The sequence below is a fragment of the Mycoplana rhizolycopersici genome, from assembly GCF_013378445.1.
Classification (GTDB): domain Bacteria; phylum Pseudomonadota; class Alphaproteobacteria; order Rhizobiales; family Rhizobiaceae; genus Mycoplana; species Mycoplana rhizolycopersici.
On sequence record NZ_JABXYK010000006.1, the window covers coordinates 278,673 to 330,567 of the forward strand.

The following is a 51,895-nucleotide window of genomic DNA, read 5'->3' on the forward strand; positions in this document are numbered from 1 at the left end:
CTCGAACAACTACGCGATAGACGGCGTCCGTCCGACTGCGACGATCGGGGTGGCGGATACGGCTCTGGCGGCCGGCGAGACCTCGCAGGTGACGATCACTTTCAGCGAGGCTGTCACCGGCTTTACCAACGCCGACCTGACGGTGGAAAACGGAACGCTGAGCGCTGTTTCCTCCAGTGATGGCGGCATCACCTGGATGGCGACGTTCACGCCATCAGCGAGCATCACCGACACCAGCAACGTGATCACGCTGGACAATACCGGGATCGCCGACGCTGCCGGCAATGCCGGGACCGGCACGACCATTTCGAACAACTACGCGATCGACACGACTGCACCGGTGGTGACGTCGGTGGGCGTTCCCCTGAATGGCACTTATTCGACGAGCCAGCACCTGGACTTCACTGTCAACCTCAGCGAAGCCGTCATGGTCAACACGGGTGGTGGCACGCCACAGCTTGCGGTGACGCTCGACACCGGCGGGACCGTCTATGCGTCCTATCTATCTGGCAGCGGTACCAACTCGCTGGTCTTCCGTCTGACCGTGAGCGCCGGTCAGGAGGACACGAACGGCATTTCGCTGGGGGGGCTTAGCCTGAACGGCGGCACGATCAAGGATACCGGCGGCAACGACACGGTCCTGGCGCTGAACAATGTGTACTCCACAAGCGGTGTCCTGGTTGACGCCCGCGGCCCGACGGCCATGATCGACGTCGCCGACACGGTCCTGACACCGGGCGAGACCTCGCTTGTCACCATCACCTTCAGCGAGGCCGTCGCTGACCTCTCCACTGGGGTTTTCGTCGTTGCCAACGGCACGCTCAGCGGGCTCACTTCGTCCGATGGCGGCATCACCTGGACGGCGACGCTGACGCCTGCCGCCGGCATTTCCGACGCCACCAACGTCATCACGCTCTACAACAGCCTTGTCGCCGATCTCTCCGGCAATGCCGGCATCGGCACGACGACATCGAACAACTATGCCGTCGACCTGGGCGTCGTGCCCAACCAGCCGCCCGTCCTGACCGGGGATCTGGAGGCGACGGTGAAGGAGGGCGGCAGCTACACGCTGACGACCGCCGATCTCTCTTTCAGCGATTCCGACGACGGCGCCTCCGGTGTCCGCTTCACCGTCTCCGGCCCGTCGGCCGGCAAGATCCACGTGAACGGCAAGGCGGCAACGAGCTTCACCGGCGCCGAGCTTGCCGCCGGCAAGGTGACGTTCGTCCATGACGGCTCCGAGACGAGCAAGGCCTCGTTCAAGGTGTTCGTCGAGGACGGCAACGAGGACGGCTCGACGCCCGTAACCTCGGCCTTCAACTTCGCCGTGACCCCGGTGAACGATGCGCCCGTCCTGACAGGCGACCTGAAGGCGACGGTGAAGGAGGGGGGCAGCTACACGCTGACCAAGGCCGATCTGTCCTTCAGCGATCCCGACGATGGCGCCTCCGGCGTCCGCTTCACCGTCTCCGGCCAGTCGGCCGGCAAGGTCCACGTGAACGGCAAGGTGGCAACGAGCTTCACCGGCGCCGAGCTTGCCGCCGGCAAGGTGACGTTCGTCCATGACGGCTCCGAGACGAGCAAGGCCTCGTTCAAGGTGTTCGTCGAGGATGGCAACGAGGACGGCTCGACGCCCGTAAACTCGGCCTTCAACTTCGTCGTGACGCCGGTGAACGATGCGCCCGTCCTGACAGGCGACCTCAAGGCTGCGGTGGACGAGGGGGGCAGCTACACGCTGACCAAGTCCGACCTCTATTTCACCGACCCCGACGACGGCGCCTCCGGCGTCCGCTTCACCGTCTCCGGCCAGTCGGCCGGCAAGATCCAGGTGAACGGCAAGACGGCAACGAGCTTCACCGGCGCCGAGCTTGCCGCCGGCAAGGTGACGTTCGTCCATGACGGCTCCGAGACGAGCAAGGCCTCGTTCAAGGTGTTCATCGAGGATGGCAACGAGGACGGCTCGACGCCCGTAACCTCGGCCTTCAACTTCGCCGTGACCCCGGTGAACGATGCGCCCGTCCTGACCGGAGACCTGAAGGCGACGGTGAAGGAGGGGGGCAGCTACACGCTGACCAAGTCCGACCTCTATTTCACCGACTCCGACGACGGCGCCTCCGGCGTCCGCTTCACCGTCTCCGGCCAGTCGGCCGGCAAGATCCAGGTGAACGGCAAGGCGGCGACGAGCTTTACCGGCGCCGAGCTTGCGGCCGGCAAGGTGACGTTCGTCCACAACGGCTCCGAGACGACCAAGGCCTCGTTCAAGGTGTTCGTCGAGGATGGCAACGAGGACGGCTCGAAGCCTGTCGCCAAAACTTTCGACTTCGCCGTGACGCCGGTGAACGACGCGCCGAAACTGGTGATGAAGCAGGTGCTGAAGTCGATCGCGGAAGATGCCTCGACCGGATCGGCACGCAAGGTGGCCACGCTTTCCATCTCCGATCCCGACGGTGGCGGCAACAACAAGTTGTCACTGAAGGGGTCCGACGCCAAGTTCTTCGAGATCAAGAACGGTGCACTCTGGTTGAAGAAGGGCGCCAAGCTCGATCACGACGGCAATCCGTCGCTCAACGTGACCGTCCGTCTCGACGATCCTTCGATCGGCAAGAGCTACGAGGCATCTAAGACCTTTAAGGTTTCGGTCTCCGAGGGCGCACCAAAACCTGGCACCTCCGGCAGCGACAAAATCGTCGGGACGTCCGGCAACGACGTTTTGAACGGCAAGGGTGGCAACGACGTGATCCTGGGCGGCGCGGGCAACGACCGCCTGATTGGCGGTACCGGTGCCGATACGTTGACGGGCGGGGCGGGACGCGACGTCTTCATCTTCACCTCGGAGAAGGACAGCGCTCCCGGTCAGTCCGGTTTCGTCAACAACAGCGGCTACAACCCACAGTCGGGCGATGGCAAGCGAGATCTCATCACCGACTTCGTCCACGGCAAGGACAAGCTCGACGTGTCCCAGATTGACGCCAACGACAAGACCGCAGGCGATCAGGCTTTCACCTGGCGCGGCAAGAACGACTTCACCGGCAAGGTGGGCGAACTGATCTACCGCATCTTCGACGAGAAGGGCACCAAGGATGACCGCACCATCGTCTACGGCGACACCGACCACGACGGCCGAGCCGACTTCCAGTTCGAACTGGCGGGGATCATCAACCTGACGAAATCCGACTTCATCCTCTGACGCACAGGATCCCGAAAGCTGGAAATCGCTTTCGGGATCGGCACGTGTGGGATCTGCGGCGACCGGCAATGTAGTGAGGAACTGGCCCCGTTGTGCTCATTGCGCTCGACCAGGAGACGCCTCCGGTATAAAGCCAACTCATCGGAGGCGTCCGCGCAGCGGCAAGAATTGCATGCTGCCACATCCTTTTATCTATATTCTGGTCCCCAAGCCGCCCGCATCTCCGTTCTCAAAGGGCGTCAGAGGTCTGACGGCCATGCCCGCTTCCATGGACGCGGCCACGAAGGCCTCTCGCGCGATCGCGAGAGGGGCTGTGCTATCAAGCGATGCTCTGCACAGAACAATTGCGCGGTCGTAATTTTGGCCCCTCCGTGAGGGCCATTCATTTTCGAGAAAGTCGAGCGCGTCGTAGGGGCCATGGAACACGCGCTGAATGCCGCAAGGTAATGAAACGTTGACCACGACCGACCAAGGATTATCTGAAAGCATGGTATCCTCCTTTTAAAGTGCTCAAAGGAAGTCAGCAGTCCGAGAACGAAAAAAAGGTCGACGGAATTACCGCCGACCGTAATTTTTCGAAGCATTCAAGCAATCTGTCGTGGTCAACAGATGATTCGTTTTAACACATAATTTTTGTTGCTCGATCAATATATTGTGATATTTCGCGTGTTCTCGTTATTGTTCCGGCTTATTCGCCGGTGGCGATATTCCTCTTTCAAAACAGGAAATCACCCTTTGCCAGCGACAGGGCATCATCGAGGTGGATCGCAAAGTCAGCCTTTTTGTCGCCGTTGACGTCGCCATAAATGTAAGTGTCCGACTTCGATTTGGAGTAGCGGACCTCGCCCGGATCCCCGGTGAACGATTTAGATCCGACAAACTCGAATGCCTGATCACCGGATTTCTTCGTGTTGGCGTCGATCTCCCTCAAATCAATCTTGTCGCCCTGCTTCTTGCTGAAATCGAAAATCGTGTCGCGACCATTTGCTTTGACTGTGGAGTCTTTGGTCGATGTGAAGACGAAAAGGTCTTTTCCTCCCCCTCCATAGAGATCGTCGGCCCCACGCAAGCCTGTCATTTTGTCACTTCCGCCATTGCCTCGAAGCGTATTGTTTTCCGAGTTGCCCAGAAGCGTGTCGTTCCTGGTTCCGCCCGAGACGTTCTCAAAATTGCGGATGAGGAATATTCCATCCCCCGTGTCAACAACGTCACTGACGGACAGGTCGATGTTCAGACCGCGGGTAAATGCCGACATGTTCAAAGTGTCAGAGTTCCGGTCGGCACCGGAAGAAACACCCGATCCGCCATCGACAATGACGAATTGGTCGGCGTCGGCCAACTTCTTCAGGATTACAGTGTCAGCGTCACGGTTGCCGAAAATCGCGTCAGCCCCTCCGGAACCGACGGTGATGGTGTCAGACCCTCTGCTCCCAACGATAGTTCCAATCCAGCCCGATGAAGTGGTGATCTTGTCGTTTCCCCGCCCTGCATCAATGCTTTCCACCTCGGCCAGCGCAGCGATCTTTATAATATCACGGTCGCCGCCGGCGCGAATGTTTCCAGCACCGCCAGAACCGATAGTGACCTGGTTGTCACCGTGACCGACAGATAGATAATCGACGAAGCCGGCGCCCGTCTTTACGATGTCATTTCCGGCTCCGAGTTCGACCAGGCCGGCTCCGGCCGCGCCGAGTGTTACTATTTCGGCATTTCCGCTGCCTTTGATTATGTCGACGTATGTCTTGTTCAGCTTTGCAACGCTCTTCCCCGCATCGTCCAGAGAGCCCAGAAGGAGGTACCCGATGCTGCCGCCAGATCCGGAAGTGGCATCTTTGATGCTGGCTTTCACCTGTCCTGTGAAACGGAACATATCAATGTTCCAGCCACCACCTTTTAGGGTATATGTTGCAGTGCGCACCGGTAGAGAGTCTTCGACCCAGGTGTCCACGTAGAGGAGCCACTTTCCGCTCCAACTATAGTCATCGACGCCGACACTAAATGGCGTTGTACCATCGAGTGTGACACTGATGTTTGATGTCAGTGTAGTCATTTGAATTCCCCCAATCCCCTGGCATTTCGAATCCATAGACAAAAAATCTACGGGCTGCTCACTTTACGTGCGTCGATCTGCAAATCAACGTTGAAAATGGAAAAAGATTCGCGCATAGTCTGTCATTGGGGCGCGATCTCATCGGGGGATTCTTGGCTCCGAGCAACATCGGTCTGTTCTCAGGACGAAGCGGTTGGGGTATATTTCCAACATGCTGTCCGGTGGCGGGGGGCGTGCCGATGAGACGTCGCGGTGCAGTTGGAAGTCCGCTTCTTGCCGGATGCGTTCTTGTGTGCATTACGGCGGCGGTTGTCTCCCTGTGTTTCTTCGTGATGTTGAAATCCTACGGACCCTTGGTGGTCGCCGCTTCAATTTATTCCGAGGTCCGTTGAGGAATTCCGTTGGCGGACCGATCAATCGGGACCGCGCGCCGCCACGTCATTGATTTCGAACAGGGGCGACACTCCGTCCTGTCGCGGATCGCTCGAAATCCTTTTCCCGGGCTGACCATGCGATGGCGCCTTGCTCAGCAAGTAACGCCTCGCGTTATGCCCGTCTGTGCGGTACAAGCCTTTGACCCATCGCGCGACGCCCGCGCTCGGCTATGGCGCCGATGCTGCATGGCCCGGCCAACTCCTGCGGCACAGCAATTCTATGGCAGAAATAGGCGTGGCAGCGGGTGGAACGATCAAATGAAACATACACAAATTCCGGCAAGTGACTGAAATGTATAGACATTCTATAAGAACGGGGACCAAGATCTTCGCCACGGCGCCGATGATCGACTGGTCTGAAGTGGGGAAAAAATATAATAAAAACAATGTCTAAGTATATCTTGTAGCAAAATTGTAGCTGAATAAATGAGTCGAGTTGAGTGAATGTCCTGCACCTACGGTGCCGGATGCTAGATACCCGGTACGCAGGTAACATTCGTCGCGTTGGATGATTTGTCGAGCGCACTTTAGCTGTTGATTAGACCAGTCATCCCGATTTCGATAGTTGGTGCTAACGATCACAGGCACTAACCTCTCATCTGCGCTTTGCGCCTCTATGGTGGACCACAGCTATCGGGACTTAGGGCAGAAACCAATGAATGCACGTATACTGTCGACGATGTCCAGCGGTCAGACATTCATGCTGCTGCTATCGTTAATGTGCGTTGCCGCATTTTCTCTAATTATGCTGCTCTTCCGTGATTGGTACGTTCAGGTTATTAGTTCTTCACTGCTCCTGCTGATATTAATTCTCGGATCTAGGATAGCGCTTCCACCTGAGGCGCATCGGATGAAGTCAGTCCGATACGCTATCTGGATGTTCGGTGGAGTTCTCCTTCTTGTTGCTGGGCTGAGAACGCATCTGGACGCTCTGGCAATTGTCGTTGTTGCCAATTTCTCACCGGAATTTGCGTCTGTGGTGGAGAGGAACCCGATAATCGCGCCAACCAGTACTGTGGTGGCGGCCGCTGTAGTCATGCTCGTTGCCGTGCTGTGGTTTTTTCGAGATCAGGCCCCTCTTGGCGTGATTGCCCCTGACAAAATGATTCGTCAGGCAAGCTATCTCGAGCGCAGATCAGCCTTCGTAGCGGTTTTGAAGTCCCGCTTGGAGCAACTGGATGATGAACTTCGTTGGCATCACAACTATTTTGTTGCGTTGCGCGCTGAAGTTGATGTGCGTAACGCGAAACTGAACCGCCGACGCGTCGGTGATTTAGTGGAAGCTATTAAAATTAATCAGGACGCAGACGTATTTGTTGTTGTCGGCGTGCCTGGGGCCGGGAAAAGTGTAGCTTTACGCAAATGCTGCATGGACTTGCTCACCACTCAGCGACCGAATGAGCGGATTCCGATATATGTGAACCTTAAGGAATGGAGCTCAATACGACGTTGGTCAGCGGATGAACCTCCGACCGATGACGAGTTTTCCCATTTTGTTCGGTCCAATATCCGGGATCGTTTGCCAGATATCACTCGCGCGTTTTTCGATGAGCATTTTGAGCGCATGGTTGATGCGGGTGAGCTGTTTTTTATGTTCGACAGCTTCGACGAAATACCTGGGGTGCTGGACGCGGATGAGACTTCTCGTTTGTTGGATTCTGTTTCGGCGGTGATTGTTCGTTATCTGCGTGGACAGGCGGGGAGCCGAGGTGTAATTGCGTCGCGTTACTATCGTCGTCCCCGTCTCGGTCAATTGCGACACGTTCAGCTTGATGTTCGGCCGTTTAGTGAGCAGCAAATATCGCAAGCTGTTGCCAAAGGTGCGAGTAGGCCACAAGAGCTGAGGCAGATTTTATTTGTCGACCGCCCGGATCTTGGAGCTCTTGCCAGAAATCCATTTTCATTTAGTTTAATTTTGTTGTACTGGGAAAGTAGACTTGAGGCCCCGCCCAATCAATCGGCGGTTTATTCTGCCTATATCGAGGAAAGCCTGAAGAACGCTCAGGAGAGCTTGGATGCAGCTGGCCTCAACGCTGACGCCCTACGCTTGGCGATGGCCGCCATCGCGTGGGCAATGTTTGAAAGCGACCGACGCGGTTTGGAGATGACGGTTGCAGAGCTGCGGGCCGCTTTGGTGCGCGACGACGTCGATGTCATCGTTGATACACTTGTATCGGCAAAGCTCGCACGCAAAGCTCCCCGGACACAGGCCGTCAGTTTTGTTCATCGGCGCTTCAACGAATATTTCCTGGTGGCCCGCTGGCTATCCGGAGAGCGGGAGCCTCCGTTCGAGGCGATTCCTACCGACAGTCGCTACAGAGATGCCCTCGTCCTATATGCAGAAGTCGCTGACGAGGTTGAGGCGAAACGCTTAGCCGCATTTTGTTGGCAGCAAATTGCTTCCGCGCCAAGGAATCCAATTGAAAATGCGAGCAGTGCGATGCGGGCGATATACGCACTGCGCTTTCTAAGTGAAGCATTTCGTGCACTTCCCGGCCCAATTGAGCCTTTTCGTGGGGAACTAGGTCACCACGTGCTCGCTGTAGTCCGTAGCAGTGATGACATCCTCACCAGAAAGATCGCTGTGGAGGCTGTGGGATTACTTGATCCGGTTGATGCAGAGGCTGTCCTTCTTTTTGCTTTGTCACGCGACAACCGATGGATTACGGATACCGCTTTGTTCGCTTGTCGTTATTTGCCTGCTCTTTCTCCGTTAGTTGTAAATGCCTTGGTTGTTGATTTGGCTTCGCGAGCACAAAATTGGATTCTTGTGCCTGATCGTGAGTTTAAGTTTGCATTGGGAGTAGCTGATGCGTTTGGCGAACTGCGGTGTCGGTTTCGCCGCCTCCGGGTTGAAATGTGGCTTGGCGTCATATTGGGTGCCTTTTGTCTCGGGTTTCTGGAGTACCGAATGTGGGGGTTGGGTTGGTCAGTTTTGATTGCGATGGTTTGTATTGCGACAGTGATGAACTTATTCGTTGCGGCAGGGGCAAACGCAGCAGACAGCGGTAGAAATAGCTTAGGCACAGCACGACGTAGCGCACAGTTTATTGGAGGACGGCGTTCATTCGTAAATGGAATGGCCCGTACAATTATTACGAAAATTGCTTTGAGAGACTTAAAGCGCCAAAAACTGACTAATATTCATAGTACATTAAATAAAACGTTGACCATTGCTCGTACTGAGCCAGCAATGAGAATGCTTAACATTATAACAAAGGGAGCTATTGATGGAATAATTGGCATAGTCCGCACACTTCCATTATTCTCGGCGATGATTATGTTTGTTGTTTTGGCATCCATTCAACGTAAATCAATAGATCCCGATTCACCATTAAATGCACTTAAAGAAAATTATAATGATAGGTTGGTATTTTCTGCATTTGTATTTTTATATTTTATGTTGTCAGTTTTTAGGTATTATTCAATTTTTGGTGCAATAGATTATAATATACGTCGAGTATGCAAGATTATTTTTATTTCATCGTTGTATATAGCTGGATTGGCAGCGGTGACGATGTTTGTATTATGGATTGCAATGTTGTTTACATATTTTAGATATGTATTATCCGGGGTTGTCTTCCTTTCCTGCGCAGCCATTTCTTTGGACTTTGCTGGCGCATTCCTCGACTATTTTAAAGGATGGCATAGTGATCGACGCAGGTTTGCAGAGGCGACAGGTCGCTTTAATCCTAGTCGCGAAGTTATCGCCGCTTCATTTGAGTCCTTCGCAACCTCGGCTGCAAGGTTGCGCTACGTGGAATGGGTGGAGCAAGAATCTGCCGCCACGCGGAATCAGCTTGTATTGGCGAATATCGCCGGCAATCCTTGGCCTGAAGATCGCCGTCCAAACTTTGGAGATGATGAAGGAAGTATATTGCTGGCGCGTCTTGATGCTCGTTGGGTGGGTCTTGAGGCGTAAGAAGATATGTCGTCAATAGAGATATATCACCAATGAAGCTGCCTAAGCTCCTTCAGTGCAGGCAATATCACGCCCAATGAATTCGTAGTGGAAATCGCTCTGGAAAAACAGGTCGCATAAGGCGAGAGTAAAAATCTAAGGCTCTCCCGAGTACTGGAGGGAACCAGGAGCTTGGGTCAGAGTATATGGGGTGGTTGATTGCGAAGCGTAAAATTGATAGCGGAACGCGTAGAGGGCGTTGCTAAGGCGATAGGTGCGGTCTTGGCTATCTTGGCAATGTTGGCATTTATTTTTCCTCCATTGGAGACTTCCTTGAAGATCGTAACCGCATGGCGCTTCGGTGCAAGTGGCTATGTTTATTATGAAATTGGCAAAGACCTGATGCCTACAGGGGATAGTGATCTTTTCCTTCTTGAACCCGGAAAAGGAACATACGAGGAGCTATCTATAGGCGATAAGCTGCAAGCAGGATCATGGGTTCATTTTAGGGAGAGCCCCACTACAGCATCACGGGCTCGATTTGTTCTCCAAAGAGGTGATTGTGTGGTCGTTTTGAAAGCAGATAAACCGTTTGCTGTGACTGACGCCCTGTCCGGTGGTTGGGTCTATGTTGCGACCACAGCATGCGGACTGTTCCAATGATTGCAGTCGCTTGAGGGATAAAGGCATAAGAGGCGCAAAGGCATAGAAAGAAGCCTTATGTCGCCGGTATGTCACCAACATATTGGTACGCCAAAGACTACTTTGGCCGCTCGTTCTGGAGAGGGAGATCCGCTTGACTCCGTCCATCGAGCCATACCTGATCAAATGAGGCGAGCAGGCTTTTGACCACAACGGGGTTCTCGACGAGATATACATTCTCGACGTTATGCCCGAATGCGGCATCCGTTAAATTTGCAGAGCCAACGAGGATGGTCGGCGATCGGCCTTCCGCTTCAAATACGATGATTTTGAGGTGTAAGAAGTTTCCGAGCAATTTCGCGTTTGGATTTGAGTTATCCAAATTGTTGGTCGCAAGGTATCGAACTTCGGCGCCTGCATCGATGAGCGGTCTAAGCCAAACATCTCGCTCGTACTGCCTGTTCATAAATTCCCCGTCACCGCTCCGAGCACCAGACGTGGAGGCCCCGACATAGAGCAGATCGTCGTCTCTCAATACACGAAATGCTGTCCCTCGCTTAGTCGCCTGGAGAAACATGTCGCGCAGTAGCAATGAATCTGCCGATTGAACGGCGACCGATACGCGGGAACTTCCACCGAGCAGGAACGAAATTCTATTCGTAAGCTTTGAACGATCGAAGGGAAGTAAAAACTGCGTGACTCCGATGGATGTCCCCGCATCCAGAGATGCAGCACACTTGTAGTATCTACGAGCGGCATCAGTATACGAGGTGATGGGCTTCCCATCCTCGTCCGTGAATGCTCCAAATGCACACTGGTGCCAGTCGTGGATCGGGGTGCTTCCCGGGGTCGTCTCCTTGAATAGAATGCTAACGTCGAAGTTGTATTCGCTGTTGCGCGTGGGATTTCCCGATGAAACCAACGTAACTGCCGTACCGTCTTCAAAGCGAGCTGTGACGAATTTCGGATGAAATTCAAGAAAATCGCCCTCTTGGCCCAAAAGAGAAAGCTCAATTTTGCGTACGCCGTTCTGATACGCGCAACCCACGACATCGTTTGGAACACGTTGATCTCTGGGTCTTTCCCGGCCTCGATCTATTGCACCTCGAACGCTGAGCGTTCTTTGGGTCATCATCTTGCAGAGTTGTTCGCCCCAGCCCTGGTGGGAAAATGCCCAAAAAGCGTATGTAATTTCCGTTGCAGTTTTATGTTTTACTGTGGCTTCAAATAATTGAAGCGCGTTTTGCCGGAGATTTTTGCTAAGGTCGGCATCCGAGCAAAAGCTTGTTATGTTGGGTAAGCCATTGCCATAGCTATACGGACCACAAAGAGGGCGGTTCATCCCAACTGCGATTGTGGTTTCTACTTCATTCTGCATATTATCCGCTGAAGCTTCACGGGGAGAGAGCGTACAATGCAGCGCAGCCAGCCAAAGAAAAAAGAACCGCATCCTTCGCGTCTCCTGATTAACACGAAACTCAATAAAATTGGGTTTGTCTCCATCCTCTTATGCCTATTATCACACATTGCCTATGCAGACGATAAGGTACGTATCCGATTAGCAACGTGGAATATCACGAACTTTACAATGGATGCCGGGAAAAGTTTATTTCCGGATCGCAGCTCGCCCCGCCTTCCTGTCGATTTAGAATTGATGGAGAAGTATTTCTTGATCACTGACGGCGATGTCGTCGCTCTTCAAGAAGTGGATTCCGGTAGATCAGCCCGGCAGTTTGTTGGTAAGGACTATCACGTTTATTCGGAACAGCGCGAATTCGATCGATCCAGGCGAGGCTCGCCAGATCTTTTTACGGCGGTTGCGGTGCGCAATACCGAAAAATTCGCTGCGAGCGCAGTTGAGGAACTGCCTGGACTAAGCGTGCGAATTAGTGAGAATGGTCTTGATACGTTCACCCGTGCAGGAATCGCGGTTACAATTTCTACGCAGCGGTCGAGCTTTATTTTTGTCTCTATCCATCTAAAAGCTGGATGCTATCTCAGTTCGGTATTTACACGACCCGATTGCCTTGTCTTGAGGCAGCAGTTTGAGACGCTCAGAAGCTGGCTTTCTTCAAAAATTGAGGCGGGGTATCGCAATTTTGTTATTGCCGGCGATTGGAATAGAAATTTTGTAAAGCTGGAGAAAAAAGACCTATTGCTTGACATTGTATACGAGCCGGCCTTGCAAGAAAATATTCCCGTATCACTACTGCATGGTGAAGCAGGGGCATGTTCTGTTCGAAAAAATATCTACGACTATATACTCGTTATAGGCGACATCGCAAAGGACGTTGCAAAGGTTCCGGTGACAACTGTCTCGCCGTCAGCGTACGAGCTTGCCACAGGAGCAGTATTGGGGGACCACTGTTCCATCGCTCTGGACCTTATTCTACCGAAATAGACAGTTTTCAAATCTCCCAGTAATCCACGATCAGATGCGATGGTCTTTCCGGGGCAATGGTTCGAAATCTTCATCCGGATCGGGATAGTCACGTGGATCACCGAAGGGCTTTTCAGGGTCATAATCTTGATCGGGGATCTCGCCGGGTTCTATCGGCGTGTCCCAGCTGTCGTCCCAGGGTATTAACCCCTCGCTCCGATCAAGATCAGGCATCTCGGGATCCCCTAGTTCTCCTTTTTCAACCAATGCGTCGTATGCTGCGGATACTGCTTCAAATATGTCTGTTTCGGGTTTATGTATTTCGTCGATATCACTCATGGGCACGTATATAGCTAATCGCCTCTGGCGATTGTCGCCCTGCAAGACGCCATTAGCAGTTAACGATTTTCGGAGACCTTCGGCGAGAGCGCTGCGACGGGATAATTGTTCGAATGCAAGTTTTATGAACTTCCGAGCTTCTTCCTCCGACGCTTTGTTTTGCCATGGGGTTTGAAGTGCGCGTCTAGCCAAGACATATTGTCTTGCTGTTACATGCATCGTTGCAGCAAGCACGAGCATGGCGTCTGACATATCCTCGCAATATTTCTCCACAAGTGCCGACTGTGCGGCGAACGCGCCGACAAGATCGATGATGCGAGCATCCAATCCATTGGTCTCGGCTACGGCTGGCACAGAGAATACCGCGGCTTCGGTTATGTCGGACTTCGTCAAGAGACAAAGTGCATCTACGTGTGCAGCGATTCCATTGGCGAGAACATCTTGCACTGATTCCATTCGTTTCTGCATACGTGAAAAAGCGTCTGAGTCCTCCCACTTGGTCTGACTGCATCGCACAAGCCAGCGATCCAGCAAAACCCAAGCGAAGACATCACGGGAGAGGAAAATCCATGGCTGTCTGGATTTTCCATCGTCAACTACCCGAAGTGCGCGGATGTCATCCTGTTTTGAACAAGCTTTACCTTCGAGCGGACTCATATTCGCCTCCTAACCCCGACAACGCCAGACGAAATAATCTATATCTCGATTGATACTATCTTCACTTTAGTGCCGTGCAAGTGAAAGTTGTTGTTTCTCGCGGGATAGGATTCGAGCGAATATGTTGAGGCGCACCTGAGCTTTGAAAGTGAGGGAATGTTGCGGCTTGCGGTAAATGAGGGCGTTGTTGGGTTTTGCCCGGTTACCGTCATGGAGATCAGGCAAGCGTTTCTATCGATGCAATTGCCTAAATTCCTTCAACGCTGCCTCGCGCCTCTTGTCGAGATATGTTGCGAGGTCATGTAGGTGGACGCCCTTCTGGCACTTCTGTGACGTCTCTGCCCGCACCACGGGAATTGCGATGTCGCCGGAGCCGACCTTGCGAAGGAACTTGTCTGGCGTCAGGTGACTGAAATAGTCGCGGCAGACCTCCTCGACTGGGATGATCGCCCGCCCACCATATTGCGCGAAAAGCAGGAACGAGGTGGAGAACCCTTCGGCGCCGAGTTGTGTCGCGGTCATGATTTTGCTGCTCCACTTTCGGCGACCACATAGCGTGCGGCAACGCATGAGAACGAGGGGTGGGGGAGGTGGCGGCGACGCTTGACAGGCGTAGCGGGCTCGGTTGATCTTGTCGCCAGGGGCAACTTTAGATTTCGGAGGGGGGCATGCGGGGACGCTTCTTGTGCGGCGCGGGGAGAGTGGCGATTGCAAGTGTGTTTTGCGGAGTTCTGTCGGCGTGTACCGCGCTTTACGACGCTCCCGATCCACGGGAGGAGGTCGAGGTCGACGTCGTTATCGCTCAACTGAAATGCGAGCTCGCACGTTATCTGACCAATTCCGACATCACAACCGGCGACAAACTTGGCGTGAAAGGCGGAAAGGCCGAAATCACACTTGGGCTCAACGTGGTGGTTACGGATACCGTTGACGCCTCGTTGAAGGCGCCCAAGCTCTTCGTCTTCCATACCGGCACTGCCGGACCGTCTGTGTCCGGTAGCCTGGCGGTCAAGCGTACCGTCAACACGAGCATGAAATTCACCGTCGAAGGCGGCGCCACGAACACCAAGGCTTGCGAGTACGTCAAGAACGTCAAGGGAGAGATCGGCCTCTACACGTTCCTTTCGACCCGCAGCAATCAGTTGCGGCAGATGCCCGTATACGAGCCGAAGGCGCGCATGAACGAGCTGAAATATGAATCGCTCTTCGCTGTCACCAAGAACGTCAAGGCCGGCGGCGGGACTGAACTCGTGTTCGTGCGGCTTGGCGCAGAGGCCAATTACACAAACGTCAGAGACGACGTGCAGAGCATCTCGGTCGTGATCAAATCCACCGGCGACATCGAATGGATGCTCCCGGGCTAGCAAGTTGGCTACTAATGGACTGCCGCCCTTTGCCGCACCGACCTGGGTGGAGCCGTCAGTGCTGGTCATTAGCTGCCGGCGGGCTACGTCGATGGCCGCAATCGGGGTGCAGGCGAGGGGCTTCATAGGGCGCTCCGCAAGGCTGCAAGCGAGGTCTGGCCGAGGATCCGGTCGTCGCCGATCAGGCGGCGGGCTGCGAGCGTGAACTGTTCCTCGGCCTTGCCGGGCGGCCATGGCCTGATCGCGCCGGTCAGCTTCGGGGTGGCGGCCTTCGGGAATTTGGTGCCGGCCGGCGGGCCGAAGAGGGCGATGGCCTCGGCGCGCTGCATGCGCGCGTCCATGTCCTTGACCAGCTTCGCCTGCCGTTTCGTCCAGGCCTCAGGGCTCGGCAGACCAGCGGCGAAATAGATCGCCTCGTCCCATGCTGCCTTGCAGGCCGCGATCGCATCGTGAAGGTGGGTCTCGCCGTAGAGCTCTGCGCACACGGCAGCGAAAAGGTCGGCACTGGGGCGGATCAGGTCTCCAAGCGCCCATTCGTGCGCGTCGTGCAGGAGGAAAAGCGCCGCCTCGAGGCGGGTGGCGCCCTCGTTTTCCATCGCCTGCGCGCCCATGACACAGTGCTGCGCTACAGAAAGCGCCAGGCCCGGATTGCGCCCGTTGAAACGGGCGACCTTCGAAAGAGTGTTCGCGATCTCGGCGAAATCGACGATCTGGTGATCGGGGTTGCCCAGGTCGACAATGCGGCCATCGGCCCACATCGTCTCGACCGGATTATCGACAATACGCATGGCGGCTCTCATCAGAACAACCATGCGCCGAGCGCGATCATGCTCGAGGACAAGATAGAACCGGCGATAATTCCGATCATGAACGCGCCGAGACCGGAGCTGACCTGTGGCGCTTCGGCGAGCGGCACGGAATACCACTCGTTGCTGGGAAGGATGAAACCCGGCTGACGCTGACGGTCGATTATGTCAGGCGACCTACGGGATTGATTTTCGACGGGCGAAACTGCGACAGCGATGTCGGGGCGCGTGATGTAGCGGATCATGGGAAAATCCCCCGTTAAAAAACGAGCGGAATATTACCCAATATGTGTAACTTGTAAACCCCATTTTGTGTAGTATCGTCACTGCACGTATTGGGGCGCCTTCTTTGTTAGCTTGCGCCTAGTCGTAGCCGGCCTTGCAGGCCGCCGGACTTGTTTATGCTGCTTAGTCCGCTCCCGGGCAAGACGGCGAAGATTTCCCCGATCCACTCCAGGTGCACGTTCTCAATCGGGGCGGCATTCCAGGACATTAGATTCACGCCGGAAATTCCCTTCATGATCGTCTTAATGAATCGGCGCCCGTCCGCAGTCCGGACAGCGGCGTCCTCTCCATAGAATGCGTCTAGGGGTCGCTTTTGCTCTCGATACACAATGACAGTGGCGCCGTTCTTGTAAACGGGAAGCATTGAATCACCGCGCACGCGAAACGCCACCATTTCATCAGGCAACGGGAAGGGCACGTGGATTTGTTCGATACCTTCGGGAGGAACTTGCTCGAATTCCGGCATGATTTCCGCGCCGGCGCCGATGTAGCCCATCAGGGGAACGGTGTCTGGTGTTGAGCCTTCCAGGATGTCGGCAGGGCGAACACCAAACGCCTTCGCCAGGCGCCCAATATAGTCGGCGGTCAGGCGACGTTCTCCTCGCTCCAACTTCACATACTGGCTCTTGGAAACTCCCACCTCGTCGGCCGCTTCCTCTTGGGTCAAATTTGATTGGATGCGAAGATTCTTCAGATTGTTTCCCATGACGTGCAACTTCTCAAATCAGAGCTCACGCGTCTCACCACATTTTGGGGTTGTCAAAGCTGCACAAAATGGGTAACTACAGCTCATGGAACTCTCGGACTACATGCGTCGGAACAGGATCAGCCCCGAGGAGATGGCACTTCTCGTGGAGGAAGTGTCCGCTTCCGCAGTTCGTAAGTGGATGTATCGCGAGCGCGTCCCTCGACCGGAACAAATGCGCCGCATTGCAGAGGTTACCAGCTTTGCGGTTCAGCCAAACGACTTTGTTCTGGGTGTCCCTTCGGAGGCTGCAGAATGATGTGCGCCTTGTCATGCGGTCCCCCTTGATCTGATGCGTTCACCGTAACCCGCGCGTTTTCGCGGTTCACCAAAAGATTCTCCGAAAAGATTTCCTTGATTTTCAGGGAGGATGACTTGCGTCCTACGAATGAACACGACCGACGGGACCTGAAGGCGGCGACCAATCGCGCGCTGAGAAAGGTGGGGGCCGCAAATTTCGCGCCTGAGACCCGCGTGCGCGAGGCGCAGCTCTCGAAATACGGCTCCCTCGGTGACGATGAGAACTTCATGCCGCTCGATGTCGTTGCCGACCTCGAACGCGTCCTCGGCGACCCGATGATTACGGCGCAACTCGCTGCCCTTTCGGGATTTCGCCTCGTGCCCGATGCATCAGGCACGCGCCCGCTGACGATGGCGCAGGTCGGCGCGGTCGCCGATACCAAGGGGAAGCTTCTTTCCGCCCTCATCGCGGCGCTGCTGGACAATCACGTCGACCCGCACGAGCGCCGCGAATTGCTACCACTGGTGCGCAACGCGATCGCGCAGCTGCAGGATCTCGAAAAGGCCCTGATCGGCGGTGCGACGTGAGCGCGCGCGGGAACCTCTCGTTCAGCTGGTCCGAGGACGTTACGGCCAAGGCGCAGATTCTTTGGCGCGAAGGGCTATCGGCGGCGGCGATCGCCACCAGGATCGGAACGTCGCGTAGCGCCGTCTGCGGTTTTGCCACGCGCAATCGCGACCGGTTTCCGCAGCGGATCAACGCCGCCGGCCAGCGGGTGACGAAGTCGAAGCCTGCGAAGACCAAGCCCGCGAAAGTAGAGACAAAGAAGCCCAAGCGTTCGGTAATGCAGCCAGCACGGCAATCCATCCGTCTTCCCTGGGCTAATCCGTTGACGGTCGCCGAACGTTCCGCGGCGAGCACGCGTGATTTGTCGCGGTATCACATCGCAGGCCTGACGCCTGTCGCCTTCGCCGACCTCGCCAACGATCAATGCCGCTTCCCGCTCGAGGCCTTCGAAACAGTCTCGGGGCCGGCCTCGCCTTGCTGCGGCGGCAGGACAGCCGAAGGGGCGAGCTACTGCGCCGCGCACTATCGCCTGATGAGGGGGCGCTCGACATGAAATTGATCACTCAGTGCCCTCATTGCCGAAAGCCGCTTTGCCCCGGCGAGGTTATCGAACGCTTCTGCGAGAGCTGCGCCAAGCCGATCGCTCGCCCGGTGTGCGGGGTCGCCCATGGCTGACATCCGGCTCTTCATCCTCACGGACAATCCGCGGGACGCTGCGCTCGACGTGCTCGGCGTTTCGACGCTGATCGATGTTCCCGATTTCGTTCGCATCGTCAGCGACCCTGCGCAGATCGCCAGGCTGCCGGACGGCGCAAGAGGCATTGGCCGCTGGTACGGCGCCCACCGGTCCATGGCGGAGCTTGCCTGGATCGACCGTCGCGCAATGGGCGGCATCTCCGGCGTTTCCTCTGCCTTTCAAGATCGCCTCAACGAATGGAAGGCCGCCCGCCGAGCCGAGGAGGCAGCGTTGCTGAGACAGATCCTCGCCGGAGAGGCAAGGGCAACTTTCGCCGTCGTCGCGCAGGCGGCCACCCCCGAAACCATCAAGCCAAGGCAGAAATGGTCATGACATCGATTTCGCTTTTCTCCACGACGCCGACCTCCGTCTCGCCAGAAATGTTCGAGGGCTTGCCCGCACACTCCCAAACCGAACTGGTGCTGCTGCTCTCGGAGCGCCGGGCGACGGTCGCTTCGATCGGCAAGGCTGTCGGCCTCACCGCCGGCGATGTCGTGGCGATACGCGCCCATAAGCCGCTCTATCGGCCGCCGAATCCCGATTTCGTCGCGAGCGTTGATGACGCCGGTGGCCGTCCGAAGAAAGGGCAGATCAGCGGACCAGCGCGCCGAGTCCTGCGGCTCTTCGCAACGTCCGAAGACGGCATGCTTCAAATCGATCGCGACACCATCGCACACCGCGCCGATCTCAGCGTCGGCGCTGCCAAGGCGGCACTCGATCAGCTCCGCGAGAAGGAAATGATCGTGCTCAACAGGAAGGGCAAGGCGGGCAGCCCTGCCATATGGGCGTTGGTGGACACGGGGCGCGAGGCGCTGGCTCGGATCCTCGACGGAGACGGCCATGCGTGACCGTCCCCAGCGCATCCTCCTGATCGTCGCGCCGACGATTTTCGAATGCCGTCGTGCGATCGAATCATTTGGCCTCGACCTCGGCCATCTCGATCGCATGCGTAGCGTCACGCGCGCGCATCACCTGCGCGGCTGGTCGCGGGGAACGCCCTTCATCGCCATCAACCGGGAGACCTGGTCCCGCGATCAGCAGGCATGGGACCTTGATCGGACACTCGACGCCTGCATCGTCGCCGGCCGCCTGCGCATCGCCAGCGAGCGCGACCTCGAGGAACTTCGCATCAGGAGTGTTGCATGACCTCAAGCCTCAATCACCGTAGGCCATCGCGGCTCCTGACGGCAAACGAAGCGGAAATCTGCCTCGAGCTTTGGGCGACGAAGCGCTTCGATACCTTTGACATCGCCCGGCTCCTTTGTGTGGGGGAGGATGCAGTCGCCCGAACGATACAGGCAGCGCGCGATATCGCCCGCCAGATGCGCGCGCATACACCGGCGCGGGGGGAGGCGTGATGCGCGCGCGCTATTTCACGGTCTGGGGCGGATCCGGGTTCTCGTCAGGATTTGGCACCGGATCCTCGTCCGGGAGCCTCGGTGGATCAGGTTCCTTGATGGGCGGTGCAGGTTCGATCGGCGGTGGCACTGGCGGCGGCGGAATGTCGTCGCCGGGATTGACGGGCAAGCTCATGGCAAAAACTCCTTTACAAGAGGCCAACTCGCTCACACCCCCTGATGTTCCGAGTTCATTTCGCCTGCACGAAGATGCCCGCCGCCTCGCAGGCCTTGATGAACGCCGCTCGCGCAAACTCCGGCGGCTCCTTTCCGCCCAACACCTGGATGCAGGCACGCCGCGCGGTTACGTGCGCCGGTCCAGTCTCGTCGAGCGGCCAGTGCATAAGAAGGAAGTCAGCAGCCTCCAGAGCGCTGGTGATGGCCAGCAGCTTTCCCAGTTCCTCCGTCACAACGTTAACGGGGATACTCCATCTCATGGGATCCATGGACGTTCTCTCGCGGATGTAAAATCGGCGTCTGGAAGACGGTCTCATCATAAAGTGTTTCCGGTAAGACCGAGGGGAAAACGATGAGCGACGCCCGTTTTTCCATCATTCCGGGGTGGATCGTCACGGACCCGCGCCTGAAGCGACGCGACCTGCAGGCCTGCCTTCTCGGCCGCCAGACGAGCCGCAAGCACGGCTGGTGCCGCCGCAGTCAGGTGAAGATGGCAGAGGAGCTTTCCTGCGCGCGCGACCATGCAGGCCTCCATCGATCAGCTTGTCGAGATCGGGGGTGCCGATGAGCGTCGGGACTAATGACATCGACGAATTCATTGAGCGCGCGCGCCGGGTTAGCGTCGTCGAGGCGGCCACGGCTGCCGGCCTGAAACTGACGCGCAAGGGCTATGCTGGCCCTTGCCCGGCCTGTGGTGGCAAGGATCGATTTTCGGTCAATCCCGCCTTGCCGGCATGGAATTGCCGAGGTGCCATCGGCGGTCGCGACGGTATCGGGCTGATGGCCCATGTACTGGAACTCGACACTCGCTACCGGACTGGCTTCCTCGAAGCGTGTGCGGCGGTACTGGGGGAAGCCATCCCGCAAGGTGGCGAGCGCGAAAGCGACGAGGATCGGGCGGCGCGCCTTGCCCGTCTCGCTGAGCGCCGTCGAAAGAGCGAGGAAGACGCGGAGAAACAGGCCGCCGACCAGAACAGCTTTCGCGAACGCGAGATGAAGAAAGCGAGGGGCATTTTCTTCAATGCTGGCGATGCGGCCGAAACCGAAGCTGCGCGCTATCTCTTCCTCCGAACCGGCTTCGAAATGCCCACGGGCGTTTTCGAGAACATCAGGTTCGACCGGAATCACAGCTTCTGGCACGGGCAGGACGAATTCGGCCGCCCTGTCTCGCCATTCTCCGGGCCGGCGATGATTGCGCCCTTTGTCGATCTTGCGGGCCATGTCACCGGCTGCCACGAAACATGGATCGATGTTGAGCGCGGCCCGAAGTTCCGGCCTGATCTCGGCGTTGATAACAAGGGCCTGCCTCTGCCGACAAAGAAGATGCGCGGCACCAAGAAGGGATCGCTCATTCCGCTTCTAGGCGAGATGACGGCACTGCGCTGGCTGGGCGGCGAGGGTATTGAAACGGTTCTGGCGGTTGCCGGCGCCGAAGGCTTTCGGGCGGACACCTTCTATTTCGCCACCGGCGACCTCGGTAACCTCGCCGGGCCTGCTGACCAGCGCTCCGCCTTCAGCCATCCGACGCTGAAAAAGACGGATGCGAAGGACGTGCTGAAACCGGTGCGCGTGCAAGGGCCGATCCCGAAGCCGGATCAGGCGCCCGACGATGCCGTCCAGATCGCCGATCACGTCACGACGCTCGTGCTGCTCGCCGATGGCGACAGCGAGTTCGTTATGACCGCCGCCGCCATGGCCAGAGCCGAGGCCCGGCTCGCCCGCGCGACGCGGACAATCGATATCTGGTGGCCGCCCGAAGGCGACGACTTTGCGAGCGCCATCGTCCATGCCATGCAAGAGGAGCCTGCCTAAGTGTCAGACAAGCCAAAGAGCGGCATTCCCGAAGCCGTTGCCCGCATCATCGCGCAGGCGCAGGCGCAGCGTGGCGGATATCATCAGAACCCGGACCCCCTGACTGTCGTCGAGCCGGAAGCCGAAGACGCGTCCGTCGAGCTTTCCCCCGAGGAAATCCTCGAGAACTGCGCGCGGGAGCCGGAGACGGATATCGGCAATGCCAGGCGCTTTATCGAGCGCTATGGCGATCGCATCCTGCATGTAACCAATGTCGGCTGGCACGGCTACACCGACGGGCGCTGGCTAGAGGATGCTTCGGGTGCGGTCGTGCGTCGGCTGGCGCACCTGACCGCGGAATTCATCGACGACGAAGCGGTGATGCTGGATTGCTCGGAGGATGAGCGGGCCAAGATCGAGGCCGGAAAGCTCGCCATCGAGGAACTGAAAAAGCTTGGCAAGCCGGACAAGGAATGGACGGTCAAGGATATCGACAGGCACGATGCGCTGCAGGATGCCGTGAGGGCCATGCAAACGGTCAACAAAGACCGCGACGGGCGCATGTCATCGCGGCACGGCCATGCCAAATCCTCGGCCGGATCGTCGAAGCTGACCAACATGATGAATGAGGCAATCCCGTATGTCTCCCGGGAGGTCAACGATCTGAACGGCGACCTTCACGCCATCAATTGCCGGAATGGCACCTTGCGCTTCTTCTGCGCCAAGGTGAGCGGTTCGCGCAAATGGGCGATCCGCCTCGATCGCCACCGGGCCTCTGATTTCATATCCAAGCTCGCCCAGGTGGACTTCGACGCCAAGGCCGCCGCACCGCTCTTTGCGAAGTTCCTGCAAAAGGTGATGCCGAATGTTGATATCCGCCATTTCCTGCAACGCTACATGGGCTATTGCCTCTTGGGCCTGACGGTCGAGCAATGCCTGTTGTTTTTCTATGGGGCGGGCAGGAACGGCAAATCCACCTTCGTCGACCTCATGGTCGAGATCCTCGGCGACTACGCCGTCTCCATGTCGATCGACAGCTTTGCCGGCGACAGTAAGCGCGCCGGAGCGGAAGCGACGCCCGACCTTGCGAGGTTGCCAGGCGCCCGTCTGGTTGCAGCGTCCGAGCCGGAAATGGGCGTGCGCCTCAAGGATGCGCTGATCAAGGCCTTGACCGGCGGCGAGGTGATCGCCGTGCGGCGCCTGCATCAGGACTTCTTCGAGCTGGTGCCGCAGTTCAAGATCATCCTGTCGGGCAACCACAAGCCTATCATCCATGACGATTCGGATGGCATCTGGCGGCGCGTGCACCTGGTGCCTTTCGAGATCCAGATTGCCGAAGAGGAGGTGGACCGCGACCTGCCGCGAAAACTGCGGGCAGAGAAGGCGGGCATCTTCGCCTGGATGGTACGGGGTGCGCTGGAATACCTCGAACATGGTTTGCAGGTGCCAGCGGGTGTCTCGGCCGCCACGGCGGAATATCGGGAAGAGAGCGACCCGATCGGCGCCTTCCTGCGCAATGCCTGCCGTGTCACCGGCAGCGACGAGGACCGGTGCAGCCCGGAAGACCTGTTCATCGCCTATACGAATTACGCCAAGCGGGAGGGCCTGTCGGAATTTAAACAGGCGACCTTTACACGGCGATTACCCGACCAGACGCGCAAGAGCTGGCGCGGCCCGGATGATCTCATGCATCAGTTTCGGCGGGGACGATCGAACGGCACGGTTTATTACGGCATCCGAATCCGTGACGAATTCCGATCCAGCGGGCAGGACGCACCGCCATCATCGCGCTTCTACTCCGACGACGAGCCGTTGCCGGAGACCTGGTCATGACGTTTCACCCGGACCCTTCGCCGGACGGGCAGGGCATCAGCCCTGAAATCCGGCCTTTCTGCCCGCCTTCCAAGGGTGTGGGTGGACACGAAGGACACGAGGCCCTGTGCCCCGGACTGCTGCGGACAGCAAGGCGCTCGGGGAAACTGAAACGGTTTCAAAGACTTGCGCACCTAGGACAGCTAGGACAGCAATTTTCCGGGTTTACATCATGCGCGTGCGCGCAGGTGAACCGGCTTTATCGGCATTGATGATGAAAAAGGCGATAGCGCCTCGCATCACATAAACCCGGCAATCAACTGCCCTACCTGTCCAACCATTGATCTTATTAGAGAATATCTGTCCGCAGCATTCATCTATCTGTCCATTTTGAAAACGGATGCTGTCCTTCCTGTCCATAAGGGTCAAATGAGAGGGTAAAACATGAAAAAGGTGAGCATCGAACGTCTGCTGACATGGGCCTTTGCGGTGGAACTGGCAGGCTGGCGGCCGGAAGAGCGCGAAAATCTCGGATACGGATCCTCCGCCTGGTCGATAATCGAGCGGGTCGGCGCGCTCGGCACCCGTATCGATGGCGGGACGCCGCTAGGGCAGGCCCGGCGGGAGGAGCCCCAGGCCGATGCGCTGATCGCGGCCGATGCCGTGATGGGGCTTGCTGCGCGCGGCGGCTTTGATGTCGCGCCGGGCTGGCAGCCTTTCCCGGAATGGCACGACGGGCATGGGTTGGTGGCGGCCGAGGTGGCGCGCGTGATCGAGGAACAGCGTTTGCGGGGCGACATCGTCAATGGCGATCACGTCGTCACGCTCGTGTTGTCGTCGGCGGTGCTCGGCCACGGCCCGGACTGGGAGGCGGAAGAGCCGTTCGCGCAACCAGTCTCGATGAACGGGAAGCCCCGCTGGTTCGTAAAGCGCAAGGCCAAGGATGCTTTCGGCCGCATCTATGAGTATGAGGCCGATGGCCGCGACCCGGCCAAGCGCAGGCCGATGCGGGGTGCATATCGCAAGTACGAGCTGACCACGCCCGTCCGTGGCGCGATCCTCTCCCGGCTGGACTGGCAATTGTGGCAGGACGCGCTGGTGCATCTGCACGAATCGCTTGCGCCGCGGCTGGAAAATCACGTCCTTTTGCCGTTTCGCCCGGACAGGCAACCATGGGTACGTTTGGTCGAGGCTGCGTAACGTATTGAAAAGGCGCTGGAATGTCCGTCAGTTTCGGCTCTTGAACTGCGCCAGTTGTTTGACATAGTGTAAGCACACTGAAAAAGGTCAGAGAAACCCGCTAGGCGAACGCCCGGCGGGTTTCGCCGTTTTCGGCCTTTGAAATCCTTTTCGGATGGAGGCTGTCATGCACCCGCCGCTGTAATGGCGGCTATCCTGACAAGAGGCTGGCGATGTCGCTTACGATCAAATGGGGCGACGTCTCCGGCATTCAGCGAACGGTGAATGTGCTCGGGCGCCTGAATGGCGCGCAGAAGCAGTTGGTGCTGCAGCGGGCGGTCAACCACACCGGCGCCAAGGCCCTGACGCAGGTCAGCCGCACCTTGGCAAGGCAGACCGGCTTGCCCTATGGCACGATCAAGTCGGCGCTGAAGGTCCGAAAGGCCGGCGGTGCTTCGATCTCGGCCACGTCCCGCACGATCAACGTGTCGGAAGGCGCAAGCCTCGTCTATGAAATTTCCTCGTCGGGTGGGGACATTTCGCTGAAGTACTTCGGCGCGCGCGAAACCCGGGCGGGTGTATCGGCAGCACCTTTCGGCAAGCGGCAGCAGTTTGCGGGCTCGTTCATCAAGGGCGGGCGCTTCCCGAACCGTGTCGCGGCGAAAGGCCTGCATGGCCATGTCTACCGGCGCGCGGGTAAGGACCGGCGTCCGCTCGACTTTCTCGACTCCGGCGTCGTCATCCCTTCCGAGATGGTGAAGGGCGCGACGGCGAGGGTGTTCATGGAGACGGTGACGAAGGACTTGCCCGACCGTGTCATGCACGAGATCGGCTTTCTCGTTCCCGGCTTCTTCGACTGACCGGCAGCCCACCCCCCGGGGTTAGGGACCGTACCGGCGCTCTCGCCCCCGACGGGCGTACGAGCGCCTGAGATTTTACCAGTAGGTGTCGTTGAAAGCGGTACACGCAACACACGTGCTTGCACGCGTGTCCTGCACGGATGATGCACGATGGAAGAAGACTGGATTTCGATCACGGAGGCCGCGACCCGGTTGACGGCGCGCGGTGATGCCGTCGACCGGTCGACGCTGTCGCGCTATCTCAAGCAGCACAGCGAGGCGCTGGCGCTTCGTCCGTCAGGAAAGTCCAATCTCGTCGAGTTCGGTGCTCTGCTCGAACATAGGCAGGCCAATATCCGTCTGCGGCCGATGGCGGCTGCGCCCACCTCGGCGCCGCCCTCAGCTGCGCGGGGCGGGGTGCCGGCGCAGCGCTTTGCCGGTAGCCAGTCCGACGGCGCGGCACGCAAGGCCCAGGCAGACGCAGAGCTGCGCGAGATGGATCTCGCCGAGCGCCGCAAGGAACTGACGCTGGTTGCGGAAGTTGACCAGGCCGGACGCGATGCCGTCGTGCTGATGCAGAGCGCCTTCGAGCGGGCGGTGGAGAGCGAGGCGGCGACACTTTCGCTCAAATATGGCTGGGACGAGCGGACCGTTCGCCTGGCGCTGAAGAACTTCATCAAGAGCGGGCTCAGCGTCTTCAATCGCGAGATCCTGATGCGCCTCGATGCAGCACGGCGCGAGGAGGAGGCGGTCGAGGCCGGCATGATCGAAACCGCCGAAGGGGTATCGCTCCAATGACGATCCATGATGTGCGGCTGAGATTTCCTCGGCTGCCCCGTGGTTCTACCGTGCTTTTCCGTGGGCTCGAGGCCGCGAGCCGCCCGGTCGAGGACCTCACTATCAGCGAGCATGCAGACCGGCATCGCAAGGTCTCGGCCGAGTCAGGTTCCCCCTGGCCCGGCGATTTTCGCACGGACCGCGTGCCCTATCTGCGGGAACCGCAGGACTGCCTGCATCCGGATCATCCGGCGCGGCGTGTCACCTGTCGCTGGGCGGCGCAGCTCGGCAAGTCCACGGCGATCGAGAACTGGTTCTGCTTCGTTGTCGACCAGGCGCCGGGATCGATGATGATCGTGTTGCCGACGCTGGAAGAGGCGACGAAGTTCAACAGGATCAAGCTGCAGCCGACGATCGAGGCCAGCCCGCGCATCAGCCACAAGGTGATGCCGGTTAACAGCCGCGACGAGGCCGGCTCGACGACATCGTTCAAGCGCTACGCGGGTGGCTTCTGCCAGGTCGTCAATGCAGGCTCTTCGAAGGGTCTGCAGATGGTGTCGATCAAGTATCTCGCCATGGACGAGGTGACCGGCTATCCGAAGGACGTCGATGGTCGCGGGAGCCCGCGCGACCAGGCGCGGACCCGGCAGAAGATGTATGGCGATTTTGCCAAGGAATGGCAGGGTTCGACACCGGGTATTGCCGGCGAGTGCGTGATCACCGCCGATTTCGAGGCCGGCGACAAACGCTACTGGTATATGCCTTGCCCCCATTGCGAGGTGTTTCATCCGTTCGTGTTCGATCAGATGCGCGGACCGGATGAGGCGCACGGGCTGCCTGTCCATTTCCGCTGCCCAAAGTGCGACGGGGTGATCCTCGATGGCCACAAGGGCGAGATGGCACGGCGCGGTGTCTGGATCGCCAGTCGGGTTCGGGAAGGCGAAGCGGCCGTGCCGCTGGCAATTCCGGCCGGCGAGATCGCCGATTACCAGTGCCCGCCCTGCGAAGGGCGGTGTCGCGACCTGCAGCCGAGCTACCATCTCTGGGCGGCTTATGCGCCGCGAGAGCGATGGTCCGACGTCTGGGATCGATGGCAGACGGCGCAGGGCGACACGACAAAGTTGCGGGTGTTCTATCAGCAGGACCTGGCTGAGCCATACGATCCCGGTGGCCTGACGGTTGAATGGGAGAAGATCGTCGATGCCGCAAAGGGCGCTTTGCGGCCGGCGCGAAAGATCCCGGTCGACGCCGGGCTCATTGTTTCTGCCGCAGACGTCCAGAGCTACGGCATCAAATGGGTCGTCTATGCCATCGGCCCCGGTGAACAATTCTATCTCATAGATCGTGAGGTGTTCGAGGGTGCACCGGAGCAGACCGACGAGCCCTGGATTGCGCTGGCCGATGCGCTAATGCGAACCTACGAGACCGCCGGCGGCGGTGAGAAGGGTATCGACCTTTCGGGCGTCGATGCCGGTTTCGCCACCGATCGCGTCTACCGCTTTTGCGCCGGACGGCCGAACGTCTTCGCCCTTGACGGTCGCCATCAGCCTGGTCTTCCGTGGCTTGGCACGCCGAGCAAGAAGGACATTCGCGATCACCGCAAGCGCATCATTGCCAAGGTGATGCTCTATCCGGTCGGCAACTACGACATCAAAACGGCGGTGATGGCCGGGCTCGCCAACCTCGTCCAGGGGCCTGACGAAAAGGGTAACTGGCCGCGGGGCACGCTGCACATGGCCGCTTCGCTCTGCGACCAGAGCTTCGCCGAGGAAATGACGGCGGAGCGGCTCGTCGATGCCGAGGAGGAAGCTCGGGAGATTGTCAACCGACGTGCTCGCCGGCTGATCAATCCCAAAGCCGGGCGGGTCTGGAAGAAGGTCATCGGCCGGGCGAACGACTGGTTCGACGCCACCGTCTATGCCTTTGCGCTAGCGTGGCAGCTGAAGAACCAGCGTCGCCTCAACGCCGAGCGGTGGGCCGACCTGCTGATCAGCGTGCACGGCAAGCCGGCTGAACCGGATCTCTTCAGCGTCGCCGAAGAGGGTCCGTTTGCGGGTAAGCCGAAGCGGCCCCCGCGTGAAAAGAAACCGAACCGATGGAAGAACCGTTGACGAAGCCGAGGATCAGAGTGCCTGCGGGGCGCGCCGTGCACGATGGAGCGCAGGCGCGCCCGCGTGCCTATCTGCGCGACACCCGCTCCGGCGTGATCGCTGCCCGTCCGGCCTATCTTCGCGAGCATCGCGACGAGGTGCGCCGCGTATGGGACCGAACGGCAGCACTCGCCATGGATCTGATTCAGAATTCGGGGCGACTGAAGGGTGCATGCGACCAGATCCTTGCCGACACCGTCGGGACGGAGCTGACGCTCAACCCGCAGCCCGACCTTTCGGGCCTCGGCTACGACGACAAGGAGCGAGCGGACTTTATCGCCCTTGTCAAAAAGCGCTGGAAGATGTGGGCGTGGAACGCCGCCGAGTGCGATCTTCGCGGCAAGCTGACGGTTCCGCAGATGGCAGATATCGGCCTTCGCTGGTGGATCGCCTTCGGCGAAAGCACCGGCGTCATCTCCTATATGGACCGCGGTCAGCGCCGGCGCTATGGCATCGCCTCCGGCACAAAAATGCTGTTGGTTCCGCCTTCGCGCCTGGTGCGCGAGACGCGCGAACTGGAAGGCCTGCATCAGGGCATCTTCCATGACGAGAACGGGCGGGCCACGCACTATCGGTTTCGCACCCGCGAGACCGGCCTCAGCATCACACGCGACTATGCGGCGCGCGATCGAGAGGGCAGAACGCTCGTTCTGCACGCTTTCGACCCGATGGACGCCACGGACGTCCGCGGGATTTCGTTGCTGGCGCCGGCGTTTCGCCGGCACATCCAGCATGAGATTCTCGACGATGCGACCCTGCAGATGGCAGTGCTGCAAACGATCTTTGCCATCACGCTGACCAGCGACGCTCCGAGCAAGGATGCGTTCGAGGCCATGGCGGCGCTCAATGACGAGGCGCTCGAGGGCGAGTTCGTCGACTACATGAGCGCTCGGCTGGAGAAAGCCGCAGAGTCCAGCATCAACGTCAGCGGCGACCCGACGGTGTCGCACCTGGCGCCCGGTGAAAACCTGTCCTTCGAGACGGCGAAGATTCCGGGTGGCGAGTATCTGCCGTTTGCCAAGGCTCTTTCGCGCGACATGGCCCGCGCGCTCGGCGTCACTTATGGCGGGCTGACGATGGACTATTCGGACGCGACCTATTCGTCTGTCCGGATGGAGACGTCGGCTCTTTGGCCCGTCGTTCTGCGCCGCCGCGAACGCATCGCCGCTCCGCACTACCAGGTGCCCTACGAGGGCTTTCTCGACGAGGAGATCGGCGAGGGCCGTATTCCCTTCAAGGGGGGATACGAGGCGTTTGCAGCCAATCGCGAGCGGATCAGCTGGGCCTTGTGGCAGGGTCCGGCGAAGCCGACCGCGGACGACGGCAAGGCCGCCAAGGCCACCTCGGAGCGGCTCGCCAACGGGACGACGACGCTGGCGCATGAATGCGCCGAAATGGGCCTCGATCCCGACGAGGTGTTCGAGCAGCGGCTCATGGAACACCAGCGATATGTCGATGCCGGCATGCCGTCGCCCTTTGTCCGCAATGTCGGCGGCGGCCAGCCGGGACGTAGCGGCGAAGAGGACGACCAGGAGAGGGCGGAACGGTAATGGCCACGGTCAAGATGAACGGGACTGCCGTCGATGGCGACGATCCGTGTGCGCTCTACCAGGCGCTCTATGCGGTCAAACTGCAGATCCTGTCGGGCGAGCGGGTCGAGGAGATGTCGATCCAGTCGCCGGTCACCCGCGAAATGGTTCGCTTTTCGTCGACGAACATGGCGGCGCTCGATCGTGAGCTCGAACGCCTTTCCGCCGCCTGCAACCTTAAAACCAGCGGACGACGCACACGCTTCGCAAAGCACATCCGCTTCACGTGAGGAATCTAACATGGCTGTTCTGGTGAACGGCGAGCTCGTGCTCTACGGGTTTGTCGGCGAGAGCTATTGGGGTGACGGCTTCACTTCGCGCGAGGTGATCGACGCGCTCGCCGAGATCGGGCGGGACACCGATATCGTTGTCCGGATCAATTCCGGCGGCGGATACGTCGACGACGGCGTCGCGATCTTCAATTCGCTCGTTGCTCATAAAGGCAAGGTCACCGTCGTGGTCGACGCGATGGCCGCGTCCAGCGCCTCGGTCATCGCCATGGCGGGCGACGAGCGCATCATGCGCAAGGGCGCGATGATGATGATCCACGACCCGTCCTCGGTCGTGTGGGGCACGGCGGCCGACATGGAGCGGGCCGTCAAGATGCTCGAAAAGCACGCCGAGAACCTCGCCGGCATCTATGCCGAGGTCACCGGTGAAGATCTCGGCGACATTCGCGCCGACATGAAGGCCGAACTTTGGCTGACGGCCGACGAGGCTGTCGAGCGCGGTTTTGCCACGTCGGCGAACGACGACAAGGCCAAGGCCGCCGCGGCTCACGACTACAGCATTTATGCGCATGCGCCGGAGCGCCTGGTCGCGCTCACTGGCCGGAAAAACTGGTCTCACACCGAGGCCCGTCCCAAGGCACTGGCGTCCGCCACTGCCGCCAACCGTCAAACGAAACGGGAGAAATCCATGCCGACGGAAAACAGCCAGGCGGACATGACCTCCGCCGATACCGCGAAGGCGCTCGCCGACGCAACCGCCAAGGCGCAGGCCGACACCAAGGCCCGCATCAAGGCGATCACCACCAGTGAAGAGGCCACCGGGCGTGAGGCCCTCGCGAGCCACTTCGCCTATGAGACCGACATGACGGCAGAAGCCGCGGTGGCAGCGCTGAAAGCCGCGCCGCAGGCGTCCGCCGGCAACGGCGCTGGAGAAAGCTACGAGGCCCGCCGTCTGGCCGCCTCGGCGCTTGCGCAGCCGGGTGGCGAAAAGACGGCAGCCCCATCCGTGGCCGCCAAACTCAACCCGACGGCGATCTTCAATGCCCGCCGCAACGCAACGAAGGGAGCCTGACATGGAAACCTTTACCGAAAGCGCGCGCCCGCTCGCCTTTCTCCTGTCGGAGGCCAACGGGCTCCTGTCGCGTGACACGGTCACCATCGCCTCCGGCGCCGGCAAACTGGAAGCCGGGACAGCGCTCGGCCAAGTCACGGCTAGCAAGAAGTACGTCGCCTCGCCGCACGCCGAGGTGGCCGGCAACGAAGGCGCCGAAACCGCCATCGCCGTGCTCGCCTATCCGGTCGACGCGACCGCCGCCGACGTCGAGGCGGTTGTCGTCAACAAGGATGCCGAGGCCAAAGCGCCGATGCTGGTGTTCCACGCCTCGGTCAACGACGCCACGAAACGCAACGCCAAACTGACGCAGCTCCGCTCCGTCGGCATCAAGGCCCGCTAAGGAGAGCCCCCATGCCTGGACAGAATACCCACACCGGCGATCCCTACAGCCTGGAGAGCCTTACCGCCGCCGTCAACCAGGAGCACTATCGCCCGGGCCAGATCAGCGCCTCGGGTCTCTTTGAGGAAGACAGCGTCACCACGACCATCGTGTCGGTGGAATTGCGCGACGGCAAGCTTGCCCTTGTCGAACCGTCCGAGCGGGGCGGCCCGGGCGAAACGACCGACCAGGAAAAGCGCACGAAGGTTCCGTTCGAGGTCGACCACTACCAGCGCGACGACGCCATCAAGGCCGACGAGGTCCAGAACGTTCGCGCCTTCGGGACGGAAGACACGCTGGAGGTACTCGAAGATCGCGTCAATCGTCGTGCCCAGCGCCATGCAGCGGATCTGACGATGACGCTCGAGCATCAGCGCGTCGGCGGTATCAAGGGCATCGTGACCTCGAAGTCCGGCAAGGTCCTGCACAATCTCTATAACGTCTTCGGCATCGCCGTTCCCGCGGCTGTCGCGCTGGAACTCGATGTCGAATCCACACAGGTGACGAACCTGTGGCAGGACGTCGTTTATTCGATCGAAGATGCCCTCGACGAACCCTATGACGGGCTGCACGTCTATACCGGCCGCGATTTCCACAAGCGCATGTGGCAGCACAAGTCGGTCCGCGAAACCTTCCTCTATGGTAGCGGCGCGGTCGTGCTGCGGCAGGACGTTCCTGACGTCTTCGAGTTCGGCGGTGCGACCTGGGAGCGCTACAAGACCGGCGCGCGGGCAACCGAAGACGCGGGCGCGCCTTACATCGCTACCGATCGCGCCCGTGTCGTGCCGAAGGGCGTGGCAGGTCTGTTCATCACACGGTTTGCGCCTGCGGACTACAACGAGACCGTCAACACCCCGGGCCTTCCCTTCTATTCGCGCGCCGTGGCGAAACCCAACGGCAAGGGATACGACCTCGAAGTGCAGATGAATTCGATTTCGCTCTGCACCCGGCCACAGGCCCTGCGCGAGCTGACGCTGACCTGATTTCCGGGCGTCCGCGATTTCAATCAGCCGGGTCATCTGGCCCGGCTGTTCATCCCACTTGCTGCGTTTGCGCACAGGAAGGAAAGTCATGAGCAAAAAGATGTTTATCGCCCTCCCGGCCGGCGGGCTGCTGGATCGGGCCGCCATGGGCACCGACAAGGATGTCGAGGTTTCGCCTCACAAGCCTATCGCGGTTCCGGTCGCCTATGGTCTATCGCTGGTCCACAACCGTTTCGCTGTGGAGGTGGATGCCGAAACGGTGAAGAAGGTCGGCGGTTCCGCCAAACAGCCGGCCAGCACGGCAGACGAAGTCGCCGCTGCGCAGACCGCAGTCGCCGACGCGAAGGCTGCGGTCGATGCCGCAGGGGCCGACATGGTCGCCAAGGCGGATGCCGAGGCCGCACTAAAAGTCGCCGAGGAAGCACTCGCGAAGCTGAAGGGTTAGGGCGATGGATTTCGGCGCAGTGCGTGAAAGGCTGCCCGGCCTGACGCGGGCCGTGTTTGGCGAAGACATTGCCATCGTTCCGCGTGTCGCGGGTGAGATGGGCGAGCGCGACGATGGAGATCGCACCCGGCAGGATTCCGTCCGTGCGCGCTACGATGTCGATCCCGGCAGCGAGCAGCTGGGTGATCGCCGGGAGGCCAAGAACCGTGTGTTCGGGACGCTGGCCCGCACGACGTTTTCGATCCAGCGAACGGCGCTCGCGTGGATGCCGCGCGAGGGCGACATTGTTCGGCGCGCAAACGGAGATCAGTTCCGCGTCGACGCGGTCAATTGCGACCAGCCCGGCCTGGTCATCCTCTACGTTTCGAAGGTCAAGTCATGAGCATCGTTCGTCAACTCCTGCAGATCGCCGCAGTTCAGGCGATGCGCGGGCGGACCGTTGCCAAAGAGGCCATCTTCGACAGCCGTATTGGCCCGCTTCCCGATATCCTCAAGGGCGAGGAAAAGCCGATCCTCGTCGTCTCGATCGAGGAAAGCGAGCAGCCCGAGGACGGTGGCAATGACGCCGGTTTCTTTGGCCGCAGCATCCGCTTCACGATGCTTGTGCAGGCTGCGGTCGCATCGGCCGTCAGCGTCGATATCGACGGCGAAGAAACAGTCACCGTCGGTATTGGCGAGACCGATGCCGGATATGAAGCGACGTTGAACGTCCTGGAACGGCAGTGGCGAATGGCGTTGAGCAAACCGGCAGATGCCTGGGCGGAACTGTTTCGTGACCTCGTGATGAGGGTAGGCGTGATCCGGGATGCTCGCGGTATCAACCCCAAGAGCGGACATCGCCACGCTTCCCGCTTCACCGAGGTGGTGCTGACCACCGTGCCCGAGCCTGTGCCCGGGGAGGAATCGCAGGCGGTCGAGCGTGGTATCACCCTGCTTGAAGGCCATCCCGATTACGCCGAGCTCGGCGCTCTCCTCCGCTCGCTGCTGTCGGCGGGGGCCGCTGCCACCGACTGGCAGAAGCTTCGGCATCAGTTGTTCGGTTCCGAGCAGACACTGCTGGCCGTCGGCATCGCCCCTCTGGTGAGCGAGGAGGACACCTTGACGACGGCGATCTTGGAACGCACGGGCCTTTCCGGTGTCACGGTGACCGGTGATGCTTGAAGACGTTCTCGTCGGCATCGTCACCGACCTCCAGATGCTGAAGACGGCCTTCGGCAAGGCTATGAAAATGGGGCCGGTCGAGCAGATCGATCCCGTCAAAGGGTATCGGCTGAAGCTCGGGGAGGGACCCGACGGGCCTTTCCTGTCCCCCTGGTATCCGCATCCGGAGACCGGCAAGTCGAGCATCCCGTTGAAGAAGGGGCAGGTCGTGGGGGTCGTCAATCCGACCGGTGACCCGCGACAGGGCTTCCTGATTCGGGGCGGCTACTCGGAAGCCAATCCGTCGCCCAACGACAATATGGACGCCAACGTCTTCGAGGATGCGGGCGTCCGAATTACCGTCGCTGGCGGCGCGCTGCGGGTCACCGCAGGTGGCGTGACGGTGGTCATTTCCGGCGATGGCCTCGTCGTCTCCGGCGGCATGGTGCAGCACGACGGAAGGAACATCGGATCGACCCATACCCATGGCGGGGTCCTTCCGGGCGGAGCGAATACATCGGAGCCGAACTGATGACGGAACAACGTAGGATGGCTTACCGCGTCTCGAGCGGCGTCACGCATGTCAACGGCGCGCTCGTGAAGTCGGACACTGTCTGGCTGACTTCGGCCGAGGCCGCTTTCGATCTCGCACACGGCCGCGTCTCCCTCGACCGGGTATTGCCGGCGCGGCGGAAACGGCGGCGGGTGCAGAAGGGGGACGGTGATGGCCGGGATTGATCGCCGAACCTTCAAGCCGATCGAAAGCCTCACGTCGGCCTACCAGGGTGTGGAGGTCATCGTGACGACGCTGATCGGCGATCGTGTGATGCGCCGGGAATTCGGCGGAGGGATTCTCGAACTCCTGGGTCGCCTGGTGACCGCGCCGCTCTTTGCTGCGTTCCAGCAGATCATAGCAACCGCCATTGATCTGTGGGAGCCGCGGTTTCGCGTGCGACGCATCACACCGCAAGGCAGTGTCGAAGAAATCCGGCTCGGTCATCTCGGGCTTGTGATCGAGGTCGACTACCGGCCACGCGGTCACCTTGGCGACTTCACCGTCGAACGGGTTCTTTCCTTCACCATGCTGTTTCGCGAAGCGAATATCAGCATATCCAGCTCATAGCGTCATCACCGGAGGGCTGCCGAATGACCGTTTCGGACAAGCTCGATCTCTCGCAGCTTCCGCCTTTTGCCCTGGTGGACGTCGAGTTCGAGGCGATGCGCTCTGCGCATCTCGCAAGCCTGCGGCAACGCCTGGCGGAGGAGGGGATCGACTGGGATGTCGACGTCCTCGAGACCGATCCGCTGGTCATTGCCGTCGAGGAAATCACTTACTGGCGCACCGTTGACAGGCTTGCCCTGAATGACGTCGCCAAAAGCATGACGCTGGCATTCGCCTATGGGTCACACCTCGATCACCTCGCCGCTACCCTCTATCCCGACCTCGGGCTTGTGCGCCTTGCCGGCGAAAGCGACGAGCGCTTCCGGCGCCGTGTCGCGCTGGCTGCCGAGGCCCGTTCGGAGGTTACGCCAGGTGCCTATGTGTTCAAGGCACTCTCCATAGACACGCGCGTGGCCGATGCTGCCGCGCTGAACTATGCGTCGGGCCTGGTGGCGGTCGGCGAGATACTCGTTCCAGTGCTGGTTGAGGCCGCGCACATGGACGACGAGGCTGATATCATCGATCTGGCGCGTCAGGCGATCCTGTCCGATCGTATTCGGCTGGCGAGCGAGGTGATCACCGTGCGGCCAGCCCGGCCGGTGGATGCCGTGATTTCGGCCACCCTTCATTTGCGCCGCGGTCCGGATCCATCGCTGGTGTTGAACGAGGGGCGCGCTCGTCTTGATGCCTACCTCGCTGAACGGCGTCGCGTCGGGCGCGTGGTTTCGCGATCGGGGCTGATGGCGGCCCTCCACAGCGGCACAACCGAATGGGTTTCCGTGGCGTCGCCATCGGCGGACGTTGACCCCGGGCCGGACGGATGGGTGCGGATAACCGATATCGACGTGTCTTTGGAGGTTTCGACTTGACCGCCTACAGTTCACTGGTCCCGCGAAATGCCACGCCGATGGAGCGCGCTTTCAGCTTGGCGAGCGCCGATCAACCGCGGCTGCCGACAGAGTTGCTCGGAGCGCTCTATGATCCGATGGCCTGCCCGGAGCGGCTGCTTCCCTATCTGGCGTGGGCCTTCTCCGTCGACATCTGGAAGGAAGAGTGGTCGATCGAGAAAAAGCGGGCGGTGATCGCCGCGTCGGCTGCGCTGCACCGGCTGAAGGGGACGAAGCCGGGGCTGGAGAAGCACCTCGATATCGTCGGTGCCAGCCTCGTTCGGTTGCGGCAACCGCCGGCGAAATTCATTCCGGATCCGGCGTTGACGAAGGAAGAGCGCGAGGCCTACCTCGCGCGTTTCAGGCAGATACGGGTATATCCATTCCGTTCGCGGGGAACGGCGACGTTTCAGGCCTATGCCAATTCCGGTGGCAGGCTTCCGAGATTGTTTGCCGGGGCCGGATTTTGGCCTGCAAAGACGGATGCAATCGGGCGCATCGGTCGCAGGGCCTACCTCTACGAGCCCCGGACCGGCGCCGAAACCCCGATCGTCCGGGTTGTCAGAGAAACGATCGGCGAGACGCGGGAAGCGATAGCGTTTGAACAGTTCCGCCTGCCCGGCAAGTCAGGTTTCGGTATGTTCGCTTCGGAGGGCGCTCGTCGCAGGCAATTTGCGATCGACACCGGCGCGCGCTCTCGCATCCACGCGATGACGATCCGCTCGGCCTACGACAGCAGGTCGGATGTGCTACATCTCGTGGGAAGCCTGCCAAGCGATCAACCGATTGATGTCCGCCCGCGCAAGGTGGCCCAGCCGGGTCAACGGAGGCTCGGCCAGCTCTTTACTCGCCTGGGTGGAGACCCGGCCTCGTTCGTCGGACGGGCAGCCGATGGACGTTATCGCCTGTTTCTTCCGTCCGGCACTGCGGGCGAACGGATCTTCGATCAGGTCTACCTGCACGATCCGGAACGCCTGCCGGACAAGCGCCATGCCCGCACCTTTGCCGGTGCGAGCTTTCTCGGCCTGCCACCGCATCATCTGATCGCGACGGTGCGGCTTCGGGGAGGCCGCTCGCGCTTTGCCTTCGGGCGGTTCGCGTGGGGTTTCGTTGTGGCGTCCCTCAAGGATGCCGTCACAGACGCGATCATGGCGACGGCGGTCTCGAAGGCGGCTGCCGAGAAAGTGCTTCTGCGGACGCGAACCATGCGGCCTGCGACTGCCGGCGACCGGCTGGCGCTGGGTTCTGTCACCGTCGGCGAATGGATCAAGGACTTCTAAAAGGGAAAATTACCATGGAAAAGCGGGTCATCATACGCGACAGGCAGGAGGTCCAGGCGGGCGACCTCAACAACTTCGGAATCTACGCCGGGGAATCCTTCGACCGTATTGTTCGCGAAGGTCTGACCGACGAGAAGAAATTCTCGGGCATGGCTGTGGCCAAGACCGGCGTCACCTCGGTCACGATCTCGCCTGGCACATACTGGACCAATGGCGAGCGCTATATAAGGGAGGTGGCCCACTCTATCGAATTCCTCTCGCAATTGCCGCTGGCGACCAAGAAGATCGCCGCCATCGTCGTCATCGGCAGCGCGATCGAGACCAACATCGAGCCGCGTGATTTCCTGATCGATGCGGAGACGGGCGCGACCGAGCCTGACAGCGTGGCAATGCAGGCGCTCCGCTACGCCGAGTTCCAGGTCGTTTATGGCACCGAGAACTCGGCGCCGCAGCGGCCGACGGTGTCGACCGACAATGTCGTTATCGCCTGGGTGACGCTTGGCACGACCGGCGTCGACGCGGTCGAGCGGGCGTCCGAAAACGATTTCATGTCGCTCAAGCGGCTCGACCTTCGGGCGACCGAGCTCGAAGTCTGGAAGCAGGCGGCCGGAGAGCAGCTGACGACGCTCGGGACCGACATTTCCAACATCAACGACCGGCTGCGGCAGATGGCGGACAGTTCGGTGCTTGCGCGGATCTTCGCTGATGTCGCGGCGATCAAGGACACCCTCGAACTCGAAGACGACTATTCGGGCTATGGCTCGGAGAACTTTCTCGCGCTCGACCAGAGCATTACCGACAACACGGTCTCTGGCTACTATGCCAAGGTCGAGGAGGGTGTTCGTTTTCCCGATGCCAACGCGTCGGCCACGGCCATCCAGTTGTTCAACCCGCAAGAGCCGTCGGTTCTTGTCGCAGGGAACGGCCTTTGCCTGCCGCGATACACCGAAGTGAGGCGTCTCAATATCGACGCCTACTATCAGCCGCTCTCGCTGTCGCAGTACGAATACCAGGAGGTGCAGTTCAAGACGATAGCGATCAGTGCAAAGCGCCTCCGCTTCGGCCTGGCGCGTACCGTCTGCAACAACTCCGAGTTCTGGAAGACGGGTACCTTCGACTATTCGAAGGGCATCTTCACCGACAAGCTCGGGCGCACCTATCAGGCGCTTGGAACGGACTTCGACAGCGCCTACACGAACAGCAAGGAGAAGTTCATTCGCCTGCAGCAGTTCTGGTACGACACGGAAGTCGAGTACTACCAGGAGCGCGTCGCGACGGATTTCACGGTCAATGGCGCGATGGTGGCGCAGACCTTTCTCAACACCCAGGCGGGTTGGCTCACCTCGTTCGACCTGTACTTTACGCAGGTGGCGGCCACCGGGAATGTTCGCGTTCTGCTGACGAAGACGGCCGGCGGCAAGCCGGACCTGTCCAAGGTCATTGCCGAGACGACGATCGCTGCGGCCAATCTGGTCATGGGCAGCAATCCGAAGACGGCCAGCCACTGGACCCGGATTTCTCTCGCGCCGACGGCGCTGGAGGCCGGCGAGCGCTACGGTATCGTGCTCATCACGAGCGGCGATCACTATGTCGGCTTGACGCAGGGGGCCAACTATGGCGCCGGCACGCTGTTCTATTCGACCGACGGCGCATTCTTCCAGGGCGATCTGACGCTCGACATGATGATGCGGGCGAACTTTGCCAGCTTCACCAACACCCGCGTCGAAGTGGATCTCGCGTCGCTCAACCTCTCGGGCGGTATCAACGATATCGACATTGCCTTCGAGGGCATCACGCCGGCCGGTACCGAACTGCATTTCGAGGTCCGGCCGGAGGGTAGCGGGACGTGGTTCCGGATCGGCGGCGACGGCAATCCGTTCCTCGGGCTGCCGGCGCTTGTCCGTTTCCGGGCGGTGTTCGTCGGAACGAAGGATCTGATGCCCGGGTTCAAGCTGACGGGTAGCGACGTCACGGTATCCCGTCCGGCGACCACCTTCCGTCACCATACGAAGACGCGCAACCTTCCGGCGGCGTCGCAGTCGGTCAAGGTGATCTGCATCCTCGACTACTTCAACGAGGCGAACCACGACTTCGACGTCAAGCTGAACGACGTGCAGCACGGTACGCTGAACATCGCGCCTGCGACGGTTGTCGACGAAGTGATCGGGGAGAATGACGGGACGCGCAAACGTATCCGCCGGACGTGCGAATGGACGTCGGCGCAGATCCCGGTCGCGACCAACCAGATCGCCATCCGCAGCGACGGCGCAATCGCCGCTGCGACCGAGGTCTTCCACGTCGAGCGGATGACGTACCTGACCTTCTGATTTTCCCCGACCGGTAACGGCCGGGCATCCCTAACCCGTGAGGAACTTCAATGGCGAAGCGGCCAACAGCTGCGGCGGCGATCGAGCCTGACCGCATGTACAAGATCACGTTCTCGCGCTCATTCGAGCATGAGGGCCGGAAATACATCCCGCGCGCCGGTGTCAAACACCGTGCCGTCGGATCGGTCGTCGAGGCGATCAAGGACAATCTGGACAGCTACGAGGCCATCTGAATGTCACTCTATGCCGACGTCGCCTTTACCGGCACGACCAAACTGAGCCAGGAGGAGCTTAACCGCAGGATGAAAATCCTGACGGATGCGATTGAGACCCTTCGCCTTTTCTCTCCGGACTGGCAGGCACAGGTGAACGCGCTGGTGGCCGTCGGTCTTGAGCGCATCGACGATGCTCTTCTGCCGATCTACGAGCGGATTAAGGAAATCGCGCATCTTGGCACGATCTTCTCTACGACCTCCGCCTCGATCGAAACGTTCGGGCTTGGTGTGAAGCGGTTCGTGGTACCCGAGCAGCACCGACCGAACTTCGCGCCGAGCCGCTTCCTCCTGATCATGGTGGAGGGCGGCTCGTTCGACGCCGTCATGATCGGACGGCTGTCATCGTATGACCGCGAAGCTGGCGAACTGTCGGTGCTCGTCGAGGACAGCACGGGTGAGGGGACGCACAATAGCTGGATCATCGGTCCCTACGCGACCAACGACGGGCTGGAAGAACTGCGTGCGGACGTTCAGGCGGCAAGGGCGGCGACCATTGCCGCGAAGAATGATGCGACCGCACAGGCCGCCATTGCGACCGAGCGGGCGGCCTCGGCTAGCCTTCAAGCAACCAACGCTGCTGTGTCCGCCGGGATGGCAACCACCAAGGCGACGGAGGCCAAGGGCCAGGCCGAACGCGCGGAGGCGGCGGCTGCCGCTCTTTCGGGGCTGGTGTCAGACGTGCTCGGCCGCGTAGCCGCGACGCCGACCATCGATCTGGACTTCACCCAGGCGGACGGGTTCAGCGGGTTTACCCGCGAGACGGTCGTCAACAATTCCGGGGGCTTCCGTCGAGCGCCGAACGGCTCGCTGGTGGCGCTCGGTGCGACCGAGCCTGCGATCGATTTCCATCCCGTCACAGGTGCAGCCCTCGGGCTCGGTATGTGGCCGACGACGGCCAACGCCTTCGCCGGACCTTGGGACCTGACCGGCGTCACGATGGCGACGAGCGGAACGGTCGTGGCACCTGACGGCTCGCTGGCGGCGAGCGCCGTGACGCACCAGGCTGTCGCCGGAAAGCACCGGATCAGCAAGGAGATCAATCTTGTCGGGGCGGGCGTCTACGCAATGTCGTTCTTCATGCGTCTGCCGAACTCGGCGCCATACCTCTATCTCCTGTCGGTCGAGGACAAGCTGACAGGCGAAGCCATGGTGCTCGAACTCGATCTGCGCGGCGAGGGCGCGATCTACGAGTTCATGGGCGGCATCATGCAAAGCGGGGCCTCATGGAGCATCACCCGCCATGCGGGCGGTTGGTACCGCATCGAGGTCTCGGGTCCGCCGGCCCTCAGTGGCGGCGCCACCATATTCCGCATTCACGAGGAAGATGCGACCGACGAGTTTGTCGGCAACCCGGTCGTCGGGGGCTTCTATCTGTGGGGCGTGCAGATCACTCCCGGTGTCGAGCGGCTTCCGATCTACACGTCGGCGGGCCGCCAGATTGACCAGATGGTAGTCCCCACCAGTGACCTCGTCGCCGTCGCACAGAGCACGACCGAGGCGACCGTCTTCGTCGAGTATATCCTTCCAAGGATCTTGCCACCGCGGTCGCACACCGTCGTGTCGCTGGCCGGTTCGACGGAGTTTCTCTCCCTTGGCCACATCGGCAATCGTGTTGCGGTCCTCGCAAGCGCGGGCTGGGGCATCGACTTCGGCGCGGGCAACGCACTGGATGTCGTCGTGCCCGGGCAGGTGATGAAGGCGGCGTTCGCGTTCGGCAATTCCCGCGCTGCCTACGCCGTCAATGGCCGCGACGCGCGTGTCGATCCGCTGACCTCCTGGCGGCATCACACGTCGATCGTCGTCGGCAACCGCTTCAACGGCGATCCCGATCACGTCCTGCACGGGAGCGTTCGGCGTCTCGTCGTGTTCCCCGTCGCCCTGGGCGATGCCGACCTCAAGAGGATGACCGCCTGATGACAAGCCATCTTGCACATGCGATGCGCCGCGGCCTGATGGGGCCGGGGCACATCCGCAATCTCGAAGCGGCGCTCGGCAAACGCGCCGGTGCCCTGAGCGATGCGGAGAAGGGGCAGGCCCGCGCGAACATCGGTGCTGGCGTCCTCGCCGGCTTTCGAAACAAGGTCATCAACGGTGACTTCGACATCTGGCAGCGCGGACCTAGCCGGGTGACCTCCGGCGCCGGCGCCGGGAGCATGGCGGCCGATCGATGGAGGCACACCGGAAATTTTACAGGTACCTCGATTACGTGGTCACAGAACGCCTTCACGCTCGGGCAGATCGAAGTCCCGGGCAACCCGCGTTATTTCTTTCGCGCAGAGCGGACGGCGACCGGAGCGAACATCGCCTCGCTACAACATCGCGTCGAAAGCGTCCGGACTTTGGCCGGGCTCAAGGCCACGCTCACCTTCTTTGCGCGGGGCACGGCGGGCAAGCAGATTGCGCTCACCGTCGGGCAGGTATTCGGTAGCGGTGGTGCATCAAGCGCCGAAGTAACCGCTTTCCAGCAGACCTTTGCGTTGAACGCTGCGTGGACCAAATACCAATACGTGATCGACTTGCCGTCGATTATAGGGAAGGTGCTCGGACCAAACGGCGACGACTTCCTGTCGCTGGATTGGGCGATGGCTGCCGCGCAAGGCAACATGGTCTTCGATATAGCGCATGTGTCACTCGTCGGAGATGATGCCTCGGCAGAAAGAGACCCTTTCACTCCCCGCCACGTCGGGCAGGAATTGGCGCTCTGCCAGCGCTATTTCTTTCGCTCGTACGACTGGCAGGGGGGGCATGCTATCCGCTATGGCACCGCGGGATCACTCAGGGATGGCGGAGTGCTTCCATTCCCGGTCACGATGCGGGCGTCGCCCACGACGACGATCGTGGTGACCCCGGCTTTCCTCAATTGTTCCGCGCCTGTTTGGGGATTACCCAACCTTGATATGGCGGCTCTGCGGCTCACTGTTACGGCGACCGGAGATTACCGCGCGTGGGGCGGGGAATATCACTTTGATGCGGAGCTCTGAAATGGACGTTATCGGCAGAGACGAAACAGGGTCGATCAAAATCGTCATCGAGGGCATCGCACTCTTCGTCCCCGACGACCCTGGCAACCGCCATCGGCAGATGATCGCGGAATGGGAAGCGGAGGGAAACACCATTCCGCCCTACCAGCCCGCGCCGGTGGCGCCGCCATCGATCACCCGCCGGCAGATGCTGCTCGGGCTACTATCGATCGGCATCACCGAGGCGATGGTCGAGGCGGAAATCTCGGAGATCTGCGACCCCATCGCCGACCCGGTCGAGCACGCCGCGCTCATGATCGAATGGCGGGCGGCCGGCACCATCGAGCGCGACCACCCGCTGGTGACCGATCTTGCCGGCGCCTTCGAGCTTCCGGCCGAACAGGTTGACGCCCTCTGGATATGGGCGTCGGCGCTCTAGCGCCGAATGCATTCCGGCTCATCGGGCCATCCCACACATAGCAACGGCCAAAGGGCCATTTGAAGGAGCACTTTCATGAGCGCACCGATTTTCGGCATGCAGTTTTTCCGCCCTGATGACGAGCCGGTTCCGGTGCTCGGCGCGGACTTTTCCAAGGTTCTCGTGATCGAGAGCTCGGCCGATGCCTCGGCCACCGAGTATCCGATCGATACGCCTGTTCGTATCTCGTCCTCGGACCCGCAGGCAATGGCAGCACTTGGCACCGGCCTGCTTGCCGACATGGTGAAAGGGATCAACGCGCAGTTGAGCGGCCTCAACTCCGGCGCTGACGTCACGGTCGTTCGCGTCCAGGAAGGCGAGACCGTCCTGGACACGGCTGCCGCCATCGTCGAAGTGCTCAAGGGCGTCGAAAGCATCCCCTCGGCCGTCAACGCCACGCCGCGCATCATCGTTGCGGGGCGAACCGCCTGGCGCCCTGATCTCGAAACGACCAATCCCGTCATTGCCGCACTCGAAACCGCCTGCGGCAAGCTGCTGGCAATTTCGCCGGTCGATGTCGACGACACTTCGCGCGACAATGCGATCGACGCACGCGAAACCATGAGCTCTGAACGGCTGATGCCGATCGGCGTCATGGCCCGGGTCTATGAGGGGACGAACCTCGTCACGCGCTCGATGGCCGCACGCGTGGCCGGGCTGTTCGTTCGGGTCGACAACGAGAACCTCAGCAAGCCGTTCAATCCCATCGCAAACCGGTCGATCCTCGGCCTTGCCGGTCTGTCCCGGCGAATTCCGTTCTCGCTGCTCGACGGCTCGACCGAAGGCCAGCAACTGCTGGACGGCGAGGTCTCCATCGTCGTGCCCGGGGAGGTGAACGTGGACGGTGCGGTTGCTGATGGCGGCTTTACCTTCATCGGGACGGACAACGCCACGACCGGCGAATTGTGGAAGCAGATCCACCAGGTACGCGGCTGCGACTACCTGACGGTCAAGATCATGCAGATCACCCGCCAGTTTCTCGGCAAGAAGATCACCGCGGACCTGGTCGAGGCCTGGATAAACTCCATTGCCTTCATGCTGCGCGACCACAAGGCGGCGAACGACATTCTCGGCTACACCCCGCAAAGCCAGATGTTCAAGGCCAGCCAGAACAGCCCGGAGAATATCCGCCTCGGCACCCTCAAGATCGACATCGGCATCGAGCCGGCGCCCGCCTTCAAGCGGGCAGACCACGAAATCCGGCGCTATCGCCCGGCGGTCGAGGGCCTCGTCAACGAAATCATCTCGCGCCTCAATAGCGCCGCCTGATCGACCTCCCAGGAAAGGACAGCCTCATGCAGAAGCTACTCATGCTCACCGCCGTCGACGTGCGCCGTGCGGAGGTCGCCGGCTCTTCACGCGTTACCACGATCGACAAGCTAACGATCCCGCCGATCAAGTTCGCAAGCGCAACCCACAACCCGGGCGGCGGCGTCATGGCGGTGGATTTCAATCTTCCGCGCATTCAAGCCCTGGAACCGGCGTTCGCGGTGAGGGGGGTGGACATCGACATTTTCAGCGGCTTCGGCAAGGCTGATCGCTGGGTCTTTGCCGGCGCCTATCGCGACAAAAGCGGAAAGCACTATGGCGGGCGCGCGATCATCGAGGGCGCCGTATCGGACTGGGAGCCTGATCAGAGCGCGCCGACCGAATTCCAAGGCTGCAACCATATCATCCGCGAAGTGACGCATTTCGAGCTTCAGCTCGATGGCGAGGAGCTTTGGTACATCGATTTCGAGGAACGGATCATGCGGCGAAGGGGCGAAGATCTCTTTGCCGAAGTCAGGCAGGTGCTCGGAGCGTAGCAGATGGACGATCGCGAGATTGATGAGTTGATCGGCGGGCCGGGCATGCCCGCCGAGGAAGAGCCTGCCGTGTCGGACGACGGTATCCCTGTGATCTTGGCGGGCCAGGGCGCCTCCCTTTCATACCGGCTGCTGGTGCCGCTCAAGGTTGATGGCCGATGGTTGCGGCGCGTGACCATGCGGCTGCCGACGCAGGGCGATATCGACGACTGGGGAAGCGGAGAGATTGCGTCACCGCGGCAGCTTTTTTGCAGGCTGACCGACCTGCATCCTGCCGTCGTGAAGGCGCTGCATTGGCCGGATAGCGAACGGCTGCATCTGATGTTCTCGGAGATGCTGCCGGAATTCATGCGTACACCATAGAGAGGAAATTACGGACATGGGAAAGCTTTCGGCCTCGCTCGTCGTCGATATCACCGACAAGACCGGCGCGAAGACAAAGGCGATCATCGGCAATATGAACCGGCTGCAGCGCGCCGAACGAGATCTCGCGCTTGCAGACCGTGGCGCCCAGCTTTCCCGCCGCGATCGTGCGCTCGAGCGCGTCATGATCGAACGAGAGACGAGCATCGAGGAACGTCGCCAGAGGGTCGCGATGTGGGCGGCGCGCGGTGGAACGGCGCTGGCTGTTGCAAGCCTGGCCGCGGGCAAGGCCTACAAGAACTATGCGGACGTTGAGCGGCGGATCAACCGCATCGTGCTCAATGCCGACAAAGGAGCTGAGGCGATCCGCCCGACAATGGCGACACTACAAAAGGTCGCTTCCGACACGCGAATGAGTTTCGCCGACGCTACGGAAGGTCTTGAAACGCTGGTTGCGTCCGGAAGATCTCTCGAGGACGCCCTTGGCTTTCTGCCATCGGTCGCGGTAACGGCGCAGGCATCTGGTGCAGCCATCAGCGATGTCGCGCTTTCAGCGGATTCCATGGCCGGTTCCATGCAGATCGGCGCCGCCGAAATGCAGCGCGCATTCGATATCCTGGTGGCCGGCGGCAAGGCTGGGAAGTTCGAGCTGCGCGACATGTCGCAGTATCTTCCTTCACTGCTGCCTGCCTTCGCGGCCCTTGGATACGAGGGGACCGAAGGGCTCCAGAAGATCGTTGCTATCCTGCAGGTGATGCGCAACCAGGCCGGATCGAGCGGCGAGGCCGCGACCTATCTCGGCAACGTTTTGAACAAGATGTACTCCGAGGAGACATCGAACAAGTTCAAGAAGTTCGGCATCGATATTCGCAAGGAACTTGATCTGGCGAAGGCCAGTGGCAAGGACGTCATTGACGTGTTCGTCGAGATGGCGGCGAAGGCGACGAAGGGTGATCTCGCCAAGCTGCCGATGATCTTCACAGATTCCGAATTGCAGAAGGGGATGCGCGCGCTGATCACCCAGCGACCGGAGCTCGAGAAACTGTTCAAGGAACTGGGCAATGTCGATGGCACTGCGCTGAAGGATGTGAGCCAGATCTTCGAGGATTCGGCCTCGAAGATCCAGAAGATGTCCAACCTGTGGGGCAAGTTCACCAACCAGATCGGGACCGGGGTCGCGTCGGTCGCAAATCCAGTGCTCGAGACCGTCACAACGGCAATCGACGATGCGTCTGCACAGGTGAACGCGTTGAAATCGTTCCGCGACAACGCTCATTATGAGCAGACGCAGGCGGAGTATATTCGAAGATACCAGGAGGTTAATCCGGATGCGTCATGGGCGACGGCAAACGAATATTTCGGGCAGGCGCTGATCAAGCTCGGGCACGGTCAAATTAAGAGCGTCCTTGACGAGATCGACCGCGACCTTGGTCGTGTTCGTGGAGGGAACATCACCGCGCGGTTCCCAGGTCGAGGTGCCTATCAGCAAGCGGCAGAAGAGACGTTGGATGTTTCTGCGCCTCGGCAGAAAGGTGATATGGCCGTTCCGCAGTCAAAGCCTGATCGTCAAGCGCCACTCGGCTTCGGGGAGGGCTATGCGTCGCCGGGTTCCTATGAACGGGAAACCGATGCAGGCCTGCGGCCCGACCAGGAGGGTAGTCTTAGCGATGTGGAGGCACTGGCAGCCCGCGCGATCAAGGCGGACATCGCGCGCGAGGCACGGGGACGCAGTGGCTTCGAATGGTTGTTCGATCCGGAATTCTGGCTCGGCAAGGCGGCCGGGGGTGGAACGCTGCGGGAGCAAATCGGATTCGAGGTGACCGGCGGTGCGCTCGGCCGGTCTTCGGATACGTCCGCGGTCAGAGAAGGTAGCGGGCTACCGTCGGTCACCGCACTCGGTATCGCCCCGCCGAGTGATGTGGTTGATAAATCGTCGTTATCTCAGGTGCGCGGCCCGCAGGATGTATCTCTGCGTGGTGCCCCGACTGTCATCAGTCAGCCGAGCGATGTCCAGCTGGTACAGGTGACGAACCTGCCTGTTTCGGGGGCGCCAACGGAAATGCCCGGCGCGCGCGACGATGGCCCTGATCCGGCGTGGTTCTACGATGCCGGCCGCTGGCGAAAACAGCTTTTACAGCGGCATGAGGACACCGCGCCTCTATATCAGCGTGCCGAGCGTCTCGACCGCGACCTGCCGCCTGATCGGGGATACTGGCCGGGCAGGAACGCGCCTCCGTCGCGCGAGGCTGTTGCCGTGCCAATGGCAGGGGCGGCGGGTTCGTTCGACGGCAAAGTCGAACGCCTCGAGGGCGCAGACAAGGTCTCGCCCACGCCTTCCGTCCAGGATGTTCAGGTCAATAGCATTCCGTCTGCCGGTGCGCCCGCTTCGCGGCAGGCGGAGGGCGGTGACCGTGAGCTGATGATCGACCGGGGGTACTGGCCGGGAGACGTGCCGCCTTCAAGCGACGACGGTACTTTGCCGAAGACGGAGGCGAGGGATGCGTTCGACGGCGAGGTCGAGCGCCGGGATGGCCTGGGCGATGTATCGCGCACGCCTTCCGTCCAGGACGTTCAGGTCACCAACTTTCCGACGATCGTCGCGCCTGTGTCCCGGGCTCGGGAAGGGGACGGGCATGAGCTGATGCTCGATCGGGGATACTGGCCTGGCAGGGACGCGCCGCCTACGCGTGACGAGAGCTCTTCGCGACCGGCGGCACCGGTTGCCTCCTCCGACGGCAGTCCTGAACGACAGGAGGCCGCCGAGAGCGGGCCGCAGGAAGTCTCCCTGCTGGGCACGCCCACGGTGATCTCTCAGCCATCAGGCGTCCAGCAGGTGCAGGTTATGAACCCGCCGCCTGCGCCGCAGATCAATATGAGCGTTGTCGTGCATGCCACCACCAACGCTTCGCCGCAGGAGATCGGTGACCAGGCGGCCAATGCCATCGGCCAGCGGGTGAAGGCGGCGCTTGCCGGCGTACACGCGGATACGGAATATTCGGTAGGATGAACGATGCTCTACATGCTCGGGACGCTTTCGATCGACACGCGCCCGTTTTCGATCGACACCATGGAACGGCAGGCGACGGCCTCGATCGTCTCCAAGCCGGTGATTGGCGCGTTGCCGCCAAAGGAGTTCACCGGAGAGGGTGAGGACGAAATCACACTCTCCGGACAGATCCTGCCGGTTCGCATCGGCGGGCTCGACGAACTGGAAATCGCACACCAGATGCGGCGTGCCGGCGCACGGTTTCCGTTGATGCGGGGCGATGGCTATCGATATGGCTGGTTTGCGATCACCAGCATCACCGAGAGCCATTCCGAGCTGACGCGCACCGGCGTGCCCTTCGTCGTGAAACACTCGATCACGATGATCAAGACCGAACCCGACGCCGGCGCGGGCCAGCAGATCATCCAGGGACTTCTGTCGCTGTTCAACGCGCTGCACTGAGGAAACCATGCCAAGAACAATCACCGTTGAGCGGGAGGCTGTCACCCTCGACGCCTTGCTCTGGCGCGTCCATGGCGTGCGTGGGCGCGGGCTTCTCGAGGAAACCTACGCGATCAATCCCGGCCTTGCGGCAGTCGGAATGCTGCTGCCACAAGGCGCCATCGTCACCATTCCAGATCTTCCCGTGCAGGCGACGCCGGCGGTGAAGGTCGTTACCTTGTTCGGATAAATCATGCCGTGGTCTGTGGACTGGAAAGTGACCGTCGATGGTCAGGACATGTCGGCGGCGATGAAGCCGTTCCTGATCAGTGTCGATGTAACGGACAAGGAAGGAACGGCGAGCGACACGTGTTCGCTGACCCTCGACGACAGGGGTGGACAGGTTCGCCTGCCGAGGGAGGGGGCTGCGGTCTCCGTTGCGCTTCAGGGCGCGACAGTGTTTCTCGGTATCGTCGATACGGTTCGCTCGACCGGGACGAGGGGAGGCGGCTCGCTTCTTGTCGTGGGTGCCAAGGGCTTCGACAGCCGCGGCAAGGTCAAGGAGGGGCAGTCGTTCCACAAGGACGACGCCACGCTCGAGGATTTCCTGTCGGAGGCGGCGAAGGCGGCCGGCTATTCCATCACGATCGATCCGGACCTCGGGAAGATCGAGCGCAGCTACTGGGCATCGGAGGGGGAGAGCTTCCTCGCGCTTGGCCAGCGGATCGCACGGGAGGTGGGCGGTACCTTCAAGCTTCGCGGGACACAGGCGATCCTGATGAAGCGGGGCAGCAGTCCACTTGCCGCCGTCGTCGCGTTCTCCGGTCCCGGGGGCAACCTGATCTCCTGGGACATTGCGCCGTTCACGGGACGCCGGAGCTTCACCAAGGCGAAGGTGCAATACTTCGACCGTGAAAAAGCAAAGTTCGAGCAGGAGGAGATCGAATTCGAAACGGATCGCGACCTGCCCGATGCGACCAACGTCATTCGCTCGACGGCCGGTGACAAGACGCAGGCGAAGGACATTGCCGAGGCCCGCAAGCGCGAGGCCGAGCGCGAGGGCGGCGAGGGCACGGTCGTACTCGATCTGACGCCGTCGGCCCAGGCTGAGGCGATGCTGATCCTGAGTGGAACGCGGCCCGGCGTGGACGGGAGCTATCGGATTGTCACTGTCAGCCACAAGACCGACCGGACCGGTGGCGCGACCACGTCGCTCGAGCTGCGGCAGCCGACAGGAAGTGCCGGCAAGGATCAGCGCTAGAGAGGGTTTAACGGGCGGCCCGGGGAGGCGGCGAACGCAAAACAGATCGCCTGACATTAAGGTGAGGGGCTGTCACGCCCGACCCGATGAGGGCGAGTAAATGATGCCAAATCAAGTCGTTATGGCATACCTGTGCGTCCGTATCCGGTCGATACAAAAAAAGGATAGTTGCCGCAAACGCCGGCGGTAGGCAGGGGTGCCCTGATGATGGATACGCCTGTCACAATGGTCCACTCCGGGCGGCTTGATTGCTCAAGCGGCGAACTTAACGTTCGTCCGGAGTCTATTGGGAAAATAGGCAGCCGCGCCCGCGCCCGGCAAGGTGGGCGAAGAGGATGTATCACGATTCCATAGTCGCGTGATCCCTGCTCATTTGAGCTATGGCGACTGACGGGCGGCCTGAACAGGCAGGCGACGAACGGGGAAGCTCGCCCGACTTCATTCTTGGGGAATTTAGCAGTCGCGCCCGGCCCGCCGAGGGGCAGGCGAGCATTGTTGCATTGCGACCTTGGGTTGCCAAGGCCCCGCGCAAAAATCGTTCAATCTGAAAGGAAGCATCATGAACCGCAGCGCATTCTATGCGTCTGTGCGCTCGTCGCTGTTTGGCGGCCGGCTGACACAGGGTCAAGTCAAGGGGATGGAGACCATCCTGAACAAGTGGCAGGCGGACGGGCTCAGCGACGCCCGCTGGCTGGCCTACATGCTGGCGACAGCGTTTCTCGAAACCGGCGAGACGATGGCGCCGGTCACCGAGAACCTGAACTATTCGGCGGCAGGGCTCCGCAGGACGTTCCCGAAATACTTCACCGTGGCGCAGGCCAATGCCTATGCCCGCCAGCCGGAGCGGATCGCAAACCGCGCCTATGCCAATCGCATCGGCAACGGCAACGAGGCGTCCGGCGACGGCTGGCGTTATCGGGGGCGTGGGTTGGTGCAGATCACCGGTCGGGCGAACTATCGGACCTATGGCATGGAGAACTCGCCTGGCGATGCGCTGCTCGACGCCGTGGCCACCCGGATCATGTTCGACGGCATGATCAATGGCCGCTTCACCGGAGTGAAGCTCGCCGACTGCTTCAACGAAACCACCACCGACTGGACGAACGCCAGACGAATCATCAACGGGCTCGATCGCGCCGACGATATCGCCGGTTACGCGAAGAAATTCCACGCGGCCATTCTCGCAGCCGCCTAAGTAGAAAAGGACACCACATGCAGAAGATCTCGAAAGCCATCGCAGCCGCAGCCGGCGGCGCTGCAACCGGCACCATCGGTCTACCGTTCATGCCGGAAGGGACGCCCTGGTACGGCTACCTCGCGCTCTATGCCATCAC

General features: G+C 60.4%; 54 protein-coding genes (1 of these 54 running past the window's edge). 44 read left to right on the top strand and 10 right to left on the bottom strand.

Translation table 11 applies throughout. The features are described 5' to 3' along the window. Window positions 1-3,187: the 3' portion of an Ig-like domain-containing protein gene (locus tag HV823_RS12385; protein WP_210270768.1), read on the top strand. 2,039 nt of this gene lie to the left of the window's left edge; 3,187 of the gene's 5,226 nt are visible here — the last part of the coding sequence; its start codon lies off the left edge, out of view; it ends in the stop codon at window positions 3,185-3,187. Window positions 3,188-3,379: 192 nt separating this feature from the next. Here the strand turns inward: HV823_RS12385 and HV823_RS12400 are convergent, their stop codons facing one another. Beyond that, on the bottom strand, window positions 3,380-3,676 hold the full coding sequence (locus HV823_RS12400; protein ID WP_176950019.1) for a DUF982 domain-containing protein: 297 nt from the start codon (window positions 3,674-3,676) through the stop codon (window positions 3,380-3,382). Window positions 3,677-3,902: 226 nt separating this feature from the next. Continuing rightward, window positions 3,903-5,237 carry a calcium-binding protein gene (locus tag HV823_RS12405; RefSeq protein ID WP_176950020.1) on the bottom strand — a complete coding sequence of 445 codons (1,335 nt, stop codon included), beginning with the start codon at window positions 5,235-5,237 and terminating at the stop codon, window positions 3,903-3,905. Window positions 5,238-6,326: 1,089 nt separating this feature from the next. Between HV823_RS12405 and HV823_RS12410 the strand changes: the two genes are divergently transcribed. Together HV823_RS12410 and HV823_RS12415 are read left to right on the top strand one after the other, a co-directional pair. Continuing rightward, on the top strand, window positions 6,327-9,593 hold the full coding sequence (locus HV823_RS12410; RefSeq protein ID WP_176950021.1) for an NACHT domain-containing protein: 3,267 nt from the start codon (window positions 6,327-6,329) through the stop codon (window positions 9,591-9,593). 312 nt (window positions 9,594-9,905) lie between these two features. Continuing rightward, a complete protein-coding gene (locus tag HV823_RS12415) occupies window positions 9,906-10,235 on the top strand; it encodes a hypothetical protein (protein ID WP_176950022.1) in 330 nt (109 codons plus the stop codon). A gap of 97 nt (window positions 10,236-10,332) precedes the next feature. Here the strand turns inward: HV823_RS12415 and HV823_RS12420 are convergent, their stop codons facing one another. After that, complete coding sequence (locus tag HV823_RS12420; protein WP_176950023.1) at window positions 10,333-11,664, bottom strand: phospholipase D family protein; 1,332 nt, start codon at window positions 11,662-11,664, stop codon at window positions 10,333-10,335. On the opposite strand from HV823_RS12420, the gene HV823_RS12425 reads away from it, so the two are divergent. Beyond that, window positions 11,629-12,615, top strand: a complete 987-nt coding sequence (locus tag HV823_RS12425) for an exonuclease/endonuclease/phosphatase family protein (protein WP_176950024.1) — start codon at window positions 11,629-11,631, stop codon at window positions 12,613-12,615. The genes HV823_RS12420 and HV823_RS12425 overlap by 36 nt on opposite strands. Window positions 12,616-12,645: 30 nt before the next feature. Here HV823_RS12425 and HV823_RS12430 read toward each other — a convergent pair whose 3' ends face one another. Beyond that, window positions 12,646-13,590: a hypothetical protein gene (locus HV823_RS12430; RefSeq protein WP_176950025.1), complete on the bottom strand. Its 945-nt coding sequence runs from the start codon at window positions 13,588-13,590 to the stop codon at window positions 12,646-12,648. Window positions 13,591-13,821: 231 nt separating this feature from the next. Next, entirely contained in the window at window positions 13,822-14,112 is a 291-nt protein-coding gene (locus HV823_RS12435) for a pyocin activator PrtN family protein (protein WP_176950026.1), read from the bottom strand. Window positions 14,113-14,291: 179 nt separating this feature from the next. Between HV823_RS12435 and HV823_RS12440 the strand changes: the two genes are divergently transcribed. Then, window positions 14,292-14,954: a hypothetical protein gene (locus HV823_RS12440; RefSeq protein WP_176950027.1), complete on the top strand. Its 663-nt coding sequence runs from the start codon at window positions 14,292-14,294 to the stop codon at window positions 14,952-14,954. A 122-nt stretch (window positions 14,955-15,076) separates the two neighbouring features. Here HV823_RS12440 and HV823_RS12445 read toward each other — a convergent pair whose 3' ends face one another. From HV823_RS12445 to HV823_RS12455, 3 genes are all read right to left on the bottom strand, one after another. After that, complete coding sequence (locus HV823_RS12445) at window positions 15,077-15,742, bottom strand: hypothetical protein (protein ID WP_246301222.1); 666 nt, start codon at window positions 15,740-15,742, stop codon at window positions 15,077-15,079. 11 nt (window positions 15,743-15,753) lie between these two features. Continuing rightward, the gene (locus HV823_RS12450; RefSeq protein WP_176950029.1) at window positions 15,754-16,005 is read right to left on the bottom strand and encodes a hypothetical protein; all 252 of its coding nucleotides are present in this window, start codon (window positions 16,003-16,005) and stop codon (window positions 15,754-15,756) included. A gap of 107 nt (window positions 16,006-16,112) precedes the next feature. Next, window positions 16,113-16,751 (bottom strand): XRE family transcriptional regulator, encoded by a 639-nt coding sequence (locus HV823_RS12455; RefSeq protein WP_176950030.1) that lies wholly within the window; start codon window positions 16,749-16,751, stop codon window positions 16,113-16,115. Between the two features lie 414 nt (window positions 16,752-17,165). Between HV823_RS12455 and HV823_RS12460 the strand changes: the two genes are divergently transcribed. The 6 genes from HV823_RS12460 to HV823_RS12485 all read left to right on the top strand — a co-directional run bounded on the left by HV823_RS12460 (window position 17,166) and on the right by HV823_RS12485 (window position 19,692). Further along, window positions 17,166-17,618, top strand: coding sequence for a hypothetical protein (locus HV823_RS12460; protein ID WP_176950031.1), 453 nt, complete (start codon window positions 17,166-17,168; stop codon window positions 17,616-17,618). Beyond that, window positions 17,615-18,151, top strand: coding sequence for a GcrA family cell cycle regulator (locus HV823_RS12465; RefSeq protein ID WP_176950032.1), 537 nt, complete (start codon window positions 17,615-17,617; stop codon window positions 18,149-18,151). The genes HV823_RS12460 and HV823_RS12465 overlap by 4 nt, the downstream gene beginning before the upstream one ends. 114 nt (window positions 18,152-18,265) lie before the next feature. Then, window positions 18,266-18,667, top strand: a complete 402-nt coding sequence (locus HV823_RS12470; protein ID WP_176950033.1) for a hypothetical protein — start codon at window positions 18,266-18,268, stop codon at window positions 18,665-18,667. Continuing rightward, complete coding sequence (locus HV823_RS12475; RefSeq protein ID WP_176950034.1) at window positions 18,664-19,182, top strand: hypothetical protein; 519 nt, start codon at window positions 18,664-18,666, stop codon at window positions 19,180-19,182. Before HV823_RS12470 ends, HV823_RS12475 begins: the two co-directional genes overlap by 4 nt. Then, complete coding sequence (locus HV823_RS12480; RefSeq protein ID WP_176950035.1) at window positions 19,175-19,480, top strand: hypothetical protein; 306 nt, start codon at window positions 19,175-19,177, stop codon at window positions 19,478-19,480. The genes HV823_RS12475 and HV823_RS12480 overlap by 8 nt, the downstream gene beginning before the upstream one ends. After that, entirely contained in the window at window positions 19,477-19,692 is a 216-nt protein-coding gene (locus tag HV823_RS12485) for a hypothetical protein (RefSeq protein ID WP_176950036.1), read from the top strand. Before HV823_RS12480 ends, HV823_RS12485 begins: the two co-directional genes overlap by 4 nt. Before the next feature lie 10 nt (window positions 19,693-19,702). Here the strand turns inward: HV823_RS12485 and HV823_RS12490 are convergent, their stop codons facing one another. Then, window positions 19,703-19,867: a hypothetical protein gene (locus tag HV823_RS12490; RefSeq protein ID WP_176950037.1), complete on the bottom strand. Its 165-nt coding sequence runs from the start codon at window positions 19,865-19,867 to the stop codon at window positions 19,703-19,705. Window positions 19,868-19,922: 55 nt separating this feature from the next. Continuing rightward, a complete protein-coding gene (locus tag HV823_RS12495) occupies window positions 19,923-20,177 on the bottom strand; it encodes a DUF982 domain-containing protein (protein ID WP_176950038.1) in 255 nt (84 codons plus the stop codon). 83 nt (window positions 20,178-20,260) lie between these two features. Between HV823_RS12495 and HV823_RS12500 the strand changes: the two genes are divergently transcribed. The 33 genes from HV823_RS12500 to HV823_RS12660 all read left to right on the top strand — a co-directional run bounded on the left by HV823_RS12500 (window position 20,261) and on the right by HV823_RS12660 (window position 51,756). Further along, the gene (locus HV823_RS12500) at window positions 20,261-20,476 is read left to right on the top strand and encodes a hypothetical protein (RefSeq protein ID WP_176950039.1); all 216 of its coding nucleotides are present in this window, start codon (window positions 20,261-20,263) and stop codon (window positions 20,474-20,476) included. Further along, window positions 20,473-21,720 carry a DUF7146 domain-containing protein gene (locus tag HV823_RS27355; protein ID WP_176950040.1) on the top strand — a complete coding sequence of 416 codons (1,248 nt, stop codon included), beginning with the start codon at window positions 20,473-20,475 and terminating at the stop codon, window positions 21,718-21,720. Before HV823_RS12500 ends, HV823_RS27355 begins: the two co-directional genes overlap by 4 nt. Continuing rightward, entirely contained in the window at window positions 21,721-23,532 is a 1,812-nt protein-coding gene (locus HV823_RS12510) for a phage/plasmid primase, P4 family (RefSeq protein ID WP_176950041.1), read from the top strand. 423 nt (window positions 23,533-23,955) lie between these two features. Continuing rightward, the gene (locus tag HV823_RS12515) at window positions 23,956-24,711 is read left to right on the top strand and encodes a hypothetical protein (protein WP_176950042.1); all 756 of its coding nucleotides are present in this window, start codon (window positions 23,956-23,958) and stop codon (window positions 24,709-24,711) included. Between the two features lie 212 nt (window positions 24,712-24,923). Next, window positions 24,924-25,550, top strand: coding sequence for a phage tail protein (locus tag HV823_RS12520; protein WP_176950043.1), 627 nt, complete (start codon window positions 24,924-24,926; stop codon window positions 25,548-25,550). 150 nt (window positions 25,551-25,700) lie between these two features. Next, window positions 25,701-26,327, top strand: coding sequence for a hypothetical protein (locus tag HV823_RS12525; protein WP_176950044.1), 627 nt, complete (start codon window positions 25,701-25,703; stop codon window positions 26,325-26,327). Next, window positions 26,324-28,417: a terminase gpA endonuclease subunit gene (locus tag HV823_RS12530; RefSeq protein WP_176950045.1), complete on the top strand. Its 2,094-nt coding sequence runs from the start codon at window positions 26,324-26,326 to the stop codon at window positions 28,415-28,417. The genes HV823_RS12525 and HV823_RS12530 overlap by 4 nt, the downstream gene beginning before the upstream one ends. Next, on the top strand, window positions 28,414-30,006 hold the full coding sequence (locus tag HV823_RS12535; protein WP_210270769.1) for a phage portal protein: 1,593 nt from the start codon (window positions 28,414-28,416) through the stop codon (window positions 30,004-30,006). The genes HV823_RS12530 and HV823_RS12535 overlap by 4 nt, the downstream gene beginning before the upstream one ends. Next, a complete protein-coding gene (locus tag HV823_RS12540; protein ID WP_176950047.1) occupies window positions 30,006-30,275 on the top strand; it encodes a hypothetical protein in 270 nt (89 codons plus the stop codon). Before HV823_RS12535 ends, HV823_RS12540 begins: the two co-directional genes overlap by 1 nt. Before the next feature lie 10 nt (window positions 30,276-30,285). Continuing rightward, entirely contained in the window at window positions 30,286-31,347 is a 1,062-nt protein-coding gene (locus HV823_RS12545; RefSeq protein ID WP_176950048.1) for a head maturation protease, ClpP-related, read from the top strand. Window position 31,348: 1 nt separating this feature from the next. Further along, the gene (locus tag HV823_RS12550; protein WP_176950049.1) at window positions 31,349-31,729 is read left to right on the top strand and encodes a head decoration protein; all 381 of its coding nucleotides are present in this window, start codon (window positions 31,349-31,351) and stop codon (window positions 31,727-31,729) included. An 11-nt stretch (window positions 31,730-31,740) separates the two neighbouring features. Beyond that, entirely contained in the window at window positions 31,741-32,751 is a 1,011-nt protein-coding gene (locus tag HV823_RS12555; RefSeq protein WP_176950050.1) for a major capsid protein, read from the top strand. Window positions 32,752-32,839: 88 nt separating this feature from the next. After that, window positions 32,840-33,196: a hypothetical protein gene (locus tag HV823_RS12560; RefSeq protein WP_176950051.1), complete on the top strand. Its 357-nt coding sequence runs from the start codon at window positions 32,840-32,842 to the stop codon at window positions 33,194-33,196. Between the two features lie 4 nt (window positions 33,197-33,200). Further along, the gene (locus HV823_RS12565; protein ID WP_176950052.1) at window positions 33,201-33,578 is read left to right on the top strand and encodes a hypothetical protein; all 378 of its coding nucleotides are present in this window, start codon (window positions 33,201-33,203) and stop codon (window positions 33,576-33,578) included. Beyond that, the gene (locus HV823_RS12570; RefSeq protein WP_176950053.1) at window positions 33,575-34,357 is read left to right on the top strand and encodes a hypothetical protein; all 783 of its coding nucleotides are present in this window, start codon (window positions 33,575-33,577) and stop codon (window positions 34,355-34,357) included. The genes HV823_RS12565 and HV823_RS12570 overlap by 4 nt, the downstream gene beginning before the upstream one ends. Then, window positions 34,350-34,868: a baseplate assembly protein gene (locus HV823_RS12575; RefSeq protein WP_176950054.1), complete on the top strand. Its 519-nt coding sequence runs from the start codon at window positions 34,350-34,352 to the stop codon at window positions 34,866-34,868. Before HV823_RS12570 ends, HV823_RS12575 begins: the two co-directional genes overlap by 8 nt. A gap of 17 nt (window positions 34,869-34,885) precedes the next feature. Then, complete coding sequence (locus tag HV823_RS12580) at window positions 34,886-35,074, top strand: hypothetical protein (RefSeq protein WP_176950055.1); 189 nt, start codon at window positions 34,886-34,888, stop codon at window positions 35,072-35,074. Then, window positions 35,061-35,459, top strand: coding sequence for a GPW/gp25 family protein (locus tag HV823_RS12585; protein ID WP_176950056.1), 399 nt, complete (start codon window positions 35,061-35,063; stop codon window positions 35,457-35,459). Before HV823_RS12580 ends, HV823_RS12585 begins: the two co-directional genes overlap by 14 nt. 23 nt (window positions 35,460-35,482) lie before the next feature. Next, window positions 35,483-36,367, top strand: a complete 885-nt coding sequence (locus HV823_RS12590) for a baseplate J/gp47 family protein (protein ID WP_176950057.1) — start codon at window positions 35,483-35,485, stop codon at window positions 36,365-36,367. Next, window positions 36,364-37,665, top strand: coding sequence for a phage tail protein I (locus HV823_RS12595; protein ID WP_176950058.1), 1,302 nt, complete (start codon window positions 36,364-36,366; stop codon window positions 37,663-37,665). The genes HV823_RS12590 and HV823_RS12595 overlap by 4 nt, the downstream gene beginning before the upstream one ends. A gap of 14 nt (window positions 37,666-37,679) precedes the next feature. Next, window positions 37,680-39,992, top strand: coding sequence for a hypothetical protein (locus tag HV823_RS12600; protein WP_176950059.1), 2,313 nt, complete (start codon window positions 37,680-37,682; stop codon window positions 39,990-39,992). A gap of 50 nt (window positions 39,993-40,042) precedes the next feature. Beyond that, window positions 40,043-40,225 (top strand): hypothetical protein, encoded by a 183-nt coding sequence (locus tag HV823_RS12605; RefSeq protein WP_176950060.1) that lies wholly within the window; start codon window positions 40,043-40,045, stop codon window positions 40,223-40,225. Next, complete coding sequence (locus HV823_RS12610; RefSeq protein ID WP_176950061.1) at window positions 40,226-42,181, top strand: phage head spike fiber domain-containing protein; 1,956 nt, start codon at window positions 40,226-40,228, stop codon at window positions 42,179-42,181. Then, complete coding sequence (locus HV823_RS12615) at window positions 42,181-43,248, top strand: hypothetical protein (protein ID WP_176950062.1); 1,068 nt, start codon at window positions 42,181-42,183, stop codon at window positions 43,246-43,248. Before HV823_RS12610 ends, HV823_RS12615 begins: the two co-directional genes overlap by 1 nt. A 1-nt stretch (window position 43,249) precedes the next feature. Next, complete coding sequence (locus HV823_RS12620) at window positions 43,250-43,666, top strand: hypothetical protein (RefSeq protein WP_176950063.1); 417 nt, start codon at window positions 43,250-43,252, stop codon at window positions 43,664-43,666. A 75-nt stretch (window positions 43,667-43,741) separates the two neighbouring features. Next, entirely contained in the window at window positions 43,742-44,974 is a 1,233-nt protein-coding gene (locus tag HV823_RS12625; protein ID WP_176950064.1) for a phage tail sheath protein, read from the top strand. Between the two features lie 26 nt (window positions 44,975-45,000). Further along, complete coding sequence (locus HV823_RS12630) at window positions 45,001-45,510, top strand: phage major tail tube protein (RefSeq protein WP_176950065.1); 510 nt, start codon at window positions 45,001-45,003, stop codon at window positions 45,508-45,510. Window positions 45,511-45,513: 3 nt separating this feature from the next. Further along, a complete protein-coding gene (locus HV823_RS12635) occupies window positions 45,514-45,873 on the top strand; it encodes a phage tail assembly protein (protein WP_176950066.1) in 360 nt (119 codons plus the stop codon). Between the two features lie 16 nt (window positions 45,874-45,889). Further along, entirely contained in the window at window positions 45,890-48,880 is a 2,991-nt protein-coding gene (locus HV823_RS12640) for a phage tail tape measure protein (protein WP_176950067.1), read from the top strand. A gap of 3 nt (window positions 48,881-48,883) precedes the next feature. Continuing rightward, window positions 48,884-49,321: a phage tail protein gene (locus HV823_RS12645; protein WP_176950068.1), complete on the top strand. Its 438-nt coding sequence runs from the start codon at window positions 48,884-48,886 to the stop codon at window positions 49,319-49,321. Window positions 49,322-49,328: 7 nt separating this feature from the next. Next, entirely contained in the window at window positions 49,329-49,550 is a 222-nt protein-coding gene (locus HV823_RS12650; RefSeq protein WP_176950069.1) for a tail protein X, read from the top strand. 3 nt (window positions 49,551-49,553) lie between these two features. Beyond that, window positions 49,554-50,561 (top strand): phage late control D family protein, encoded by a 1,008-nt coding sequence (locus HV823_RS12655; protein WP_176950070.1) that lies wholly within the window; start codon window positions 49,554-49,556, stop codon window positions 50,559-50,561. Window positions 50,562-51,120: 559 nt separating this feature from the next. Continuing rightward, on the top strand, window positions 51,121-51,756 hold the full coding sequence (locus tag HV823_RS12660; RefSeq protein WP_176950071.1) for a hypothetical protein: 636 nt from the start codon (window positions 51,121-51,123) through the stop codon (window positions 51,754-51,756). Window positions 51,757-51,895 lie beyond the last annotated feature (139 nt).

Coding starts and splice junctions, on each gene's coding strand:
- HV823_RS12400 (WP_176950019.1), bottom strand. CDS start 3,676: ATGCTTTCAGATAATCCTTGGTCGGTCGTGGTCAACGTTTCATTACCT.
- HV823_RS12405 (WP_176950020.1), bottom strand. CDS start 5,237: ATGACTACACTGACATCAAACATCAGTGTCACACTCGATGGTACAACG.
- HV823_RS12410 (WP_176950021.1), top strand. CDS start 6,327: ATGAATGCACGTATACTGTCGACGATGTCCAGCGGTCAGACATTCATG.
- HV823_RS12425 (WP_176950024.1), top strand. CDS start 11,629: ATGCAGCGCAGCCAGCCAAAGAAAAAAGAACCGCATCCTTCGCGTCTC.
- HV823_RS12420 (WP_176950023.1), bottom strand. CDS start 11,664: ATGCGGTTCTTTTTTCTTTGGCTGGCTGCGCTGCATTGTACGCTCTCT.
- HV823_RS12430 (WP_176950025.1), bottom strand. CDS start 13,590: ATGAGTCCGCTCGAAGGTAAAGCTTGTTCAAAACAGGATGACATCCGC.
- HV823_RS12435 (WP_176950026.1), bottom strand. CDS start 14,112: ATGACCGCGACACAACTCGGCGCCGAAGGGTTCTCCACCTCGTTCCTG.
- HV823_RS12445 (WP_246301222.1), bottom strand. CDS start 15,742: ATGCGTATTGTCGATAATCCGGTCGAGACGATGTGGGCCGATGGCCGC.
- HV823_RS12450 (WP_176950029.1), bottom strand. CDS start 16,005: ATGATCCGCTACATCACGCGCCCCGACATCGCTGTCGCAGTTTCGCCC.
- HV823_RS12455 (WP_176950030.1), bottom strand. CDS start 16,751: ATGGGAAACAATCTGAAGAATCTTCGCATCCAATCAAATTTGACCCAA.
- HV823_RS12470 (WP_176950033.1), top strand. CDS start 18,266: ATGGCTGACATCCGGCTCTTCATCCTCACGGACAATCCGCGGGACGCT.
- HV823_RS12475 (WP_176950034.1), top strand. CDS start 18,664: ATGACATCGATTTCGCTTTTCTCCACGACGCCGACCTCCGTCTCGCCA.
- HV823_RS12480 (WP_176950035.1), top strand. CDS start 19,175: ATGCGTGACCGTCCCCAGCGCATCCTCCTGATCGTCGCGCCGACGATT.
- HV823_RS12485 (WP_176950036.1), top strand. CDS start 19,477: ATGACCTCAAGCCTCAATCACCGTAGGCCATCGCGGCTCCTGACGGCA.
- HV823_RS12490 (WP_176950037.1), bottom strand. CDS start 19,867: ATGAGCTTGCCCGTCAATCCCGGCGACGACATTCCGCCGCCGCCAGTG.
- HV823_RS12495 (WP_176950038.1), bottom strand. CDS start 20,177: ATGGATCCCATGAGATGGAGTATCCCCGTTAACGTTGTGACGGAGGAA.
- HV823_RS12500 (WP_176950039.1), top strand. CDS start 20,261: ATGAGCGACGCCCGTTTTTCCATCATTCCGGGGTGGATCGTCACGGAC.
- HV823_RS27355 (WP_176950040.1), top strand. CDS start 20,473: ATGAGCGTCGGGACTAATGACATCGACGAATTCATTGAGCGCGCGCGC.
- HV823_RS12515 (WP_176950042.1), top strand. CDS start 23,956: ATGAAAAAGGTGAGCATCGAACGTCTGCTGACATGGGCCTTTGCGGTG.
- HV823_RS12520 (WP_176950043.1), top strand. CDS start 24,924: ATGTCGCTTACGATCAAATGGGGCGACGTCTCCGGCATTCAGCGAACG.
- HV823_RS12525 (WP_176950044.1), top strand. CDS start 25,701: ATGGAAGAAGACTGGATTTCGATCACGGAGGCCGCGACCCGGTTGACG.
- HV823_RS12530 (WP_176950045.1), top strand. CDS start 26,324: ATGACGATCCATGATGTGCGGCTGAGATTTCCTCGGCTGCCCCGTGGT.
- HV823_RS12540 (WP_176950047.1), top strand. CDS start 30,006: ATGGCCACGGTCAAGATGAACGGGACTGCCGTCGATGGCGACGATCCG.
- HV823_RS12545 (WP_176950048.1), top strand. CDS start 30,286: ATGGCTGTTCTGGTGAACGGCGAGCTCGTGCTCTACGGGTTTGTCGGC.
- HV823_RS12550 (WP_176950049.1), top strand. CDS start 31,349: ATGGAAACCTTTACCGAAAGCGCGCGCCCGCTCGCCTTTCTCCTGTCG.
- HV823_RS12555 (WP_176950050.1), top strand. CDS start 31,741: ATGCCTGGACAGAATACCCACACCGGCGATCCCTACAGCCTGGAGAGC.
- HV823_RS12560 (WP_176950051.1), top strand. CDS start 32,840: ATGAGCAAAAAGATGTTTATCGCCCTCCCGGCCGGCGGGCTGCTGGAT.
- HV823_RS12565 (WP_176950052.1), top strand. CDS start 33,201: ATGGATTTCGGCGCAGTGCGTGAAAGGCTGCCCGGCCTGACGCGGGCC.
- HV823_RS12570 (WP_176950053.1), top strand. CDS start 33,575: ATGAGCATCGTTCGTCAACTCCTGCAGATCGCCGCAGTTCAGGCGATG.
- HV823_RS12575 (WP_176950054.1), top strand. CDS start 34,350: ATGCTTGAAGACGTTCTCGTCGGCATCGTCACCGACCTCCAGATGCTG.
- HV823_RS12580 (WP_176950055.1), top strand. CDS start 34,886: ATGGCTTACCGCGTCTCGAGCGGCGTCACGCATGTCAACGGCGCGCTC.
- HV823_RS12585 (WP_176950056.1), top strand. CDS start 35,061: ATGGCCGGGATTGATCGCCGAACCTTCAAGCCGATCGAAAGCCTCACG.
- HV823_RS12590 (WP_176950057.1), top strand. CDS start 35,483: ATGACCGTTTCGGACAAGCTCGATCTCTCGCAGCTTCCGCCTTTTGCC.
- HV823_RS12600 (WP_176950059.1), top strand. CDS start 37,680: ATGGAAAAGCGGGTCATCATACGCGACAGGCAGGAGGTCCAGGCGGGC.
- HV823_RS12605 (WP_176950060.1), top strand. CDS start 40,043: ATGGCGAAGCGGCCAACAGCTGCGGCGGCGATCGAGCCTGACCGCATG.
- HV823_RS12610 (WP_176950061.1), top strand. CDS start 40,226: ATGTCACTCTATGCCGACGTCGCCTTTACCGGCACGACCAAACTGAGC.
- HV823_RS12615 (WP_176950062.1), top strand. CDS start 42,181: ATGACAAGCCATCTTGCACATGCGATGCGCCGCGGCCTGATGGGGCCG.
- HV823_RS12620 (WP_176950063.1), top strand. CDS start 43,250: ATGGACGTTATCGGCAGAGACGAAACAGGGTCGATCAAAATCGTCATC.
- HV823_RS12625 (WP_176950064.1), top strand. CDS start 43,742: ATGAGCGCACCGATTTTCGGCATGCAGTTTTTCCGCCCTGATGACGAG.
- HV823_RS12630 (WP_176950065.1), top strand. CDS start 45,001: ATGCAGAAGCTACTCATGCTCACCGCCGTCGACGTGCGCCGTGCGGAG.
- HV823_RS12635 (WP_176950066.1), top strand. CDS start 45,514: ATGGACGATCGCGAGATTGATGAGTTGATCGGCGGGCCGGGCATGCCC.
- HV823_RS12640 (WP_176950067.1), top strand. CDS start 45,890: ATGGGAAAGCTTTCGGCCTCGCTCGTCGTCGATATCACCGACAAGACC.
- HV823_RS12645 (WP_176950068.1), top strand. CDS start 48,884: ATGCTCTACATGCTCGGGACGCTTTCGATCGACACGCGCCCGTTTTCG.
- HV823_RS12650 (WP_176950069.1), top strand. CDS start 49,329: ATGCCAAGAACAATCACCGTTGAGCGGGAGGCTGTCACCCTCGACGCC.
- HV823_RS12655 (WP_176950070.1), top strand. CDS start 49,554: ATGCCGTGGTCTGTGGACTGGAAAGTGACCGTCGATGGTCAGGACATG.
- HV823_RS12660 (WP_176950071.1), top strand. CDS start 51,121: ATGAACCGCAGCGCATTCTATGCGTCTGTGCGCTCGTCGCTGTTTGGC.